The 57671-nt window shown below is 34.4% G+C and carries 60 protein-coding genes (2 of these 60 only partly in view); 29 read left to right on the top strand and 31 right to left on the bottom strand.

The genetic code is table 11. The features are described 5' to 3' along the window. From V5J73_RS11310 to V5J73_RS11280, 7 genes are all read right to left on the bottom strand, one after another. Nucleotides 1-190 carry the 5' end (the start) of a M61 family metallopeptidase gene (locus V5J73_RS11310; RefSeq protein ID WP_338645962.1) on the bottom strand. It extends 1679 nt beyond the left edge of the window, so the window shows 190 of its 1869 coding nt (coding positions 1-190); the start codon lies at nt 188-190; the stop codon falls past the left edge of the window. A gap of 111 nt (nt 191-301) precedes the next feature. Continuing rightward, nucleotides 302-646, bottom strand: a complete 345-nt coding sequence (locus V5J73_RS11305; protein WP_338645960.1) for a hypothetical protein — start codon at nt 644-646, stop codon at nt 302-304. Nucleotides 647-712: 66 nt separating this feature from the next. Continuing rightward, entirely contained in the window at nt 713-991 is a 279-nt protein-coding gene (locus V5J73_RS11300; protein WP_035670363.1) for a DUF2805 domain-containing protein, read from the bottom strand. A gap of 118 nt (nt 992-1109) precedes the next feature. Next, nucleotides 1110-1937 (bottom strand): sterol desaturase family protein, encoded by an 828-nt coding sequence (locus V5J73_RS11295; RefSeq protein WP_338645958.1) that lies wholly within the window; start codon nt 1935-1937, stop codon nt 1110-1112. Nucleotides 1938-1982: 45 nt separating this feature from the next. Further along, a complete protein-coding gene (locus tag V5J73_RS11290) occupies nt 1983-2591 on the bottom strand; it encodes an alpha-ketoglutarate-dependent dioxygenase AlkB family protein (protein WP_338645956.1) in 609 nt (202 codons plus the stop codon). Nucleotides 2592-2595: 4 nt separating this feature from the next. Next, nucleotides 2596-2949: a DoxX family protein gene (locus V5J73_RS11285; protein ID WP_338645954.1), complete on the bottom strand. Its 354-nt coding sequence runs from the start codon at nt 2947-2949 to the stop codon at nt 2596-2598. A gap of 67 nt (nt 2950-3016) precedes the next feature. Further along, nucleotides 3017-3970 carry a DMT family transporter gene (locus V5J73_RS11280; RefSeq protein WP_338645952.1) on the bottom strand — a complete coding sequence of 318 codons (954 nt, stop codon included), beginning with the start codon at nt 3968-3970 and terminating at the stop codon, nt 3017-3019. A 137-nt stretch (nt 3971-4107) separates the two neighbouring features. Between V5J73_RS11280 and V5J73_RS11275 the strand changes: the two genes are divergently transcribed. Continuing rightward, nucleotides 4108-6225 carry an outer membrane beta-barrel family protein gene (locus V5J73_RS11275; protein ID WP_338645950.1) on the top strand — a complete coding sequence of 706 codons (2118 nt, stop codon included), beginning with the start codon at nt 4108-4110 and terminating at the stop codon, nt 6223-6225. Between the two features lie 71 nt (nt 6226-6296). Here the strand turns inward: V5J73_RS11275 and V5J73_RS11270 are convergent, their stop codons facing one another. The 3 genes from V5J73_RS11270 to V5J73_RS11260 form a co-directional block, all read right to left on the bottom strand. Further along, nucleotides 6297-6689, bottom strand: coding sequence for a DUF2721 domain-containing protein (locus tag V5J73_RS11270; protein WP_338645948.1), 393 nt, complete (start codon nt 6687-6689; stop codon nt 6297-6299). A gap of 530 nt (nt 6690-7219) precedes the next feature. Next, nucleotides 7220-8080 carry an NAD(P)-dependent oxidoreductase gene (locus V5J73_RS11265; RefSeq protein ID WP_338645946.1) on the bottom strand — a complete coding sequence of 287 codons (861 nt, stop codon included), beginning with the start codon at nt 8078-8080 and terminating at the stop codon, nt 7220-7222. Between the two features lie 280 nt (nt 8081-8360). Next, the gene (locus tag V5J73_RS11260) at nt 8361-9383 is read right to left on the bottom strand and encodes a hypothetical protein (RefSeq protein ID WP_338645944.1); all 1023 of its coding nucleotides are present in this window, start codon (nt 9381-9383) and stop codon (nt 8361-8363) included. Nucleotides 9384-9764: 381 nt separating this feature from the next. On the opposite strand from V5J73_RS11260, the gene V5J73_RS11255 reads away from it, so the two are divergent. After that, nucleotides 9765-11171 carry an APC family permease gene (locus V5J73_RS11255; RefSeq protein ID WP_338645943.1) on the top strand — a complete coding sequence of 469 codons (1407 nt, stop codon included), beginning with the start codon at nt 9765-9767 and terminating at the stop codon, nt 11169-11171. Between the two features lie 275 nt (nt 11172-11446). On the opposite strand, the gene V5J73_RS11250 is transcribed toward V5J73_RS11255, so the two are convergent. Together V5J73_RS11250 and V5J73_RS11245 are read right to left on the bottom strand one after the other, a co-directional pair. Then, the gene (locus tag V5J73_RS11250; RefSeq protein WP_338645941.1) at nt 11447-12895 is read right to left on the bottom strand and encodes a glyceraldehyde-3-phosphate dehydrogenase; all 1449 of its coding nucleotides are present in this window, start codon (nt 12893-12895) and stop codon (nt 11447-11449) included. Nucleotides 12896-13052: 157 nt separating this feature from the next. Further along, entirely contained in the window at nt 13053-14453 is a 1401-nt protein-coding gene (locus V5J73_RS11245; RefSeq protein WP_338645939.1) for a trypsin-like peptidase domain-containing protein, read from the bottom strand. A gap of 138 nt (nt 14454-14591) precedes the next feature. Here V5J73_RS11245 and dapF point away from each other — a divergent pair, with 138 nt between their 5' ends. The 5 genes from dapF (at nt 14592) to V5J73_RS11220 (ending at nt 18724) form a co-directional block, all read left to right on the top strand. Beyond that, complete coding sequence (gene dapF / locus V5J73_RS11240; protein ID WP_338645937.1) at nt 14592-15374, top strand: diaminopimelate epimerase; 783 nt, start codon at nt 14592-14594, stop codon at nt 15372-15374. A gap of 18 nt (nt 15375-15392) precedes the next feature. Further along, the gene (locus tag V5J73_RS11235; protein ID WP_338645935.1) at nt 15393-15926 is read left to right on the top strand and encodes a GNAT family N-acetyltransferase; all 534 of its coding nucleotides are present in this window, start codon (nt 15393-15395) and stop codon (nt 15924-15926) included. Between the two features lie 89 nt (nt 15927-16015). Beyond that, nucleotides 16016-17056 (top strand): endolytic transglycosylase MltG, encoded by a 1041-nt coding sequence (gene mltG, locus V5J73_RS11230; protein WP_338645933.1) that lies wholly within the window; start codon nt 16016-16018, stop codon nt 17054-17056. A 44-nt stretch (nt 17057-17100) separates the two neighbouring features. Continuing rightward, entirely contained in the window at nt 17101-17979 is an 879-nt protein-coding gene (locus V5J73_RS11225) for a DUF2279 domain-containing protein (protein WP_338648621.1), read from the top strand. Between the two features lie 97 nt (nt 17980-18076). Further along, a complete protein-coding gene (locus tag V5J73_RS11220; protein ID WP_338645931.1) occupies nt 18077-18724 on the top strand; it encodes a peptidoglycan-binding protein LysM in 648 nt (215 codons plus the stop codon). A gap of 73 nt (nt 18725-18797) precedes the next feature. Here the strand turns inward: V5J73_RS11220 and V5J73_RS11215 are convergent, their stop codons facing one another. From V5J73_RS11215 to udk, 5 genes are all read right to left on the bottom strand, one after another. Further along, complete coding sequence (locus tag V5J73_RS11215; protein ID WP_338645929.1) at nt 18798-19316, bottom strand: hypothetical protein; 519 nt, start codon at nt 19314-19316, stop codon at nt 18798-18800. 340 nt (nt 19317-19656) lie between these two features. Further along, nucleotides 19657-21795 carry a methylmalonyl-CoA mutase gene (gene scpA, locus V5J73_RS11210; protein ID WP_338645927.1) on the bottom strand — a complete coding sequence of 713 codons (2139 nt, stop codon included), beginning with the start codon at nt 21793-21795 and terminating at the stop codon, nt 19657-19659. Nucleotides 21796-21863: 68 nt separating this feature from the next. Continuing rightward, entirely contained in the window at nt 21864-23228 is a 1365-nt protein-coding gene (locus V5J73_RS11205) for a methylmalonyl-CoA mutase subunit beta (RefSeq protein ID WP_338648620.1), read from the bottom strand. A 138-nt stretch (nt 23229-23366) separates the two neighbouring features. Beyond that, entirely contained in the window at nt 23367-23687 is a 321-nt protein-coding gene (locus tag V5J73_RS11200) for an FtsB family cell division protein (RefSeq protein WP_338645925.1), read from the bottom strand. Between the two features lie 186 nt (nt 23688-23873). Then, on the bottom strand, nt 23874-24482 hold the full coding sequence (gene udk / locus V5J73_RS11195; RefSeq protein WP_338645923.1) for a uridine kinase: 609 nt from the start codon (nt 24480-24482) through the stop codon (nt 23874-23876). 151 nt (nt 24483-24633) lie between these two features. Between udk and V5J73_RS11190 the strand changes: the two genes are divergently transcribed. The 4 genes from V5J73_RS11190 to V5J73_RS11175 all read left to right on the top strand — a co-directional run bounded on the left by V5J73_RS11190 (nt 24634) and on the right by V5J73_RS11175 (nt 27016). Next, a complete protein-coding gene (locus V5J73_RS11190; protein ID WP_338645921.1) occupies nt 24634-25215 on the top strand; it encodes a Crp/Fnr family transcriptional regulator in 582 nt (193 codons plus the stop codon). Nucleotides 25216-25305: 90 nt separating this feature from the next. After that, the gene (locus tag V5J73_RS11185; protein ID WP_338645919.1) at nt 25306-26058 is read left to right on the top strand and encodes a pirin family protein; all 753 of its coding nucleotides are present in this window, start codon (nt 25306-25308) and stop codon (nt 26056-26058) included. Nucleotides 26059-26094: 36 nt separating this feature from the next. After that, nucleotides 26095-26625 carry a YceI family protein gene (locus V5J73_RS11180; RefSeq protein ID WP_338645917.1) on the top strand — a complete coding sequence of 177 codons (531 nt, stop codon included), beginning with the start codon at nt 26095-26097 and terminating at the stop codon, nt 26623-26625. 70 nt (nt 26626-26695) lie between these two features. Further along, complete coding sequence (locus tag V5J73_RS11175; RefSeq protein ID WP_338645915.1) at nt 26696-27016, top strand: hypothetical protein; 321 nt, start codon at nt 26696-26698, stop codon at nt 27014-27016. A 47-nt stretch (nt 27017-27063) separates the two neighbouring features. On the opposite strand, the gene V5J73_RS11170 is transcribed toward V5J73_RS11175, so the two are convergent. The 6 genes from V5J73_RS11170 to dnaA all read right to left on the bottom strand — a co-directional run bounded on the left by V5J73_RS11170 (nt 27064) and on the right by dnaA (nt 33034). After that, nucleotides 27064-27945 (bottom strand): SDR family oxidoreductase, encoded by an 882-nt coding sequence (locus V5J73_RS11170; protein WP_338645914.1) that lies wholly within the window; start codon nt 27943-27945, stop codon nt 27064-27066. Nucleotides 27946-28021: 76 nt separating this feature from the next. Further along, nucleotides 28022-29149: a methionine aminotransferase gene (locus tag V5J73_RS11165; RefSeq protein WP_338645912.1), complete on the bottom strand. Its 1128-nt coding sequence runs from the start codon at nt 29147-29149 to the stop codon at nt 28022-28024. A 164-nt stretch (nt 29150-29313) separates the two neighbouring features. After that, nucleotides 29314-29847 carry a hypothetical protein gene (locus V5J73_RS11160; protein WP_338645911.1) on the bottom strand — a complete coding sequence of 178 codons (534 nt, stop codon included), beginning with the start codon at nt 29845-29847 and terminating at the stop codon, nt 29314-29316. A gap of 494 nt (nt 29848-30341) precedes the next feature. Beyond that, nucleotides 30342-31064: an SAM-dependent methyltransferase gene (locus tag V5J73_RS11155; RefSeq protein WP_338645909.1), complete on the bottom strand. Its 723-nt coding sequence runs from the start codon at nt 31062-31064 to the stop codon at nt 30342-30344. Between the two features lie 67 nt (nt 31065-31131). Then, nucleotides 31132-31599 carry a low molecular weight protein-tyrosine-phosphatase gene (locus V5J73_RS11150; protein WP_338645907.1) on the bottom strand — a complete coding sequence of 156 codons (468 nt, stop codon included), beginning with the start codon at nt 31597-31599 and terminating at the stop codon, nt 31132-31134. Between the two features lie 7 nt (nt 31600-31606). Then, the gene (gene dnaA / locus V5J73_RS11145) at nt 31607-33034 is read right to left on the bottom strand and encodes a chromosomal replication initiator protein DnaA (protein WP_035674283.1); all 1428 of its coding nucleotides are present in this window, start codon (nt 33032-33034) and stop codon (nt 31607-31609) included. 184 nt (nt 33035-33218) lie between these two features. Between dnaA and V5J73_RS11140 the strand changes: the two genes are divergently transcribed. Next, the gene (locus V5J73_RS11140) at nt 33219-33623 is read left to right on the top strand and encodes an acyl-CoA thioesterase (RefSeq protein ID WP_338645906.1); all 405 of its coding nucleotides are present in this window, start codon (nt 33219-33221) and stop codon (nt 33621-33623) included. Nucleotides 33624-33652: 29 nt separating this feature from the next. Here the strand turns inward: V5J73_RS11140 and V5J73_RS11135 are convergent, their stop codons facing one another. The 3 genes from V5J73_RS11135 to ribD are packed head-to-tail and all read right to left on the bottom strand — an operon-like array spanning nt 33653 to nt 35932. Next, nucleotides 33653-34282: an IMPACT family protein gene (locus V5J73_RS11135; RefSeq protein ID WP_338645904.1), complete on the bottom strand. Its 630-nt coding sequence runs from the start codon at nt 34280-34282 to the stop codon at nt 33653-33655. A gap of 11 nt (nt 34283-34293) precedes the next feature. After that, complete coding sequence (locus tag V5J73_RS11130; protein WP_338645902.1) at nt 34294-34896, bottom strand: HAD family hydrolase; 603 nt, start codon at nt 34894-34896, stop codon at nt 34294-34296. Continuing rightward, nucleotides 34889-35932 carry a bifunctional diaminohydroxyphosphoribosylaminopyrimidine deaminase/5-amino-6-(5-phosphoribosylamino)uracil reductase RibD gene (gene ribD, locus V5J73_RS11125; protein WP_338645901.1) on the bottom strand — a complete coding sequence of 348 codons (1044 nt, stop codon included), beginning with the start codon at nt 35930-35932 and terminating at the stop codon, nt 34889-34891. The genes V5J73_RS11130 and ribD overlap by 8 nt, the downstream gene beginning before the upstream one ends. A 116-nt stretch (nt 35933-36048) precedes the next feature. Here ribD and V5J73_RS11120 point away from each other — a divergent pair, with 116 nt between their 5' ends. Both V5J73_RS11120 and prmC read left to right on the top strand, forming a co-directional pair. Next, nucleotides 36049-36540 carry a GNAT family N-acetyltransferase gene (locus V5J73_RS11120; protein ID WP_338645899.1) on the top strand — a complete coding sequence of 164 codons (492 nt, stop codon included), beginning with the start codon at nt 36049-36051 and terminating at the stop codon, nt 36538-36540. A gap of 53 nt (nt 36541-36593) precedes the next feature. Continuing rightward, on the top strand, nt 36594-37451 hold the full coding sequence (gene prmC / locus V5J73_RS11115; protein WP_338645898.1) for a peptide chain release factor N(5)-glutamine methyltransferase: 858 nt from the start codon (nt 36594-36596) through the stop codon (nt 37449-37451). 80 nt (nt 37452-37531) lie between these two features. Here the strand turns inward: prmC and V5J73_RS11110 are convergent, their stop codons facing one another. Further along, on the bottom strand, nt 37532-38776 hold the full coding sequence (locus V5J73_RS11110) for an ABC transporter permease (RefSeq protein WP_338645896.1): 1245 nt from the start codon (nt 38774-38776) through the stop codon (nt 37532-37534). Between the two features lie 372 nt (nt 38777-39148). On the opposite strand from V5J73_RS11110, the gene hisS reads away from it, so the two are divergent. From hisS to mtaB, 10 genes are all read left to right on the top strand, one after another. Further along, entirely contained in the window at nt 39149-40519 is a 1371-nt protein-coding gene (gene hisS / locus V5J73_RS11105) for a histidine--tRNA ligase (protein WP_338645894.1), read from the top strand. A gap of 286 nt (nt 40520-40805) precedes the next feature. Next, complete coding sequence (locus V5J73_RS11100) at nt 40806-41384, top strand: nucleotide exchange factor GrpE (protein ID WP_338645892.1); 579 nt, start codon at nt 40806-40808, stop codon at nt 41382-41384. A gap of 78 nt (nt 41385-41462) precedes the next feature. Then, nucleotides 41463-42578 carry a molecular chaperone DnaJ gene (gene dnaJ / locus V5J73_RS11095; protein WP_338645890.1) on the top strand — a complete coding sequence of 372 codons (1116 nt, stop codon included), beginning with the start codon at nt 41463-41465 and terminating at the stop codon, nt 42576-42578. A gap of 238 nt (nt 42579-42816) precedes the next feature. Then, on the top strand, nt 42817-43737 hold the full coding sequence (locus V5J73_RS11090) for an ABC transporter ATP-binding protein (RefSeq protein WP_338645888.1): 921 nt from the start codon (nt 42817-42819) through the stop codon (nt 43735-43737). Nucleotides 43738-43821: 84 nt separating this feature from the next. Then, entirely contained in the window at nt 43822-45138 is a 1317-nt protein-coding gene (locus V5J73_RS11085) for an ABC transporter permease (RefSeq protein WP_338645886.1), read from the top strand. A gap of 201 nt (nt 45139-45339) precedes the next feature. Further along, nucleotides 45340-46503, top strand: coding sequence for a sigma-54-dependent transcriptional regulator (locus V5J73_RS11080; protein ID WP_338645884.1), 1164 nt, complete (start codon nt 45340-45342; stop codon nt 46501-46503). Nucleotides 46504-46588: 85 nt separating this feature from the next. After that, the gene (locus tag V5J73_RS11075) at nt 46589-47257 is read left to right on the top strand and encodes a DEAD/DEAH box helicase (RefSeq protein WP_338645882.1); all 669 of its coding nucleotides are present in this window, start codon (nt 46589-46591) and stop codon (nt 47255-47257) included. A 58-nt stretch (nt 47258-47315) separates the two neighbouring features. Further along, on the top strand, nt 47316-47534 hold the full coding sequence (locus tag V5J73_RS11070; RefSeq protein ID WP_338645880.1) for a DUF2007 domain-containing protein: 219 nt from the start codon (nt 47316-47318) through the stop codon (nt 47532-47534). Between the two features lie 23 nt (nt 47535-47557). Continuing rightward, nucleotides 47558-48355, top strand: a complete 798-nt coding sequence (locus V5J73_RS11065; RefSeq protein WP_338645878.1) for a Cof-type HAD-IIB family hydrolase — start codon at nt 47558-47560, stop codon at nt 48353-48355. 171 nt (nt 48356-48526) lie between these two features. Further along, a complete protein-coding gene (gene mtaB / locus V5J73_RS11060) occupies nt 48527-49855 on the top strand; it encodes a tRNA (N(6)-L-threonylcarbamoyladenosine(37)-C(2))-methylthiotransferase MtaB (protein WP_338645876.1) in 1329 nt (442 codons plus the stop codon). Nucleotides 49856-49989: 134 nt separating this feature from the next. Here the strand turns inward: mtaB and V5J73_RS11055 are convergent, their stop codons facing one another. Next, entirely contained in the window at nt 49990-50706 is a 717-nt protein-coding gene (locus V5J73_RS11055) for a 3-ketoacyl-ACP reductase (protein ID WP_338645874.1), read from the bottom strand. A gap of 144 nt (nt 50707-50850) precedes the next feature. Continuing rightward, the gene (locus tag V5J73_RS11050; protein WP_338645872.1) at nt 50851-51687 is read right to left on the bottom strand and encodes a DUF6929 family protein; all 837 of its coding nucleotides are present in this window, start codon (nt 51685-51687) and stop codon (nt 50851-50853) included. 161 nt (nt 51688-51848) lie between these two features. Between V5J73_RS11050 and V5J73_RS11045 the strand changes: the two genes are divergently transcribed. Continuing rightward, the gene (locus V5J73_RS11045) at nt 51849-52724 is read left to right on the top strand and encodes a PPK2 family polyphosphate kinase (RefSeq protein WP_338645870.1); all 876 of its coding nucleotides are present in this window, start codon (nt 51849-51851) and stop codon (nt 52722-52724) included. 58 nt (nt 52725-52782) lie between these two features. Here V5J73_RS11045 and V5J73_RS11040 read toward each other — a convergent pair whose 3' ends face one another. Further along, entirely contained in the window at nt 52783-53364 is a 582-nt protein-coding gene (locus V5J73_RS11040) for a hypothetical protein (protein ID WP_338645868.1), read from the bottom strand. Between the two features lie 229 nt (nt 53365-53593). Here V5J73_RS11040 and V5J73_RS11035 point away from each other — a divergent pair, with 229 nt between their 5' ends. Together V5J73_RS11035 and V5J73_RS11030 are read left to right on the top strand one after the other, a co-directional pair. After that, the gene (locus V5J73_RS11035) at nt 53594-54976 is read left to right on the top strand and encodes an MATE family efflux transporter (RefSeq protein WP_338648619.1); all 1383 of its coding nucleotides are present in this window, start codon (nt 53594-53596) and stop codon (nt 54974-54976) included. Between the two features lie 28 nt (nt 54977-55004). Next, nucleotides 55005-55235 (top strand): hypothetical protein, encoded by a 231-nt coding sequence (locus V5J73_RS11030; protein WP_086453598.1) that lies wholly within the window; start codon nt 55005-55007, stop codon nt 55233-55235. 2 nt (nt 55236-55237) lie between these two features. Here the strand turns inward: V5J73_RS11030 and meaB are convergent, their stop codons facing one another. After that, nucleotides 55238-56326, bottom strand: a complete 1089-nt coding sequence (meaB, locus tag V5J73_RS11025; protein ID WP_338645866.1) for a methylmalonyl Co-A mutase-associated GTPase MeaB — start codon at nt 56324-56326, stop codon at nt 55238-55240. A 166-nt stretch (nt 56327-56492) separates the two neighbouring features. On the opposite strand from meaB, the gene V5J73_RS11020 reads away from it, so the two are divergent. After that, nucleotides 56493-57404 (top strand): AEC family transporter, encoded by a 912-nt coding sequence (locus V5J73_RS11020; protein WP_338645865.1) that lies wholly within the window; start codon nt 56493-56495, stop codon nt 57402-57404. Nucleotides 57405-57457: 53 nt separating this feature from the next. Then, nucleotides 57458-57671: the beginning of an MFS transporter gene (locus V5J73_RS11015; RefSeq protein ID WP_338645863.1), read on the top strand. The gene runs 998 nt beyond the window's last position; only the first 214 of its 1212 coding nucleotides appear in the window; its start codon is at nt 57458-57460; the stop codon falls past the right edge of the window.

Genomic DNA, 57671 nt, shown 5'->3' with positions numbered 1-57671 from the left:
AGGTTACTTCATCTGTACTGATTTTTGGGGAAGTAATCGTGACCAATACTTTGTCCTCTTTTACATCATTCAAATTAATAGCAACTTTTACTATGTCAGTAACAGATTTTGAGTCATTAGTTGTAGTACTGGCAGTTTTACAGCTCAAAAGAACCGATGCAAATGCTAGTGTAAAAAATATTCTTTTCATTTTGTGTGATTTTATTTTATATTAGTCTTTCAAATTGTAAAATTGTTACAGTTAATAAGGACTAGAAAGTTTTTTAGTTCTTTAAAATAGATTTGGAAATAAAAATAAATTTTATTGATTGTTCAGTTGATTCATCACGAGGTCTGGATTTTCAACTTCGATAATTAGTTTATGGTAATACGAATCTTTGAGTTCTACAATAATGGCGTTTTTTTTATTGCAAACGTCCCAAAAATTGCGTTTTCCCTTCTTTATAAACGTTCCGGCTGTAATTACCCAAGGTACTTGGGTTCCGGGCATCTTCCAACCAATCCAAAAGGTAAATTCATCGTTGCTTTGATACGCTCGGATTATTTTATCTTTCGGTACTTTAATTTTATTTTCAAAAGCCCAAAATTTATGACTTCCTAGGATATCAAAAACAAATTCGTTTTCGTTTGATGTTACTGAAACCATTAGTGTTTTGTAAGAAGTGAGTGGTCATAAAAACAAAAACTCCCGAATATATCAGGAGTTTTATTTCTAATCTAGTTTGTTTTTTATATAATATTTACCATCCAAATCTTCATCAAAATCATCAATCTTAACTGGTTTTGGTTTTGGTTTATTTGCAGTTGCTTTCTTTTTCCACATTTCAAATTTTTCTGCGGGCATTTTCTTTTTCATGATTTCAAGAACTTCTTTTTCGGCTAAACCAAATTCTTTTTTTATGATTTCAAAAGGATTTTTTTCTTCTAAAGCCAATGTAACAAGTTTTTCTGTTTGCTCCCAGTTCAATTCTTTACGGTTACTCTTTTTCATCACGTGAAAATTAATTCAAATAAGTTGTTAATGATTAATAAATTGCATTTTTAATTACATCCAATATTAAGAAAAATAATAATTACTTTTTCTCAAAAAGTAAATTTTTTTATACTTTTTAACTATTTTCCTTTAAAGGTTGTTTTTGAAAGGGTATTTTTAATAAATTTTTTAATTCATTGTGTTCTTCGGGCTTCAAATGTGTGTCGATTCCATAAATGATTTCTTCTTTTGGAAGCATCATAAAAGTTCCAAAAAGTCTATCCCAAATAGAGAATATATTGCCATAATTACTATCCGTATATGGTAAAACATAATGATGGTGTACTTTGTGCATGTCTGGTGACACGATGAAATAACTCAAAATTGTATCTACTTTTTTCGGAAGTGAAATGTTAGCATGATTGAATTGTGTGGCAACAACAGATAATGTTTGGTACAGAAAAACCATCCACATCGGGCTTCCAACAATTAAAACACCAAGGGCCGTAAATGTAAACCGAATTACACTTTCACCTGGGTGATGTCTATTCGCTGTAGTGGTATCAATCCAAGTATCGGTATGATGAATCAAGTGAAAACGCCATAAAAATTTGGTTTTATGCTCTACTAAATGCACCAGATAAGCACCAATTAAATCCAATAATAGTAATCCAATAAGGGCATAGAGCCATAACGGCATTTCAGGTAGCCATTGTAAAATTCCAAAATTGTTGGCAATACTCCAATCAGCTGATTTCAATAATATAAACGCCAAACAAAAGTTGATTACAATAGTGGTTAAGGTCATAAAGATGTTGATGCCTGCATGATGCCATTTCTTGTACGTGAAATTAAATAATGGAAAAGCATTTTCGATTAGCCAAAAAAAAGTAATTCCACCCACAAGAATTAAGCTTCTATGAGATGAAGGAATGGTAGAAAAATAAGCAATAATATCATTCATAATTGGATTGTTTATTTCAAATTTAATACTTTTTATTGAAAATAATTATTTGATTATTCGGAAGGTACCATTTATTCTGGGTCCAATGGGTTTGGCAGTTTTCGGAATTTGGTGCTTCCAGTAATGCTGTGTGGTGCCTTTCATTAGTAATAAACTTCCGTGTTGCAGTACGATGCTTTTTTTTAGGTCTTTATTGGAATTGTGTTTCAGCTGAAACGTGCGTTCTGCGCCAAAACTCACTGAAGCAATTACAGGATTTACTCCTAATTCTTTTTCATTATCGGCGTGCCAGCCGTTGCTGTCTTTTCCGTCGCGGTACTGATTGAGTAAAACGGTTGTAAAATTGACTTCAGCTACCTTTTCGATTTGTGATTTTAGCTTTTGCAAAAGCAAATTCCAAGGATGGGGCTGCATGGTTATGTTTGAATAGGAATATGGTTTTCCTTCGTTTCCAAACAAAGCAGTCAAGCGAGGTTGCTGATGAATTTTTCCAAAGACTCTGATATCATCTTGCTGCCACGGAATTTCGTGTGTTAATTCGGCAAAAATAATATCGGCTTGCTTTTTGTCAAAAAACTGCGGATAATAGATAATTTCAGCGTCTGGCAATTGAAGAAATAGGGGTTCCGATGTGGATTCAAATAGCTGTTTCACAATTTTATGTATATTGGTAAGCCCAGAAAATAAGGACTAACTGTAAAGGCATTCGCAAAAGCAAAACCCATTTTGGTAAACCCATTCTTGCTTTTTCATCAAAATACATGTAAAGATGTGTTGGGAAAATAGCAACTAGCAAAGCAATTATTCCCCAAGCACCATAATGGGATAGCGTAGGAATGCACAGGGCAATGCCTAGAATTATTTCAGCTAAACCGCTGATGTAATTCAGTGCCTTTGGATTCGGGAAATAAGGCGGAATGATTTTTAGGTACAGTCTCGGGTTTCTGAAATGGTTTAATCCTGCAATAAAGTAAACAAAAGCCATCACATATAAATGCCAAGGTAAATTCATAATAAAGTTATTTATCACGAATTTATAAAAATTTAAATGAAATTAGCACAAATGTTTTAAATAGAAATTAAGCCTTTTTCTTAAAATTCACATTCATAATCACAATTGCCAAGATGATTAAAATAATTCCAACCCATTGAAGCAGAATTACTTTTTCACTCAAAATAAAATACGCCATTAGTACAGAAACAGGTAGTTCCAGTGCCGAAACAATACTTCCTAGCCCAATTCCTGTTAAAGGAAATCCTGCGTTTAAAAGCATTGGCGGAATAATAGTTCCAAATAGAGAAAGTATAATTCCCCATTTGAGGAAAATACTAAAATTAAAATCTTTTGCAGTAGAAAAAACTCCTAATGCATCAGCCATTGTTGGAAATTGATTTGGAATTATTTGTGTAAGTAGTGCGAAAATTAAAACTATTATTCCGCCACCAAAAAGCATGTAAAGACTTCTTTGCGCCGATGAAATTTCGGTTGCAATTCTATTTGCAGTAAACATTGTTGTGGTAAATGAAGTTGCAGCTAATAATCCAAAAAAGATTCCTAATGGATTTAATTTCACATCAGAATATAGTAAGTTAGTTGCTAAAACAGTACCAATTAACACAATTATTACAGATATAGTTTTAACTTTAGAAGGTGCTTTTTTCTCTAAAAACCATTCCAATAGAACGCCAATCCAAACTGTTTGCATTAAAAGAACAATAGCAATTGAAACAGGAATGTCGAATTTTACCGCTAAATAATAAAAAACGCTCGTTAGTCCAGTGGAAGTTCCAGCAAGCATTAATTGTGATTTGTTTTTTTTAGACGCTTTAACCGCTGTATTGTTGTTACGGTTTCTTTGAAAGGCATTAATTAATAAAATTCCAATAATTCCAAAAACAAATTGTGAAACAGTTACTTCTGCAGTTGTATAATTTTCATCATAAGCCATTCTTACAAATGTTGCCAGCATTCCATAACTTGTTGCACCAAGACCTACTAAGAAAACTCCTTTTAATACACTATTCTTTATCATTTTTTCAATTTTAAAAAGCGGGCAAAGATAGTTGAATTTATTTACTAGCGCATTGGTTTTTTTGTAATAAAATTATTGTAAAATCTGTAACAAATAATATCTTACAAAGTCTTATAACAAAATCAATTAAAATAGCTATGAAAAAATTAGGTCTAATCGCCTGTATTACTTTTGCTGGTGTTTTTGCAGTTTCTGCCCAAACTACTCCTGAAAAAGCTGCCGAAAAAACGACAGAGTTGAATGAGGTTACCATTGTAAAAACAAAAAAAGCGATAGAGCAAAAAGCAGATCGTACCATTTTTAATTTTGCGGACCAACCTAGTTTAAATACAGGTTCTGTTTTAGAAGGTATAAAAAAACTACCCGGCTTAATCGCTTCTGATATTGCTGGAATGATGTATCAGGGAAAACAACTGGATGTTTTTATGGATGGTAGACCACTGAATATTTCTACTACTGAACTCAACGCTTTCTTAGAAGGAATGCCTGCCAATGCAATTGAAAAAATCGAAATTATTACGCAACCTGGAGCTGAATTTCCTGCAACTTCTGGTGGAGCGATTTTGAATATTATTACCAATAAAAATGCGAAGAATTACCTAAGTGCTACCTATACTAACAGCACGAGTTTTACAAGTTACGATGCGGTGCGATGGAGGATGAATAATAGTATTTTATTGAGTGCCAAAAACAAGTATTTTGGATGGCAATTAAATTTGGGACAGAATTATAGAGAAAGTGCGGTTTGGACATCTTTAGAGAAACAGGAAAATGGCATGAATTCGTTACTTTCCAAAACCGATGCCGATCGTACGGGAAGAAATAATTTTGTAAAATCCGCTTTGACATTTGATATTGGGAAAGACCGTTTGTTGTTGAATTATGATATCACTCACAATAATAATGATAGTAAAACTTTAGGAACTGGACCTGGTTTTAGCACGAATGATGCCTCAATGAGTACCGGCTTGCGTCAAGATGCGGTGGTAACCTATCAGAAAAAATTTAAAGATGCTGCCAAAAAGCTTGAATTTAAATTCAATTATAATAACAATACCAATGATTTTGAATTAAGTCCGATAGCTAATTCGGCATTAACTTTGGCCAATTCTTCCAATCAAAATTTGTATAATGCTAAATTTGATTACTCGCAACCGATCAAATTTTCTGATGAGGGAAAAGTAAGCTTTGGTAGTTTGTATGAAGAATTACTTTTCGACGCAGCAAGTAAAGGAGTCACAAATTTAGAATATAAACGAAGAACTGCCGCCTCTTATATTGAACTTCAAACTAAATTTGATAAAGTCAATTTTATTCTTGGTGGTCGTGCCGAAGATTATAATATTACGGGTAAAACAGAAGAGACTGCATTAACGGCTTTCAAGCAATTCCGATTTTTTCCAAATGCAAGCGCACAGTACAATGTTAATAAAATGGTCTTTTTTAATGTAAATTACAATAAAAAAATTACGTTGCCGAGTACATCAGCATTGAACCCAAACAACACCAATTACCAAAATCCAAATGTAGATTATTCTGGTAATCCCAATTTACAACCTACTATTTTTGATAATTATGAGGTAAAATTAAGCGCTTTTGATTATGCTTTTATTAGTTACAATATCAGTTCAGCAAAGAACCAAGTAATCAACAGGGTGACGCTTGATAATGATTTAGTTATCAATACAAATGAGAATATTCCGGCAGTAAAGATTCATAATTTTAGCGTTGGAATGCCAATTCCGTATATGCTGTTTACCAAAGGGCTAGCTGAAACCATGAAAATGAATGTGAATCCTGATACGATGAACTTTTTGTATGTGTATACGGGCTACCAATACCACCAAATTCCAAATGTAGATACCAATGGATTCTGGATGTTTAACTTGATGTCGCAGTTAGTATTGCCTCAAAAGATAAAATTTGTGGCCAATTACAACTACGTTATTCCAAAAGGGAATTATTTTTATTTCATAGCCGTAGAGCCTATTAGAAATGCCCTAGATCTTACTTTTTCTAAAAAGTTTCTAAAAGACCAATTGACACTTTCTATTTATGCGGATGATGTTTTGAATACCAACAGGAATGCTTTCAATTCATTTGAAACGCCTTTATTGATTAGTAGTAAGCAAGATACGAGAAAATTTGGTTTTAGCCTGAATTATAAGATTCCAACAAAAAATAAGTTGGCTAAAGAAAACCCCAATTTATTGAACAAAGAGAAGAAGGAAGAAGACGGAATTTTAAATCAATAGCGTTTTCTGTAACTATAAAAAGAGCTGTAAAATCGATTTTACAGCTCTTTTTTTATGTCTTTTTTGAAACATTATTTCTGAATCAAATCGCTCAAATGCAATCGCAAAGCATTTACAGAAATACTGATTTCCCAAAATGATAATCCCAACGAAATCAATAGTCCCAATAAACTCAGCCCAAAAAGATAAATTCCAGCGGTTTGTTGTTCTAAGAACAATAGTAGCATTGCAAAAACAGATAGAAATAGACTCAAAACGCCTGCCATTTGCATATTTCGAATTAATGTTAAGCGCAAGTTCAGATTTTTGATTTCTAATAAAATCATGTTATTCTCTTTTTCCTTGTACGTTTTTTTAAGTCCTCTTACAATTGTGGCAATAGTCAAAAACCGATTGGTGTAGGCCAGAAGAATTAAGGAAGTAGCACCAAAAAGTAAGGCAGGAGTTTCTATTTGTAAAATCATAAATTTAAGATTGAATTGAGTTTCAAAGGTCGTTATCTTTTTTTATAACTTTGATTAGTAGCGGCAAAAAAACGGCAAACTTTTGTCTTTGGGTTTTAATACCAATCTGACTCGTTTAAGTGAGTACTTAGGGATTTTTTATTTATTCCAATGCTCGATTCTGTAATTTAATATAGTCGAGTCTTTTGTTAATTCTATTTTCAAAGTTTGCAATTGAACTGGATCTATATCTCATCCGATTACTATTAGTAACTGTATCCATTGTAATTAAGCATCAAAAACAAACCCAATAAAATCAATTCTAGCTCATTTTATAATGAGGCATAATTTCTAGCGAAACTAAAATAGTGATCTTCGGTTGTCTTGACTTTATACCTTGTAGACATTTTTATGTTACTTGTATTTTTTGCTCACTATTGTGGGCGCAGTTTGCAAAACTACGCTAACAACAGTGGAATATTGGCGCGGTCGGGACGATTTAAATTATTGTTTGTGAAAAGGTTTTAAAAAATAAGACTTAATATCAAATACTATTTATCCTTCAAACTGCTGATAATTGCCATCACATCTTGATCGCCCAATCCTTTTTGTTCTGCTGCGGCGTAACTATCATACAAAGGGTGAATGAGTGGCGAATCGAGTCCGGCTTCTTTGGCCAGTCTTAAATCTTTGACTAAATGTTTCAACGCAAATGCTGCCGGATAAGAATCGTTCAGAATGGAAGGCGTTTTGATATTCGTAATTCCGTTGCCACAAGCACCTTGGTTGATAATGTTGAGCATGTCTTCTTTGCTTACGCCGTTTTTCTCGGCAAATAGAACCGTTTCGGCTATGCCTTGAAGATTCAATCCCAATAAGTAATTGATGGCTAACTTAGCCGAACTTGCCACGCCAGGTTCGCCTACGTGAATCGCAATTTTACCCAAAACGTCAAATATGGGTTTCGCTACTTCGTAGTCTTCATTTGATGCACCTACAAGAATGACCAATGTTCCGTCTTGTGCCGGTTTTACACTTCCAGAAACGGGAGCATCTATAAAATGTATTTGATTTTGGTTGCAAATGGTGTTTAAATAACGCGAGGTTTCTGGAGCAACCGTACTCATATTGATGATGGTTTTGCCCGAATTGGATTTAGACAATAGACCTGTTGGTCCCTCAAAAACTTCTTTGACAGCTGCGTCATTGGATAACATCGTCAAAACGACGTCGCAAGTTTTCATTATTTCTTGCAAACTGCTTGCTGATTTTGCTCCTGCAGCCAGTAATGGCGCTTCTTTCTCTTTGGTACGATTGAAGACAGTTACTTCAAAACCCGCTTTGAGCAGGTTCATCACCATTGGATTTCCCATGTTGCCAAGACCTGTCCATCCTAATTTTAATTTACTCATAATTAGTGTATTATTTGTTCATTGTGGGCACAGTTTGCCAAACTGAACTAACTATTGTGGCATATTCGCGCGGTGGTACTGCAGTCATTGCGAGGAACGAAGCAATCGCATTTAGTTTATTAGTTATTTATTTACTCCTATTTGTGGGGAATGAATGCATAAAGATATAGTAATCGCGTTGCAAACGCTACGATTGTGCTCTAAATTAAAAAAGGCACTCGTTGCAAACGAGCGCCAGTGGGAGCTCCAGCTAGCTCAAAATGGCTGTTGGCAGATGTATTTATTTTTTCGTCCAATTTATAAACTCATTCATAACTTCTTTCCAATGTTCTTTTTCGTAATTTGCTCTTCCATTATCATTAACTTCAAAAAAGTTATGTTCTAAGTTTAAGTATCTTTTATATGTTAAATTATCTTTTGCGTTTTGGATATAAAATAAAGGAACTAAATCACATAAATCAGAAGCAATATCATTTGTTCCATAAGCTAAATAAGTAGGTATTTTGATTTGTAACCAATCATTTAATAATGGTCTTGAGAAAGATTTCCAAGCTAATAAATTTGGATTTTCTTTTAAAGTTTCTTTATTATAAGCTTCTCTATACATTTGATATGTGTTTTCGATATATTCATTAGCTTTTTCCCAAGTGATTTCTTTTCTTTCGGCTTCCTTTCTATAGTTTCTAATGTTTTGGTCAATTCTTCCAAATGGGTTTGCACCAAATAATCCCAAATGTGTAACTTTCTTGTTGTTTAAAGCAATAAGTGTTGCAACTTTAGAACCTTGAGAATGTCCAGCAACTACTAATTTTGAATTATCTACCCATTTCTGTCTTCGCAAAAAATTTAAAACTTTTTCTGCTCTATATTCATAATTCTCTAAAAAATCTGCTTTTACATATTCCTTATCAAATTCATCGGGTTCTTCTACATTTGGAATATAGCAATAAGATTTATTTAAGTTTTTTTCATTAACAATTACAGGAGTTTTCGGCATTGAAATGACAATTAAATGATAGTTCTTTTTTATTTCATTTATGTCGAAATTTGTTATTCCACCGCCAATCATCCATATATTTTCTTTTGCTGGTTTTACGAATAATGGCATTGGCAAAGAACCTTGACAAAATAAAAAAATAGGTTTTATTTCGTCTAAATTAGTATCGATTAATACAAAATTGATAGTATCCTTTTCTTTTTTGATACTGAATTGAATAGCTTGATTATTTATTATATTTAGTTTCTGTCCAAAACTTATTTGGATTAAAAGCAATAAAAATAATGTCGTTTGTAGTTTTTTCATAATATATCTAACTTATATATTGCCAAAGCAAACCTTCGTGTATGCACCCAAATATGGGTAGATTGTCGCTATTGAATTGTGCTTTATATTTTCTCAAATATATTAAGTTTTTCTTACAATTTTTATTGAAAAGAATAAACGTTATAATTATTTCGGTTTGCGTGAGGGAGGGAAGCGGCATCCTTTATTTTCTTTCTTTAAGAAAATAAAGATACAGCGTACCGCCCGACCCAAAGTGGCGAGGAGGAACGACAAAGCTGCTGCAGGGTCACGCCCAAAGGAACAATCTCACTTTTTCCATCCTTTTTATGAAATTTCTAAAAAAAGTATATCTTTAGCCAACTAAAACCAAAACCCCAAAACCTTAAACCAAAAAAAAATATGGAAGACCAAAAACCAGACGATTTTAAAAGAGAATTAGGATTACTCGACGGAACCATGCTTGTGGTGGGTTCTATGATAGGTTCCGGGATATTTATTGTAAGTTCGGATATGGTTCGCCAGTTGGGATCTGCCGGTTGGTTGATTGCTATGTGGGTGCTTACGGGCGCTATTACGGTGATTGCCGCCGTGAGTTATGGCGAGTTGAGCGCGATGTTTCCTAAAGCGGGTGGTCAATATGTGTACATCAAGGAAGCGTACGGGAAACTGGTGGGTTTCTTGTACGGTTGGAGCTTTTTTGCCGTGATTCAAACCGGTACCATTGCTGCCGTGGGTGTCGCTTTTGCTAAGTTTGCCGCCTATTTATACGCACCTTTAAGTGATAAAAATATTTTATATGAAATAGGGGATTTCAAACTCAATGCGGCTCAGCTTGTTTCTATTTTTACGATTATTTTGTTGAGTTATGTGAACAGTCGCGGGGTGAAAAACTCTAAGATTTTACAAACGGTGCTTACGGTGGTCAAAGTGCTCTCGCTAGCGGGTTTGATTGTTTTTGGTTTTATTGCTGCGGATGGAGCAGTTTGGGATGCGAATTGGGCCAACGCTTGGTCAGCTCAAAGCCTGAATGTAGATACTGGCGAGTGGTTGCCTATTGGTGGTTTGGCATTAATTAGTGGTATTTCGGCGGCCTTTGTGGGTTCGCAATTTTCGAGCGTGGCTTGGGAAGGAGTAACTTTTATTGCGGGTGAAATTAAAAACCCAAAACGGAATGTGGGCTTGAGTTTGTTTTTGGGAACCTTGATTGTAAGTGTAATTTATATTTTAGCCAATGTGATGTACTTGGCAGTAGTGCCTTTGTTTGATATTGCTACTGCTGAATCGGATCGTGTGGCGGTGGTTGCTTCGCAAACTATTTTTGGATCGGTGGGAACTTTGATTATTGCTGTGATGATTATGATTTCGACTTTTGCGTGTAACAATGGTTTGATTATGGCTGGTGCTAGGGTTTATTATACGATGGCTCAGGATGGTTTGTTTTTTAAGAAAGCGGCCCAACTGAATAAAGCAAGTGTTCCTGCATGGTCTATTTGGGCGCAGTGTATCTGGGCTTCGGCTTTGTGTCTGACAGGGAAATACGGAGATTTGTTGGATTTTGTGGTAATTATTGTTTTGATATTTTACATCTTAACCATTTATGGGATTTTTATTTTACGTAAAAAAATGCCAAATGCAGAGCGTCCGTATAAGGCCTTTGGTTATCCGTTACTGCCAGCACTGTATATTTTAATTACGGTGGCAATTTGCATGGCGTTATTGTATACAAAACCATCTACATGTGGCTGGGGCGTTTTGATCATGCTAATAGGTATTCCAGTGTATTATTTGACGAAAGCTAAGGAATAGTTTTTTTAAAAATTATGAGTTATGAATTATTAATTTGTGGATGTTAAATCGAATTTTTAAATATAACTTTTTGGAAAGCAGTTAAAATCCGTTTAATCCGCGTCATCTGTGGCTAAATTCGGTAGAATAACAAAAAAGCTTAAATAAAAAAAATCCGTCTCGTTGTGATAACGCGACGGATTTTCTATTGAATTCAGGTTGGGTTGTTGTAAAACTAATGGCTAAAACTAAAACTAAAAAAATACTACCACAATCCACAACCTGTAAACGGTAGGCTAGTAGTACGTAAAACGTCTTACTTTAGCAATGTATTTTGCCAATCGGATTACTTGGTGGCTGTATCCGTATTCGTTATCATACCAAATGTATAACACGATATTTTTTCCATCTTTTGAAACGATTGTGGCATTACTGTCATAAATAGCAGGTTGCGATGTACCAACGATATCCGACGAAACCAACTCGTTATTCATCGAGTATTTTATTTGCTCAACCAATTCGCCTTCCAATGCGTATTTTTTCATGATGGCATTGATTTCTTGAATTGAAGTTGTTCTTGAAACTTCCAGATTCAAAACCACTAAGGAACCGTTAGGAACCGGCACGCGAATCGCATTTGAAGTTAATTTTCCTTCTAATGACGGTAATGCTTTTGCAACAGCGCTTCCAGCACCTGTTTCGGTAATCACCATATTCAAAGCTGCAGCTCTTCCACGACGGTATTTCTTGTGCATGTTATCTACAAGATTTTGGTCGTTAGTGTAGGCGTGAATGGTTTCTAAATGCCCTTTTACAACTCCCAGAGTATCTTCGACAGCTTTTAAGATTGGCGTGATGGCATTTGTGGTGCACGACGCCGCAGAAAAAATGTTGATTTCATCCGGATTGTATTCGTTGTGGTTTACGCCATGAACAATATTTGGAACTCCTTTTCCGGGAGCGGTAAGTAATACTTTGTCGGCACCTTTGGAAACTAAATGGCGGCTCAATGCTTCGTGTGTCGTAAAAGCGCCTGTGTTGTCAATTACCAATGCATTATCAATTCCGTAGTGTGTATAATCAATTTCTTCTGGACCATTTGCCGTTATCACGTGAACGGTTGTTCCGTTAATAATCAAAGCATTGTTTTCAGGATCAGCAGTTACTGAACCTTGAAAATCACCGTGAATTGAATCATAGCGCAATAAGGATGCTCTTTTTTCAAGCGAAGTTGCGTCATTTTTATCGCGGGTAACTATTGCACGCAAACGCAATTGACTTCCTTTTCCAGTTTTAGACATGAGTTCTCTGGCTAATAATCGACCAATACGACCAAAACCATACAGCACCACATCTTTAGGCTGTACTTCCTCAGAATCTTTTGCATTTTTAAGTTTGTCAATAACAAAATATTTAGCATCTGGATATTTATCCTCTTCTAAACCAAATTCATAGGTAAGTTTACCAATGTCTAATTTAGCTGGAAGTAAATTCAATTCTAAAATCGCTTTTGCAATTTTAACCGAATCAAATACTGAAATGGGTTTGCCCACAAATTCAGCTGCATATTCATGTAGGTTGATAATATCACTGACATTTCTATCAATTAATTGGTTGCGGAATAAAACCATCTCAATGGATTTATCATACCATAAATCGCTGATGATTTTAATCAATTTTACTCCTGCACGTCGCCTGTCGGCTTGAAAAGAAACTTCTTTTTCGTATAAAGTTGTGGTTGCCATGTTGAAAATTTAATGAAAATAAGTGATTGTATTTTTTAAAATTTGCGCAAAAGTACCCATTTCAATCGATTTCGTAACGTATTTTAAGAATTATTTGTAAAATAAAAAGCCACCTTGGTTTACAAGATGGCTTTGGTTTCAAAAAAAAAGAGATGCGTCAGAGAATCACGCGCATTACTTCTCCATTTTTATTAATCATTTCAATGCGTACCGTTTGGTTTTCTTCTTTTTTACTTAAAAGTTTAGAAACGGTTTCTACATCGGTAGCTTTTACATTGTCAATACTCAAGATGATATTGCCTAGCAACTCGTCTTCATATTGCTTTAAGTTTTGGCTGTTTATAGACTTAATTCGTACGCCATAATCAATTTTGAATTTCTTTTTGTCAGCAGCTTCAATGTTTTCTAACTCGATACCTTTAAACTCCGCATTAAAAAATTCATTTTTACTCAGTACAACAGGTACAATTTTGGTTTTGCCATCTCTCATAAACGTCACTTGTACTTTGTCATTTGGCCTTTTGGTATTGATGTAACCAGAAAGATCAGCAAATGTTGCTATATTTTGCTCGTCTAATTTAATGATAACATCGCCTTTTGTAAGTCCAGATTTTTCGGCACCAGAATTTTTAGTTACCTTATTAATGTAGAATCCCTGTGTTTGCGTAATTCCTAATTCTTTGGACGTAATGCTGTTCAGTTCGCCTCCTTCAACGCCAAGAATTCCGCGTTGCACATTCCCAAATTCCATAAGATCCTCGATAATTTTTCGGGCAATATTCGAAGGAACTGCAAACGAATAGCCTACATAAGAACCAGTCATAGAGGAAATCATCGTGTTGATTCCTATCAGTTCACCACGCGTGTTGACTAAGGCGCCACCACTGTTTCCTGGATTCACCGCAGCATCTGTTTGTATGAAAGACTGGATTCCGCTGGTGTCTAAATCTCTGGCTTTCGCTGAAACAATACCAGCGGTTACCGTGGAGGTTAGATTATATGGATTTCCGACAGCCAAAACCCATTCGCCCACTTTAACCGAATCAGAATTGGCAAAAACAGTATACGGTAATTTCTCATTCGCATCAATTTTTAATAAAGCAATATCCATTTTAGAATCGGTTCCAATGAGCTTTGCTTGATATGATTTTTTGTTATTCAGGGTAATTTCAATTTCTGATGCGCCTTTAATCACGTGATTGTTGGTCACAATATAACCGTCCTCAGAGATGATTACGCCAGAACCTGTTCCTACTTGTTCTTGGGATTGTCCGCCTTTATACCCATAAAAATATTCTAAAATGGGGTTTGTAATTGTTCTTCGAGAAACGTTTTTTACATGGACGACTGTATGAATGGTTTTTTCTGCAGCTTCAGTAAAATCAAGTACATCCGATGACAATCCTACTTTTTTTCCGTAAGAGTTGGATGCTGTTGTTACCAAAGAGTCTTTATCATTAGAAAAATAACCATTAGTGTCAAATAATAACTTGTATGAACCTAGTGTTACTACTCCGCTCAACAGGGAAACTAAAAATAGTGTTGAAAAATTTTTCATAATTAAATTCGTTTATTAAGATATTTACTCGTAAAAATAAAAATAAAATAGCTTCGTAAAATACAGTTTAACGCTCTTTAACAATGATTAACATTTCATTAATAGTTCGTACTTTTGTAACACTCAATAGAAATTAAAATGCAACTAGAATTTTATAAATACCAAGGAACAGGAAATGATTTTGTGATGATTGATAATCGTTCGGAGTTTTTTCCAAAGGAGAATACACAACTCATTGCGCATTTGTGCGACAGGCGTTTTGGGATAGGAGGTGATGGTCTTATTTTATTGGAAAATGACCCTGAAACTGATTTCAAAATGGTTTATTACAATTCTGATGGAAACCAAAGTTCTATGTGCGGTAATGGTGGACGTTGTTTAGTGGCTTTCGCCAAAAAGCTGAACGTAATCGAGAATAAAACTACTTTCATAGCTACAGATGGTTTGCACCATGCCACGGTGGAACCAGACGGATTAGTTTCACTCCAAATGATTGATGTGGCTGAGGTAAAAGTCAGTCCAGATCATGTGTTTCTAAATACGGGCTCGCCACACCATGTACAATTGGTTGATGATTTAGAAAATTACAATATAAAAGAAAACGGAGCTGCTATTCGATACGGTGATTTGTATGGTAAAGCAGGAAGTAACATCAACTTTGTCAAACAAATTAATGAAACCACTTTTTCGCTACGAACGTACGAAAGAGGCGTAGAGGATGAAACACTTTCTTGTGGAACAGGAGCGACTGCAGTTGCAATTGCGATGAATGTTTTGGGAAAAACGGACGCTTCGGAAATTGATTTGAATGTTGAAGGCGGAAAATTAGTCGTTTCTTTCGATAAAAAAGAAGGACAGTTTACCCATGTTTTCTTGAAAGGACCAGCGGAATTTGTATTCAAAGGGAGTATTGAGATTTAAACAAATTCTAAATCAAAAATGAAAACATTAAAAGGTGACAATATCTATATTCGAGCATTAGAACCCAATGATTTGGAGTTTGTGTATGCCATAGAAAACGACCAGAGCATTTGGGAAGTCAGTAATACGCATACACCTTACAGCCGATTTTTAGTCAAACAATATTTAGAAAATGCCCATCAGGATATTTATGAAGCCAAGCAATTGCGATTAGCTATTTGTCAGGATCAGGATTTTCCGGCCTTAGGTTTAATCGATTTATTTGATTTTGATCCAAAGAACAACAGGGCAGGAGTGGGTATAGTAATCCAAAATAACGAAAATCGAAAACAGAATATTGGCTCCGAAGCTTTGGGGTTATTAATCGAATATGCATTTTATAATCTTAATTTACACCAATTATATGCAAATATTGGCACCGAAAATGTAGCAAGTACGGCACTTTTTACTAAATTTGGTTTCGAAAGAATAGGCGTAAAGAAAGATTGGACGCTGGTAAATGGTGTCTACAAGGACGAAGCTATTTTTCAATTAATCAATACTAAATTTTAAATTTTTTAGTTTTGACTCGCTACCGTTTCAAAATCAAAGTAATAGGAATCATGTCCATGTTATGGCTCCACGTAAAAAAAATACCACTTATGAATATTAAGAAGATAATTAGCATTGCCTCAGTTGTTGTAATAGCAGTATTAATGATTTATGGATTGATACTCTTGAAACAAATTTTTTCTGCCAACACAAAATTTTCGGATAAAGAGGTTTATGTCTATGTTCCCACTGATTCAAAATATGAAGATGTAAAGAAGATAATTGCGCCTTATGTCGAGAATATGGATCGTTTTGAAATGGTAGCCAGCAAAAGAGGGTATACTGATAATGTGATCCCGGGTCGTTTTTTATTAACAAAAGGAATGAACAGTTATGAATTAGTGAAAAGTTTGAGACTTAACTCACCCGTAAAACTGTCTTTCAATAATCAAGAACGTTTAGAAAATTTAGCTGGACGTGTAGGTTCTCAAATAGAAGCCGACAGTGTATCATTATTGAATTCGTTCAAAGATTCTATTTTCTTGAAAGAAAACGGGTTTAATGAAGAGAACGTTTTAGTGCTGTTTATTCCTAATACCTATGAGATTTATTGGAATACTACGGCTGAAAAGTTCCGCGATAAAATGATAAAAGAATACCGTAATTTTTGGAATAAAGAAAGAGTTGCCAAAGCGCAAAAACAAGGATTAACCCCAATTGAAGCAACGATTCTGGCTTCTATCGTTCATAAAGAATCAGTAAAAAAAGACGAGCGACCTAGAATTGCAGGTGTTTATTTGAATCGGTTAAGAGCTGGAATGCCCTTACAAGCAGATCCTACCGTTATTTTTGCGATGAAAAAGAAATCGAATGATTTTGACCAAGTCATCAAAAGAGTTTTTTACAACGATTTGACAATGGTGCATCCTTATAACACCTATATGAATTTGGGACTTCCTCCGGGACCTATAGCGATGCCGGATATTACAGCTTTAGAAGCAGTATTAGATCCTGAAAAAAATAATTTCATTTACTTCTGCGCCAGTGTAGAGCGCTTTGGGTACCACGAGTTTGCGGCTACTTTGGAGGAACATAATAAAAATGCCAAAAAATATTCAGATTGGATTAACAGTCAAGGGGTAAAAAGATAGTTTTGGGATGGGATAAAAAGTTTGTTTTTTTGCTGTTGTTTTGGATGGTTGCGCCAATTGGTTTTTCACAAAACACTGCAGCTAGTTTCTTTAAACCAGCAGATTCTTTACAGCTAAAAAGACAAAACGCAGTTGTCATTTCCGAAGCAGTTTTGGCCACGGGAACTTTAATAGGTTTAAACCAAGTTTGGTATGCAGATTATCCCAAATCCAATTTTCATTTTATAAATGACAATGAGGAGTGGCTTCAAATGGATAAAGCAGGTCATGTGTTTTCATCGTATCATTTGGGACGATTAGGTTCCGAAATGCTACAGTGGAGTGGCGCTACTAAAAAAAATCAATTACTTTACGGAGCAGGTTTAGGATTTGCTTTTTTAACTGCCGTTGAGGTTTTAGATGGTTATTCCTCTGAGTGGGGCGCTTCATTAGGAGATATTGTTGCTAATGCTTCTGGAACTGCTTTATATGTTTCACAAGGATTAATGTGGAAGGAACAACGTATTACACCCAAATTTTCTTTTCATACCACTAAATATGCTAGTTACAGACCAGAGGTATTAGGTAGTTCTTTCTCGGAGCAAATTTTAAAAGATTATAACGGACAAACGTATTGGCTTTCAGTCAATTTACATTCTTTTGCTAAAGATTCTAAAATACCAAAATGGCTTAATGTGGCATTGGGTTATGGAGCTGATGGAATGATAACTGGAAATATTGAAAATGTAACCCCAATTTCAATTTCTAATCCAAAAAGGTTTAGGCAGTTTTATCTGAGTTTAGATGTCGATTTGACAAGAATTAAGACTAAATCTCATTTTTTGAAGACCGTTTTCTCCGTTCTTAATACGGTTAAGATTCCTGCTCCAACTATCGAATTTGTGCACTTAAACGATATAAAATACCACTTCATCTATTTTTAGAAAAGTTTAACTACTTGATTATCAGTATAATTATTTTTGTTGTACCTTTGCGCATAGAAATTTCTTAACGGGACAGCGTTTTGAAGAAAAACAATTTATGATAAAGAAGTGGTATTTTTACACTAGTTTGACTGTGATTACAGTTTTTTTAAGCTCCGGTTTTAAACCGTTTAACTTAGAAACCAGCCCTTGGTTTCTCATCAATGAAGAAGAAGGAACACACTACTTATTTCCTTCTGAACAACAAGAAGATTACATCAATTCGAACATCCCTTTTACTGGAAATTTTTTCGTAGGATTTAGAGAAGCAATTGGTTATAGAGAATCTGAAAGCAAATACAGAAAAATTAATTCTTTAGGATATTTAGGCAAATACCAATTTGGTATTGAAACATTAAAGTCAGTTGGAGTTCGTAATAGTACTACTTTTTTGAATAGTCCAGAATTACAAGAAAGAGCATTTATAGCACTATTGGCTAAAAATAAATGGGAGTTAAAAAAAGAAATTGAAAAATACGAAGGAACAATACTCAACGGAATACAAGTCACTGAATCTGGAATTTTAGCTGCGGCTCATCTTGGTGGTGCTGGATCAGTAAAAAAGTACTTCAAAAATAAGGGTAAGCGTTATTTTAGAGATGCTTATGGAACTTCCATAAGAACATATATGAAACTATTTGGGGGTTACGATACTTCGTTTATTGTAGCTGATGGTAATGCTAGCGTAAAAAACATACAAATCTAAATAGTAGTTTAAGCAATATAAAAAAGGCTGTCTAATTAATTTTGGCAGCCTTTTTAGTATTCTAAATCGAATTTTATTTCGCTTTAAGGATTTCTCCATTTGGACGTACCACTAATTTCATGGTTTCCTTATCCTTTTTGATTTTAATGTTATATTGTTTTTTGATAACATCTCCATCTGCTTGTGAATAGAGAAAACTATCATTTACAATAGACCAACCAGGATAGGTTCGATAAATTGAATAAATAACTTCACCTGGAAGTTTTACGTTTTTGAATTCTTCCACAACGCGTATTAATTTTCCATTTTCATTATAAGTAGCGGTCAAAGAACCGTTTTTTACTTCCATTACTACGAGGTATTCTTCAAATCCTTCAGCATCTTTACCTAGATCGAAGGCAATAAATTTTTCTTCTACAGTTCTTACTCTTTGATCAGGATTATTGTCAGGAATATAAACAGAAAAATCGGTTCCAACTCTTTTAATAACCACACCAGGTAATTCTTCGATTTTAATTTTCCCTTTCGAAGTCTCTTGTGAATATGACGCCATAGTAACGCTTAAAAAAAGTATTATAATAAGTGCTTTCATAATATTTAAGTTTTAAATTAATTAATGATTTTTGCAATTGCAATAGACTAATAAATTCTAAGGCTTATCTTTTTACTTCCCCTTCTTTTATTTATATAATTATCTATATATCAGTATTTTAAAATTTTAATTTTTTAACAAAAACAAATATTCTTATGTAAATTTAGCTTTTTAATTCAGGTTTTAGCGTTAACTTATACCATAAATTATGTTAATAAAATCAGTTAAATCATTTCTTTTTTAATAGGAATTATTAGTGCTTATTTTTTGATTAAAAACAAAAAAGCACCAATCTTTTGATTAGTGCTTTTTTATAGATTAGAGAATTATAGTCTTTTTTTTATTCGAAACTGCCCATTAAAATTTCTAATATTTTAATAGCAGCTTCGCTAATTTTTGTTCCTGGTCCAAACACGGCAACAGCACCAGAATCAAATAAAAACTGGTAATCTTGCGCAGGAATTACTCCGCCTACAACCACCATAATATCTTCTCTTCCGTACTTTTTAAGTTCTTCAATTACTTGCGGAACAAGAGTTTTGTGTCCCGCAGCTAGAGAAGAAACTCCTAAAATATGCACGTCGTTTTCTACGGCTTGTTTAGCAGCTTCGGCTGGTGTTTGAAAAAGTGGACCAATGTCAACATCAAAACCAACATCAGCGTAGCCTGTAGCCACTACTTTTGCCCCACGATCGTGCCCGTCTTGTCCCATTTTTGCAATCATAATTCGCGGACGGCGTCCTTCTTTTTCAGCAAATTCATCTGCTAATTGCTTTGCTTTTTCAAAGCTTTTGTCGTCTTTTATTTCTTTACTATACACACCGCTAAATGATTTAATTTGTGCTTTGTATCTTCCAAAAACCGTTTCCAATGCCTCACTAATTTCTCCTAAAGTGGTTCGGTTTCTAGCAGCTTCAACGGCAATTTCCAGTAAATTACCTTCTCCTGTCTGCGCACAAAGGGTTAATTTTTTTAGTGAATTTTGTACTTTTTCTGTATCTCGGGTCGCTTTGATTCGGTCTAATTGTTCCAATTGTTGCTTGCGAACCATTTGGTTATCCACATCCAAAATTTGTAACGGATCTTCCTTTTCTAATCGATATTGGTTTACCCCTACAATGATATCCTGACCACTGTCTATTCGTGCTTGTTTTCTGGCTGCCGCTTCCTCGATTCTAAGTTTCGGAATTCCAGATTCAATGGCTTTAGTCATTCCGCCGAGTTCTTCTACTTCTTCGATAAGTTTCCAAGCGTTCTCAGCAATTTCATTGGTCAAACTTTCTACATAATAACTACCAGCCCAAGGATCAACCGTTTTTGTGATTTTAGTTTCTTCTTGTAAATAAAGCTGAGTGTTTCTAGCGATTCTTGCAGAGAAGTCCGTTGGTAATGCGATAGCTTCATCCAAAGCATTGGTGTGCAAAGATTGTGTACCTCCAAAAGCGGCAGCTGCAGCCTCGATACACGTTCGTGCCACATTGTTAAAAGGATCTTGCTCCGTTAAACTCCAACCCGAAGTTTGACAATGGGTTCGTAACGCTAATGATTTATCGTCTTTGGGTTCAAATTGTTTTACTAGTTTTGCCCATATCATTCTCCCAGCACGCATTTTGGCAATTTCCATAAAATGGTTCATTCCAATCGCCCAGAAAAAAGAAAGGCGCGGAGCAAATTCATCAATTTTCATTCCGGTTGCTAATCCCGTTCGAATGTATTCTAGCCCATCAGCCAGAGTGTAGGCTAATTCAATGTCAGCTGTGGCTCCCGCTTCTTGCATGTGGTATCCAGATATAGAAATCGAGTTGAATTTGGGCATTTTTTTGCTGGTGAATTCAAAAATATCAGCAATGATTTTCATCGAAGGAGTTGGCGGATAAATATACGTGTTACGCACCATGAATTCTTTCAGAATGTCATTTTGTATTGTTCCGGAAAGTAACTCGGGTTTTACGCCTTGTTCTTCGGCGGCGACAATATAGAAAGCCATAATAGGTAAAACAGCGCCATTCATCGTCATAGAAACTGACATTTCATCTAGTGGAATTTGGTCGAATAATACTTTCATATCTTCCACGGAATCAATCGCAACTCCCGCTTTTCCCACATCGCCTACGACACGTTCATGATCGGAATCATAGCCGCGATGAGTAGGTAAATCAAAAGCGATGGAAAGTCCTTTTTGACCCGCAGCCAAGTTTCTTCTGTAAAAAGCATTGCTTTCTTCGGCAGTAGAAAATCCGGCATATTGGCGTACGGTCCATGGTCGGCGAACGTACATTGTTGCGTACGGTCCACGTAAATTAGGTGCAAAACCAGCCCCAAAATCAAGATGCGTAAGCTTTTCAATATCTTGTTTTGAATAAGTTGGTTTTAGTTCGATTCCTTCTGAGGTTAGAAATACATCGTCCAAAGAATTTTCATTCTCAGTTTTAAACGGAGCACTTTCTAATTTTATATTTTGTAAATCTTTTCTTTTCATTTGTTTAGTACCAAATTACGTGAATGCTGATGCGTTTTTAATTTTGATTGGGTTGACATTTCTGAATGTTATTCAAGATTCAATCGCTCTTGTTCTATTTTTTCGGCCAGACGTTTTTCGATTATTGGTGTAATCAAAGTTTTTCTTGGTTTGACTTTTACAAAAGGAAATAGTTCTAAATCATGTTTCATTTTATCCTGTTTATTAGGGTGCTTGTTGGTGCCCAATAAAATTTCTTTCCCAGAATCAAATAATTCTTGAGCTGTGTCAGCACTTTCCTGAATTTTCCTTTTGATGATTCCATCATTAAGTTGTTTCAAGAAACCGCCATTTACTTCCATATCTTTGAACAAAGCCAACGATTTTTCAGCTAATTGATTGGTAAGATTTTCGATATAGTAACTTCCGTCAGCCGGATTATTTACTTTGTCAAAGTAACTTTCGTTTTTAAGAATCAATAATTGATTTCTGGCAATGCGGTCACCAAATTCATTGTCTTTGTGGTACAGTGCATCGTATGGCAAATTAGCAATAGCATCAGCTCCGCCAATAATTGCGCTCATACATTCGGTTGTGGTACGCAACATATTTACATTATAATCATACAATGTTTTGTTTCGTTTTGTAGGTGAGACAACGATGTGGCAATCTAAGTTGTGATTGTATTCTTTGGCAATTAGATTAAAAAGTAGTCGCAATGCTCTTAGTTTGGCAATTTCAAAAAAGTAATTTGTCCCCACGGCAACTTCAAAAACGATAGGTTTATTTATTGCTTCAATTCTATTGAAATATTCATTGGCGTGTCCTAAACTATAGGCAATTTGCTGCACCATGTTAGCGCCAGCATTTTGATACAAAGCTGCATTGATACTTATTAACGATACTGATGTTATTGCCGTTGAAAGTAAGTTTAATGTTTCAAAATTATTTTTTTCTTTAGTTGCAAACCAGTTCCCGTCTTTGGCTAATTGCCCAATTGGGTCCAGATTACAGAAAATGACAGTGTTATTTTTCTTTGCAAACGCATCTATTTTTTTAACGAAATCGATTGAAATAAAACCCAGATTAAAATAAATTGTAACTTTTTCTAAAGGTAATTTCTCCAATAGATTGGTAACATCAATTGATTCGTTTTCTATTGTAAATCTTAGGCTATCCGCACCACGACTCAAGGAATCTAATGCTCTTTCGATAGATTTTTCAATATCATAAACAAATATATTTTGGCAAATTCTGAATTTTGTTGCCTTTGTAGGTATTGAAAAAGCTTTAGAGAATTCATCTTTGTGGTAAAAAGGTTTCACTTGAATGTCCTCGGGAGAATTCCAAACTACCGTTTCATTGTAATCAGCTCCATTGAGTTCAAATTGGATTTTTTGTTTCCATTGTTTGGAGGAAATAGGATTGAAATCATCGAAAAGATTTGTTGTCATTTTGTTTATGGTTTTCATAATCTCAACTTTATCTCTCCCGAATTTTGGGGAGAGAGTGAGCTGAAAATAGGTGTTTTATTTTCAATAATTACTATTATTTTACGTTCCCCTGCCTTTGAGAAGGTTAGAGATGGAAAATTATTTTTTAATTGTATCGCCTTCGAATTCAATGATGTAGATGTCCTCGCTGTCTTTTTTCATGTAGTATTTCTCTCGGGCGTATTTTTCTATTTGTTCAGAATTTTTTAATTGCTTGATGTTTTCTTGGTCTTTTTTTATTTCCTCCTTATAATAGTTAGCGTTATCTTCTAATTCATTGATTTGTTTGTCTAATACGCGATGGCCGAAATAGGAATAGTTATCTAGAAAAATCATCCAAGTAGCAAAAAATAACAAAACCCAGACATATTTGTTACTTAATATTTTAAACCAAGGTTTGTCTTTATATGGATTTTTCATTTTTTATTTTTTTAGCCCCGATTACCTCACTTGATTTCTATTTTCATCGGAGTTCAGTGAACTTCGTTTAAAATGGAAATTTTTTTTAGTAAGTGATGATGATTTAAAAATATACACTTACTAAAAGATTGCAATGGAAAGCGGGAAATAGCTTCTAATAATTTTCACACTAAAATTACAAATAATTTACAGAATTTTTTGATTTATTACGGCGCGAACCACATCAATGGCAACAGTATTGTATTTGTCGTTTGGAATGATGATATCTGCAAAAGCTTTCGTTGGCTCTATGAATTGCTCGTGCATAGGCTTTAGCGTGTTTTGATAACGGTTGATTACTTCATTCATATCGCGACCACGTTCAGCTATATCGCGTTTCATACGGCGTATTAATCGTTCATCAGAATCAGCATGAACATATATTTTTACATCAAATAATTCTCTTAATTCTGGATTTGCCAAAATTAAAATTCCTTCCACAATCATTACTTTTCTAGGATGTGTGAAAACGGTATCGTCCGTTCTATTGTGCGTTACAAACGAATAAACGGGTTGATGGATGTTGTTTCCTTCTTTTAATTCTTTAAGGTGCGTTACCAATAATTCAAAATCAATGGCGCGGGGATGATCAAAATTAATTAATGCTCTTTCATCAAATGATAGTCCGCGATTTTCTTTGTAATACGAGTCTTGCGAAATAATTCCTACTTCGGTTTCTGGTAATTCATTCATGATTTGATGTACAACGGTTGTTTTTCCGCTTCCTGTACCACCTGCGATTCCTATAATGAGCATAATTTTTTTGTTATGTATTTTATCTGGACAAAAATAGGAATTTAATTGGGAGTGGATTTTATTTTTTGAGGAAATCTTGCTAATTTAATATATTTAATGGTTGTTAGTATTTTACTTTTTTTGCTACCTTTAGTTTCTAAAACAGACTATTTTGTATTCACAAATCAATAATAATATAAGTCGCTATGTTACTTTTGAACCCAATGAATTAAAGATTTTCAATTCTTTATTGGAATATAAAACAGTTCCTAAGAAAACGATTTTACTTCATGAAGGCGAAATGTGTAATTTTGAAGCCTTTGTCATCAAGGGCTGTGTTCGAAAATATTATATTGATGCTAATGGATTTGAAGTGATTTTGCAATTTGCCATCGAAAATGCTTGGGTTAGTGATATTTCGTTTAGTATTTATGAGGAAAAACCGAGTAGGGTGTATATCGAAACATTAGAAGATTGTGAATTTTTTATGTTTAGTCCTGAAACAAAAGAAACATTATTTATCCAAGCCCCAAAGTTTGAACGTGCTTTTCGCATCCTAATGCAACGCAGTCTTGCGGTTACTCAAGAGCGCTTATTTAATACTATTTCTAAAACGGCTACGGAGAAATATTTAGAGTTTCTCGACCATTATCCCACACTTTCGCAGCGGGTCGCCCAGCATTATATTGCTTCATACTTGGGTATCTCTGCCGAGTTTCTAAGTAAAGTAAGGACTAAAATCGCGAAACACTAAATTTTCTTCTTTTTTCATTTCTTGTCCTAGTTCAATGCATGCGGTTTTTTTTTGAAGCAACTTTGTACCACAATATTAAAGAACAAGACAATGGAAAATACAGATAAATTAATAGACAATGTAATTAATCATGCCGTTTTGCATAAAGCAGATACACGTGGTCATGCTAATCACGGTTGGTTAGAATCGTACCACACTTTTAGCTTTGCTAATTATCACAATCCAGAGCGTATGAATTTTGGAGTGCTGCGCGTTCTGAATGATGATAGAGTCAATCAAGGAATGGGTTTTGGAAAACATCCGCATGATAATATGGAAATTATTTCCATTCCGCTCGAAGGTGATTTAGAACACCAAGACAGTATGGGAAATACTACCGTAATCAAAGAAGGAGATATTCAAGCCATGAGCGCCGGTACGGGTATTTTTCACAGCGAATACAATAAAAACAAAGATCAGTTGGTTAAGTTTTTGCAGATTTGGATTTATCCAAATCAGAAAAATGTAACGCCTCGTTATGACCAAATTACTTTAAATTTAAACGATCGTCACAACAAACTACAACAAATTTTATCACCAAATCCAGAAGATGACGGCGTTTGGATTCATCAAGATGCTTGGTTTCATATTGGGAAGTTTGACAAGGATTTTTCTACTTCGTATGAATTGAAAAAACCAGGAAACGGAATTTATGCTTTTGTTTTGAAAGGTGATTTTACGATAGGAAACATCGAGTTAAATGAACGTGACGGATTAGGAATTTGGGATACCAATGCGATTCAAATTACTGCTAATTCAGCTGATGCCGAAATCTTATTGATGGAAGTACCAATGCAATTCTAAATAAATAATTAATAATCATTTAAATAAAATAATATTATGTCAACAACAAAATGGGTAATTGACCCAACACACTCAGAAATTGGTTTTAAAGTGAAACACATGATGTTCACTAATGTTTCAGGTAAATTTTCAAAGTTTGATGCTACCATTGAATCAGAAGATACTAATTTAGAAAACGCGAAAATTGAATTTACAGGAGCAATTGATTCTGTAACAACAGGAAACGCAGATCGAGATACGCATTTATTGAGTGCTGACTTTTTTGATGCTGCTCAGTTTCCAGAAATTAAATTTAGCGCAACTTCTTTTACCAAAATTAATGAAGGCGAATATGAATTGGTTGGTGATTTAACATTACACGGCGTTACCAAATCAGTGAAATTAGCTGCTGATTATGGAGGATTAATGAAAGATCCATGGGGAAATACCAAAATGGCACTTGCATTAGAAGGAAAAATCAACAGAAAAGATTGGGGATTAAACTGGAATTCGGCTCTTGAAACTGGTGGCGTTTTAGTAAGTGAAGAAGTTCGTTTGAACATCGAATTACAATTTGTGCAACAATAATTTTAAAGTACATAAACACAAATCTCAAAGGATTATTTTCTTTGAGGTTTGTATTTCTTAAATAGGAATGATGGAAACCATACATATTTTATACATAGGAAGACATCTAGAAATTTTGGCGACTGTGATCCGATTAATAAATGCAAACGACAATTGGAATGGAGTAGGCGTTATGAATGATGAGGAAGCAAAGGAAATTTTTCTAAGAAAAGATTTTTCACTTGTATTGTTGGGTTCAGGAATTCAGGAAGAAAGCGAAACTGATTTATGCGCTTTTTTCAAAAATAAAAATCCAAATATTAACATTGTTCAGCATTACGGTGGAGGAAGTGGTTTGCTGAAAAGTGAAATTGTACTTGCTTTGGATAACAATAAAAATCAGCCGAAATAAAAAGAGAGTCATGTGAATGACTCTCTTTTGTATTTTATATAAAACTATTATTTATTCTTCTTTGCTTTGATCATCATTTCTAATTGATCCCAAAGTTCCTCTGGAATTGCTTCAAGTAAATTGAACTGTCCGGCGCCTTTCAGCCATTCACCACCATCAATTGTAATAACATCTCCGTTGATGTATGCTGAAAAATCAGAAACTAAATAAGCCGCTAAGTTGGCTAATTCTTGGTGATCACCCACACGTTTTAATGGTACTTTTTTAGCCATATCAAACTTTTCAGCTAGATCTCCAGGTAACAATCTATCCCAAGCTCCTTTGGTAGGGAACGGTCCTGGAGCAATTGCATTCGAACGAATTCCGTATTTTGCCCATTCGACAGCAAGACTTCGTGTCATAGCCAAAACTCCCGCTTTTGCAGTAGCACTTGGCACCACATAAGCGGATCCTGTCCAAGCGTAAGTCGTAACAATATTCAAAATGGTCGATGATTTTTGTTTGGTGTCAATCCAATGTTTTCCAAAAGCAAGTGTACAGTTTTTGGTTCCTTTTAAAACGATATCAATTACAGTGTCAAAAGCATTGGCAGATAATCTTTCAGTTGGAGAAATGAAATTTCCGGCAGCATTATTTAGTAAAACATCTACTTTTCCAAAAGTTTTCAAAACTTCTTGTAGCATGTTTTCTACTTCTTCATAATGACGCACATCACATTGAATCGGTAGGCAAGTTCCTCCCGTTTCCGTTTCCAGTTCTGCAGCGGTATTTTTTAGTTTTTCTAAATCTCTTGAAGTAATGGCAACTTGAGCACCCAATTCCAAGAAATATTTAGTCATCGCTTTTCCTAAACCGCTTCCGCCTCCGGTTACAACAATCACTTTGCCTTTCAGGGCATCGTCGCGTAACATTTTATCTGTATAACTCATATTTTGATATTTTTTATTGTAAATATAATAAATTAAATAGTATGCGTGCATAATAAAAAAAACAAAATCGTTTCTTTTAAATGGCGCACAATCTTTTAGCGGCTTCTTCCAGCGTAGCATTGTCTTTGGCAAAGCAAAACCGAATTAATTTTAGGTCTTTTCCATCGGCATAAAAAGTAGAAATAGGAATTGCAGCCACGCCATGTTCCATGATGAGGCGTTTGCAAAAATCAACATCGCTCTCCTTTGATATAGTTGCATACGAAGCCACTTGAAAATAAGTTCCTTCGCACGGCATGAGTTCAAAGCGGCTGTTTTTCAATAATTGTCTAAAATAATCCCGTTTTTCCTGATATAACTTCCCTATTTCAGAAACGGAAACAATATCTAAATACTCACTTATGGCAATTTGACAAATGCTGTTTACACTAAAAACTAAAAACTGATGTACTTTTTTGATTTCCGTCATTAAATATTCGGGTGCTACCAAATAGCCAATTTTCCATCCCGTAACATGGAACGATTTTCCAAAAGAGGAAACCATCACACAACGATTTAATAGTTTCTCCCGGATATGAGCCGAAATATGTTTCTCCTCGAAAGTAATGTATTCATAGACTTCGTCAGAAAGGAGTATAATATCAGGGTGTTTTTCGAGCAGCATTTCCAAGGCTTCAAAATCGGATTCCGTCAAGATTTTCCCCGTTGGATTATGCGGATTATTGATAATTATCATTTTAGTTTTGGATGTACAAGCCTTTTCGATAATTTCCCAATTTGGAGTATAATCATCATTCAATGCTACTCGAACTGGATTTGCGTTACTCAATAATACAGGTGCTTCATAGCAATCATAACTTGGATCTAAAATAATCACTTCGTCATTATTTTTTACCAAAGCCGTTATGATGGTAAAAATAGCTTGAGTGGCTCCAGCAGTGACAAGTAATTCCGTTTCAGGCTGAACAGTTCTTCCGTAGGAGTTTTTGACTAATGTTGCTATTTTTGATAATAATGGGGCGTAGCCAGACATTGGTGTGTATTGATGTACATTTTCTTTTGCCAATTTGGCAACAATATCAGTTAATCTTTCGTCAACAGGAAAGTTTGGAAAGCCTTGAGAAAGATTGATTGCATTATGTTCAGCTGCCATTTTTGACATTACTGTAAAAATACTCGTGCTGATATTTGGTAGTTTACTCATAAAAAAACATTGATTACTGTATAAAAGTAGTAGTTTAATTCTAAGTTTTATTTTTTACCGACTTAAAATTATCAAAAAATATAGTTGTAAGTTACTAATTGGATAAATTGTATTTAAGAAAAAAGCCACCAATTTGGTAGCTTTTCATCAGGGTTAGTGGTAGTCTAATTTTCCTTAATAATTTCACCATCTGGTTTGACAATTAATTTACGAACGGTATTGCCTTTTTTTATTTTAATGTTATACTCTTTTTTAATTATATCACCTTCTTCTTGTGAATATAAATATTTGTCATTTATAATTTGCCAACCTGGATAAGTTTTGTAAATGGAATAAATTATACTATTGGGAAGTTTTATATTTTTATAGTTCTCAATGACACTAGTCAATTTTCCATTTTCATTGTATGTGGCAGTCAATGTCCCTTTACTAGTTTCCATAATCACTAAATAATTTTCGAATCCCTCATAGTCTCTTCCTAAATCATAGGCTATGAATTTTTCTTCAAGTGCTCTTACACTTTTATCAGGGTTTCTGTCAGGTAAATAAATCGAAAAGTCTTTACCGGCACTTTTTATTACAACTCCCGGTAAATTTTCCATTTTGATATTTCCTTGCCCTAAATTAACTTCTTTATCTTGGGAATAAGATAATGTAGTTATGCTTAAAAAAAATAAAACAATTATATATGATTTCATGATATTCTGTTTTTAAATTATTAGTTCAATACACAATACACTAATGATAAAAATAATTAGTAAGGCTTACTTTATTTCTTCCCCTTTTTGTTGATTTTTTTATTTAAATCATTAAAATTCATAGCATTAGTTGCTTATTTTTTTTGAATTTTGAGTCCAAAAATGATTGTGGGCAGTAGTAAAATTAGCTTTTTTTTATAGGTATGCAGGTTAATTTTTTTGTAAATAATGTTAATATAAATAAACATTTTTTTAGCAGGAAATTCCATTTGTAATAAGAAGGAAATAAGAAGTATTTGCTATCTCAAATTTAAAAAGAAGTTTTTTAGGAGGCATTTTTCAGTGAATTTTATAGACTATAGGAAAGTTCTCTAAAGTTTATTTTTGAAATAAAAATGTAGCACAAAAAAGTGTTTGAGGTACAATTAAAAAAAAGGGAATAGATCTAAATGAGGTTTAAAATGAATTTTTTTTAAAATCTAAAATAGATAATATTACATCTTATGAATAATAAAAATGGTAGGACGTTTATGTAAATCGATTGTCTCTTTTTTCCAAGCTGCAATTTTCTTGGTTTTGATGTATTCTGTTGGTAAGGTAATATCTGTAGCGATGCATAAATGCGTTTCGGGATGTAGTGTTTGAACTAAATCTTCTAGTAATTTGTTATTGCGATAGGGAGTTTCTATGAAAATTTGAGATTGATTTTTTTCAAAAGATACTCTTTCCAGAGTTTTAAAGCTTGCTTTCTTTTCCTCTTTTTCGATAGGCAAGTAACCATGAAATGTAAAACTTTGTCCGTTCATTCCAGATGCCATCATAGCCAAAAGGATAGAAGAAGGTCCAACTAAAGGGATAACTTGTATGCCTTTTTCGTGTGCCAATTTTACAATAACCGCACCAGGATCAGCAACACCAGGACAACCTGCTTCACTCATTAAGCCCATGTTTTGCCCTTCTAGTAAAGGTTTAATGAAGTCTAAATGCTCTTTTGTTTCGGTGTGTTTGTTTAACACAAATAGTTTCAACTCGGATTGTTTCTTTTCAGGACTTACACCTTTTATAGATTTACGGGCTGTTTTGTCATTTTCAACAATGTAATAATCAATAAGATCAATACTTCTTTTTATGGTTTGTGGTAAAACATCCATTGGATCACTTTCTCCCATAGTAGTTGGGATTAAATACAGTTTTCCTGATAAAGTACTTGTTTTCATTGTTGTAGTTTTAGGTTTTTAGAGTAAATTTTCTGTTGATTTATTGGGAAAATTTAACCTCAAAGGACTATTGATGTTTTTCAATTAATTTTTTTGCAATTATATCGCAAACTTCATCAAGCATAGTATACACTATTTCAAATCCATTGGATAAACCAAAATAAGGATCTGGAACATCTACTTTTTCATTTGGAAATAATTCATCTAAAATTAATTTGACTTTTTGTTTTTGTTCTTGATTTTCGGCAAGTTCTATAACATCATTGTAATTAGAATTATCCATTACATAGATATAATCAAAAGCATTGAAATCAGATTTACTGAATTGTCTTCCTTTTTGATCTGCAATATTAATTTTATTTTTTTTTGCTACAGCAATGGAACGATCATCTGGTTTATGGCCAACATGCCAAGAACCTGTTCCTGCTGAATCAACTTTGAATTTGTTTTTTGGGAGCTTTGATGCTAAAATACCTTCGGCTAAGGGTGATCGACAAATATTGCCTAAACAGACCATTAAAATTTTTACAGACATGATGCGTTTACAGCGTTAATTTTTTATTAATGTCTTCCACAAATTTTTTAAATTGTTTGTCGGTTGCCACTAAATTGTCAACGGTTTTGCAGGCATGTAATACGGTGGCGTGATCACGGTCTCCAATTTGGGAGCCAATATTTGCCAAAGATGCTTTGGTGAATTTTTTAGCAAAAAACATGGCCAATTGTCTTGCTTGAACAACGTGCCTTTTTCTGGTTTTTGATTGTAATGTTTCTAAATCCAATTGGAAATAATCCGAAACAATTTTTTGAATATAATCGATAGAAATTTCTCGTTTTACATTTTTTACAAATTTTTCAACTACACTTTTGGCAAGCTCAAGTGTAACTTCTTTTTTGTTAAAGGAAGATTGTGCAATCAGTGAAATTATTGCTCCTTCAAGTTCTCTTACATTCGATTTGATGTTTCTAGCAACATATTCTATTATTTCTTCTGGGATTTCAACACCATCTCTGTACAATATGTTTTTTAGGATAGAAATCCTAGTTTCATAATCGGGTTGGTGCAATTCAGCAGACAATCCCCATTTGAAACGCGATAATAAGCGTTGTTCAATATCTTGCATGTCAACTGGTGCCTTGTCTGATGTCAAGATTACCTGTTTTCCATTTTGATGCAAATAATTGAATATATGGAAAAAAACATCCTGTGTTCCTGACTTTCCTGAAAGGAATTGTACATCATCAATAATTAAAACATCAATTAATTGATAGAAGTGAATGAAATCATTTCGGTTGTTTTTCTTAACCGAGTCAATATATTGTTGTGTGAAAATCTCTGCTGAAATGTATAAAACAGTTTTTTCAGGGTATTTGTCTTTTATCTCCACACCAATAGCATGTGCTAAGTGTGTTTTCCCGAGTCCAACTCCACCAAATATCAATAAAGGATTAAACGAAGTTCCTCCAGGTTTATTGGCAACAGCCATACCTGCTGAACGCGCTAATCTGTTGGAATCTCCTTCCAGAAAATTATCAAAACTATAATTTGCATTTAGTTGAGATTCAATTTTTAAATTTCGAATCCCTGGGATTACAAAAGGATTTTTTAATTCAGGGTTTAAGTTTTTGAATGGCGCATCTACTTCTTGAGGCTTCATAGGAACTCTATTGGCACTTGGCAATTGCTCCGTAAACGGTTGTTTGTTGCCATAAGTGTTTTCCATTCTAATTTTATAGAGTAACTTTGCATTTTTCCCCAGTTCTTTGGTAAGGGCAACTTTTAATAATTTCACATAGTGTTCTTCTAGCCATTCGTAGAAAAATTTACTTGGAACTTGAATATATAATGCGTTATCGGTAAGTTCAACTGATTTGATTGGTTCGAACCAAGTTTTGTAAGCTTGATCCTGAATGTTGTCTTTTATGAAAGACAAACAGTTTTCCCATACTGATTGAGCAGTTTTGTTCATATATTCTATTAAATTATTTTTAATTGGTAATTTTTATCTTACTAAAAAAAGTGTGAAATTCTATTATTTATCGGGGTAACAAATATGTGAACAAATTTCTGTAAAAAAAAATATATTGGACAATAATTTTCCAAATTATTGTTGTAAGGAGCTTTTTAAATTTAAAAATTTTAATACATAATTAATGAAAGATCATCAAATACAAGTTAGGGTTCGTTACTCTGAAACGGACCAAATGGGCGTTGTATATCATGGAAATTACATTCCTTATTTTGAGATAGGAAGAGTGGAATGGCTTAGAAACAAAGGGATTTCATATAAAAACATGGAAGAAAGTGGTATTGCACTTCCAATAGTTTCTATGAATATAAATTATAAAAAATCAGCACGCTATGATGAGTTGCTAACCGTTCATACGGTTTTCAAAAGTCAGAGTTCTGTGAAGATAGAATTTGATTGCGCTATTTATAATGAGTCTGATGAGTTATTAACAACAGCCCAATTTATCCTTGTTTTTGTGGCCTTAAAAACAGGTCGCCCAACGGCTCCGCCAGATTATATTTTAGAACTCTTAAAAACAATAGAATAAATTATAAAAACAGCAATTTTGAGTAGAAATTAGAGTCGTTTTATATCGATTTCAAACATTGATTTAAAAATGTCGAATACCATTTCGGCATTTTTTTTTCGAGTTTTTATTTCAATTTTGCCTATCGGAAGTCCTGAATCTTCATTTATTTCCATTTCTTGATTTACAATTTCAAGTTTTTTTTCCTTAATTACCCGCATTACTTTATTCATGTTTTTGTAATCAAATGTGATTGTAAAATGAATATCTATCGTTTTTTCGACAATTTCACAGGCTTCAAGGGCCATTTGTGCGGTCGTTTTGTAAGCGGAGATTAATCCTCCAACGCCTAATTTTACGCCACCAAATATTCGAACGACAACAATAAGTACATTGGTTACTGAAAAAGACTGGATTTGTCCATAAATAGGCATTCCTGCACTATTACTAGGTTCGCCATCATCATTTGCTCTATACGTTATAACATCAGCGCCTATTTGATAGGCATAACAAAAATGTCCAGCATTAGGGTGTTGTTTTCGTAACGTTTCGATAAGTGGTTTTACTTCTTCTTCTGATTGAATTGGAAAAGCATAACCAAAAAACTTGCTATTTTTCTCTTTGAATACTACTTCTTCACAAGCGAAATCAATGGTGTTGTACGTGTCTTTAAATTCCAAAAGGTACTTTTCTAAATTATTTTTTTGTCAAATAGATGAACAACATCTTCTTGTCCCACTTGTAAATTCCAAACTTGAAATCCTAATGCAAGGGCTGCGTCAGTATTTTCTTTTTTGTCATCAATGAATAAAGTGCGTTTTGGTGTTAAATCATGTTTTTTTATCAAGTAGTTAAAAATTTCGGCGTCGGGTTTTCGCATGCCTAATTCAAAAGAAAAATATACCCTTTCAAAACATTGGTAAAATTCTCTGTAAAAAGTGACTCCGGCTTTGTGCTGAAAGCTATCAATGTGTATAGCGTCGGTATTGCTTAGTAAGAACAAGCGGTATTTTTGCGAAAGCATTTGTAAAAATTCAAGTCTGTACAATGGAAAATCCAATAAAATGGTATTCCAAGCACTTCTTATCTCATCTATAGAAGCATTAGGCATGTGTTTCTGAAAGCCTTCAATAAATTCAAGTTCAGAAATTTTTCCTTTTTCAAATGATAGATTGAGTTTATCTAAATCCTCAGACCATTCTTTTAAGCCTAATTTAGTAAACTCCACAATCGGAGCTTGTTTGTCTAAGTTGATAAAAATATCTCCAAAATCAAATAGTATAGTGTTAATCATAGTTTCTTATTAATAGTAGTTGATCAGTATCAATAGATTGTTTTTTGAACTGGTTCTTAACAAAATCTGGAGCTTTAGTTCCTTCGTTAAATTCAACATTTCCAACAAATATTCTTGCTTCATCCCAAAGATTGGCATCAATAAATGTTTGTAAAGTTTGCCGTCCGCCTTCGATGATGATGGATTGAATTTGATGCTTATATAGCGATTCTATTACTTGTGTTGCTATGTTTTGTTCAAAATCAATATACTCAAAGATACAGTTTTCTTTCTCAATAGATTGTTTCGATTTAGAAAATAGGATTGTTTTAACTTGATTGTCAAATACATGGCTGTCTTTTGGGATGCGGTTGTTTTGGTCTAAAACTACTCTGATTGGATTGTTTCCAGACCAATCGCGTGCATTTAATTTTGGATTGTCATCAATCACTGTTTGAGTTCCTACTAGAATCGCTTGTTCCTCGGTACGCCATTTATGGACTAATTGTCTTGAATACTGATTTGTAATCCAGACTGGTTTCTTTTCTGATTTTTCTTTTGGTCCGATAAAACCATCTTTACTTTCGGCCCATTTCAAAATAATATAGGGTCTTTTCTTTTCGTGGAATGTAAAAAACCTTTTATTGAGTTCATTGCATTCTTCTTCAAGAATTCTAACAGTGACATGTATCCCGGCTTCCATTAGTTTTTTTATTCCGTTTCCAGCTACTTTTATATTGGGGTCAACAGTTCCGATAACTACATTTGGAATTTTATTTTTGATAATCAAATCACAACAAGGTGGCGTTTTGCCAAAATGACTACACGGTTCTAAACTCACATAAATAGTCGCTTTTTTCAACAACGATTTATCTTTCACTGAGTTCACTGCGTTTACCTCGGCGTGCGGTTCTCCAGCTTTTTTGTGCCAGCCTTCGCCAATGATTTTGTTGTCATAAACAATAACACTGCCTACCAAAGGATTTGGATACGTTGTTCCCAAACCATTTCTGGCTAATTCGATGCAGCGTTGCATGTATTTTTCATGTATTTTCACAGTACAAAAGTAGTTATTTTGGGTTTAGCCTCGAAACTTCGGGATTAGTTTTGAAACTTTCTAAAATAACAATAAACAATTTCTACTTTTGCATATAAAATTAGTTAGCAATAGAAATGGAAAAGTATAGGATTAGAGAAATAAAGAAAGAAGATAATAAGGCAGTAGCAGCTTTAATTAGAGCTGTTTTTGACGAATTGAACATCCCAAAGGTAGGAACCGCTTATGAGGATCCGTATTTGGATTTAATGTTTGAGGAATATAGTAAGCCAAAATCGGTTTATTTTGTTCTAGAAAAAGAAGGTAAAATTCTTGGCTGTGCTGGCATAGCGCCACTTGAAAATGAAGCTGAAACTATCTGTGAGCTTCAAAAAATGTATTTTTTACCAGAAACCAGAGGTCTTGGATTAGGAAGTCAAATGATGGCAACTTGCTTGCAAAGTGCCAAAGATTTTGGTTTCGAAAAATGCTATTTAGAAACCATGCCTTTTATGCTTGATGCTCAAAAATTATACAAGAAAGTAGGGTTCGAATATATTTGTTCTCCCATGGGAAGTACGGGTCATACGAGCTGTCCTATTTGGATGCTGAAGGATTTAACAGCGTAGATTTTTGGTAAACGATTTAAGATTGCAGATTTGATTCAGCATAAAATAAAACAATGAAAATAAAAGAATATAGAAACCAATTTATTCAAGAACTGACACCAATTTATGATGCGGGAGAATCAGAAAGTTTCTTTTATTTGATTTTGGAAGAAAAACAAAAACTCAAACGTATAGATTTGGCGTTGCAACCAGATTTACTTTTTTCGGAAGAAGAAATTGTAGTTTGGAATTCAATTCTGGAAGAACTTAAAAAAGAAATTCCAATTCAATATTTATTGGGGAAAACAAGTTTTTATGGATTGGATTTTGAAGTCAATGAGAACGTTTTGATTCCCAGACCTGAAACTCAAGAATTAGTCGAATGGATTTTAGAGAGCCAAAAGTCAAAAGTTGAAAGTCAAAATATCCGTATTTTGGATATTGGAACTGGAAGCGGTTGTATCGCGATTGCATTGGCAAAAAATATTCCGAATGCACAGGTTTTTGCCATAGATGTTTCGGAAAAAGCTTTGGCTATAGCCCAAAAAAATGCAGTTAGTAATAAAGTGAGTGTTACTTTTATATGCCAAAACATTCTTGAAACAGAGGATTTATTGCAGCAATTTGACATTATAGTTTCAAATCCACCGTATGTTCGTAATTTAGAAAAAGAGGAAATCAAGAAAAATGTTTTAGACAATGAACCGCATTTGGCTCTTTTTGTAGCAGATAATGATGCGTTGATTTTTTATAAAAAAATAGCCGAATTAGCTCAAAAAAACCTAACTGCAAATGGATTGTTGTTTTTTGAAATCAATCAGTATTTAGGTTCTGAAATGGTTGATTTACTCGAAAAAATGAATTTTAAAAATGTTGAATTGCGAAAAGATATTTACGGGAATGATAGGATGACTAAGGGAAGTGTTCAGTAATCAATCGCAGTATTCTGTTTCAAATCCTGCTGACTAAATACAAATCACTTCTTTTATTCCGCCTTTGGTGGTTAAGGGGATTACTCGTATCGCAATGCTTCAATTGGGTCTAGCATAGCCGCTTTAATTGCAGGATATAAGCCAGAAGCAATAGCTACCATAAAACTGGTGATAAATGCCGCCATAATTGCGCTCCACGGAATTACAAAAGCAAAACTCATAGCGGTTGCAATACCAAAACCAATTAATATTCCAAAAATTATACCTACCAATCCGCCTAATTGACCAATAAGTAAGGTTTCAATAAAAAACTGAAAGGCAATAGTTGTTTTTTTGGCTCCTAATGCTTTTCGGACGCCTATTTCGCGGGTACGTTCCGTAACTGAAACAATCATAATGTTCATTAAAGCAATCGAAGATCCAAGAACGGTAATAATACCAATTAGCCATGAGGCAAGTCCAAGATATTTTGTGATTCCAAGGATTCTATTAATAAGATCATCACTGCGTACGACACCAAAATTATTGTCTTTTACAGGACTTAGTTTACGCACCCTACGCATCGTACTTGTTGCATTGTCTAAGGCTTGGTCTAATAATTCTTTTTTGCCAACCATAACGCTGACGGTATAATTAATGTTAGGTGCTGTGAATAAGGATCTCGCTAATTGAATCGGAATTAAAACACGCAAGTCTTGACTGTTGCCAAACGTGGATCCTTTTTCTTTCAAAACACCAATAACCTTAAATTTTGCCCCACGGATGGAGATGGTTTTATCAATAGGATTCACATCTTTCAGTAATCCTTTCTCAAAATCAGAACCTACAACGCACACATAAGCATTATTCTCTATGTCAAATCCTGTAAAATTTCGTCCAGAACTCGTTTCTAATCCGGAGTTAGTCATAAAAAATTCATCAACACCCACAATAGCATTTTCTGGATCCGTTTTAGTGGATTCATATTTTATTTCGGCAGCTGATGTTGCTGTAAAAGATAAAGATGTTTGGGTAAATGGGTAACTGTATTTATTCTTAAAAGCCACTGCTTCAGGATAAGAAATAATTGGATTGATTATTTCTCGCTCGTTACCGCCACGATTTCTTGTCGTGTTCTCATACTGTTTTATGTTGAAGGTATTGGCTCCCATCGATGCAAAATCAGAGGAGATCGTGTTTTCTAAAGCAGAAACAACAGTAAGGATACTAACTAAAGCTGTGATTCCAATAGCGATAATCAACACAGTAAGAACGGTTCTCAACAATTGTGTTCTGATGGAACCGAAAGCAATTCGAATATTTTCTTTAAATAATTTTAACATCATAGCAGTTTGACACGAAAATACAATTTTTGTTACAAATTTTCTTCAGCTAAGGACTAATTTATTGTAATCGCTCCTATTTGAAGCTTTTTCCCGCTTTTCGTTACAATCCTAAAGCAAAAATAATTTGTTTTTAATTCCCAGAAAGGAGCTTCCTGCGGTCGCTCTTTCCGGCAATAAAACACTATTATTTTTCGCTTTTGTATTTTCACTTCACTCGGGGCTAACCGTTCTGCAATAAAATGATGAAATTTCTAAAGAGAATAATTTTAAAAATAAGATATTTGCACCGTATTTAGAGTTTTGGTCAAAGGTATCTCGACATCGAATATCTTATGTCATCTCTCTTTTATCGTAAAATCATATATCAAAATAATGGCATCAAAACCGAGTATTCCAAAAGGGACAAGAGATTTTTCACCAACGGAGGTGGCAAAACGACACTATATCATTCAGATTATAAAAAGTAATTTCGAGAAATTTGGTTTTCAACCCATAGAAACGCCTTCTTTCGAAAACTCCGAAACCTTAATGGGGAAATACGGAGAAGAAGGTGACCGATTGATTTTTAAAATATTGAATTCTGGAGACTATTTGGCGAAAGCCAATGCGACGCACCTAGAAAATAAAGACAGTACTAAATTAACAGCAAGTATTTCTGAGAAAGCATTGCGTTATGATTTGACTGTTCCCTTTGCTCGTTACGTAGTGCAGCATCAAAACGACATTGAATTTCCATTCAAACGATACCAAATCCAACCTGTTTGGAGAGCTGATCGCCCACAAAAAGGACGTTTTAGAGAGTTTTTTCAATGTGATGCAGATGTGGTGGGGTCTAAATCCTTGTGGCAAGAAGTAGAATTGGTACAATTATATGATACTGTTTTTACCGCTTTAGGTTTAGAAGGCGTCACTGTCAAAATCAATAATAGGAAAATATTATCTGGAATTGCTGAAGTGATTGGCGCATCAGATAAATTAATAGACTTCACAGTTGCGCTAGACAAACTCGATAAAATAGGTGAGGATGGTGTGAAAAAAGAAATGATGGAAAAAGGAATTTCAGAGGAAGCAATTCTGAAAGTACAGCCGTTATTTAATTTCACAGGATCCATCTCGGAGAAAATAAACCAACTTTCTGTTTTGTTAGCGGAGTCTAATGAAGGAATAAAAGGGGTTGAAGAGCTTCGTTTTATTTGTGATAATGTTACTGAATTGGGATTATCAACAGCAATTTTAGACTTGGATGTAACCTTGGCTAGAGGACTGAATTATTATACAGGTGCTATTTTCGAAGTGGCTCCGCCAAAATCAGTTTCTATGGGATCCATTGGTGGTGGTGGTAGATATGATGATTTGACTGGTATTTTTGGATTGAAAAATATGAGTGGCGTAGGCATTTCTTTTGGATTGGATAGGATCTATTTGGTTGTTGAAGAATTGAATTTATTTCCTGAAACCGTAACAGCAACTTCTAAAGCGTTGTTTATTAATTATGGCGAAAAAGAAGCTTTTTATGCGATGAAAGCCATCAAAGAATTAAGGAATTCAGGTGTAAAAGTAGAACTGTATCCGGATGCTGCAAAAGTAGCAAAGCAGTTTCAACATGCAGATAAAAGAGCAATTCCTTTTGCCGTTATTGTAGGGGAGCAAGAAATGGCTTCTAACTCTTTTTCTCTTAAAAATTTAGTGAGCGGGGAACAAATAGCAGTTGATTTTGAAGGTTTAAAAACCGCATTGTTATAGATTTGTTTTAAAAACATAAAAAAAGCTTCGTTTACTAAACGGAGCTTTTTTTAATATAAAATAATGGTGAATTAATAATTTGTAGGCAATCTCTAATTGTTATTTACAGAAATAAATGTAATTGATAAACACAAATTTATATAAACTATATCGAGATAGTCTTAAAATTATATTAAAATTTTTGAGTGTTGCAATTTAAAACGAAAAGTAAACTCAATAAAAAGGTGACAATTTGACATTTTAAAAGAATTGGCAGTACTTTTGCAATCCATAGAAAAGAATAAAAATGAAGTTTAAGAATATTTTTAAAAATACAAGTAATATGACTACTGAAAATACAGAAATTGATCAAGAAATAGATGATGTGACATTAGAGAATAATGCCAATGGAGAGCAAATCATTATTGAGGAATTAAGTCTAGAAGAGCAATTGACTCAAGACTTAGCCAAAGAGAAAGACAAGTATTTACGATTATTTGCTGAATTTGAAAATTACAAGCGTAGAACTTCAAAAGAGCGTATCGAGTTGTTTAAAACGGCTAATCAAGAGGTTTTATTAGCAATGCTTCCTGTATTAGATGATTTCGACAGAGCTTTGGTTGAAATAAACAAATCAGACGACGAATTGTTGGCAAAAGGCGTGGAACTTATTTATGAGAAATTAAAAAATACTTTGGTTGCTAAAGGATTAGAGCAAGTTGAAGTTAAGGCTGGAGATGCATTTGATGCTGATTTTGCTGAAGCAATAACTCAAATTCCAGCACCATCAGATAAGTTGAAAGGTAAAATTGTTGATGTTCTTGAAAAAGGATATAAACTAGGAGACAAGATTATTCGTTTTCCAAAAGTGGTTATTGGGCAGTAATAGATTCGCGATTAATCGCGTATTTATATCACGCGTAGAGTATCACAATAGTGCGACTCAACAAAAGAAAAAATAAAAATGAAAAAAGATTTTTACGAAATATTAGGCATTTCAAAAAATGCTGACGCTGCTGAGATTAAAAAAGCATATAGAAAAAATGCTTTGCAATATCATCCTGACAAAAATCCTGGAGACAAATCGGCAGAAGATAAATTTAAATTAGCTGCTGAAGCATACGAAGTTTTAAGCGATCCTCAGAAAAAAGCAAAATACGATCAATACGGTCATCAAGCTTTTGATGGTTCTGGTGGTTTTGGCGGAGGTGGTCATGGCGGAATGAATATGGATGACATTTTCAGTCAGTTTGGTGATATTTTTGGTGGTGGTTTTGGTGGTTTCGGAGGCGGTGGAGGCGGCGGTGTTCGTCGTGCTAAAGGAAGCAACCTTCGTATCAAAGTAAAATTGACATTGGAAGAAATTGCTAATGGTGTTGAGAAAAAAGTAAAAGTAAAACGTAAAGTTCAAGCTCCTGGAGTGACCTATAAAACATGTTCAACCTGTAATGGTCAAGGACAAGTGATGCGTGTTACAAACACTATTTTAGGCCGAATGCAATCAGCTTCAACCTGTCCGACATGTAGTGGTTCTGGTCAAATTTTAGATAAAAAACCATCCGAAGCAGATTCTCAAGGAATGATTCTTGAAGACGAAACGGTTTCTATAAAAATACCTGCTGGCGTAGTTGACGGTATGCAATTGAAAGTTTCTAATAAAGGAAACGATGCGCCAGGAAACAGTATTCCGGGAGATTTAATTGTTGCAATTGAAGAATTGGAACATGACTTCTTGAAACGTGAAGGCGAAAATTTGCATTACGATTTATACATCAGTTTTGCTGAAGCGGTTCTTGGAATTTCCAAAGATATTGAAGCCATTAACGGAAAAGTGAGAATCAAACTAGAGGAAGGAATTCAGTCTGGTAAAATTCTGAGATTAAAAGGAAAAGGAATCCCTAGTATCAATGGATACGGAAACGGAGATTTATTAGTACATGTAAATGTTTGGACTCCAAAAACACTGAACAAAGAACAAAAGCAGTTTTTTGAAAAAAATCTTACGGACGAGAATTTTATTCCAAACCCGGAGAAATCAGACAAATCATTTTTTGAGAAAGTGAAAGACATGTTTTCATAATACAAAAATAAGACGTTATTTAATACGTCTAATTTTAAAGATACATTTACCCATCCTTGTTAAAATAAGGATGGGTTTTTTATGAAATAGCCGTTACCGATTTGTTTGTTGCAAATAAATACTAATAAATAGAGGGCGATAACATATATGACCGCTAAAAATTTAATACTACATATATGAAACTATTCTAAGTATTTTGGTACTAATTATTTACTTTTACACCAATTAAAAAATGAGCATGAGTACTATTCTAGAAGTGAATAAAGTTGTCAAGCAATACGGTGATTATGTAGCGCTTAATGAGGTTTCATTAATGGTTCCAAAAGGAAGTATCTACGGACTTTTAGGTCCAAATGGAGCTGGAAAAACATCACTAATCCGAATCATAAATCAAATTACATTGCCTGACAGCGGTGAAATTATTTTGGATGGTGAAAAATTGCAACCCAAACATGTTCAATATATAGGCTATTTGCCGGAAGAAAGAGGATTGTACAACACGATGAAAGTAGGTGAACAATGCTTGTATTTGGCTCAAATGAAAGGCCTTTCTAAGGCTGAAGCCAAAAAACAATTGGAGTATTGGTTCGAAAGATTAGAAATTCAAGGTTGGTGGAACAAGAAAATCCAAGAACTTTCTAAAGGAATGGCGCAGAAAATTCAGTTTGTAGTTTGCGTTTTGCACAAGCCTAAACTGTTAATTTTTGACGAACCTTTCTCTGGTTTTGATCCCGTAAATGCCAATATTATCAAAGATGAAATTCTGGCGTTGCGAGAAGAAGGAGCGACCATAATTTTCTCGACACACCGCATGGAAAGTGTTGAAGAATTATGTGATCACATCGCCTTGATTCACAAATCCAATAAACTGATTGAAGGAAAACTGGATGATGTCAAAAGACAATTTAAAACCAATAGTTTTGAAGTAGGTATTTTATCCGACAACGTTGAGGGTTTGATGTACACGCTCACGCAAAAATTTACAGTTGGTCCTGCTGCTTTTAAGTCCTTGAATAACGAATTAAAATTGGAAATTCAATTGGGGAATGCATCACCAAATGAGTTATTGAACATCTTAACACAATGCGGTCAAGTAACACATTTTGTAGAAAAAATTCCAAGTGTCAATGATATTTTCATTCGAACAGTAACACAATAGATGTTTAGATTTCTTAATTTTTTAGAAACTCTAAAGGTTTATAATTCTATCAGTCTAAAATGTCCAATAACCTAATAATCTAAAATGTCTATAACAACATTAATCATAAGAAGAGAGTTTATTGCCAAGGTACGCAACAAATCCTTTATAGTTATGACTTTCTTAAGTCCGTTACTATTTGTGGGAATCGCCGTTTTTGTAGCATATTTAAGCTCCATGAAAGCGGATACCAAACGAATAGCTATTCATGATGAATCGGGTATGTTTGTCAAAGAATTTACTTCGCAAAACAAAAAAAACAAAGACTATAAATACCTTGATTTGTCTATAATAGATTTAAAATTCCTCAAGGATAGCATCACAAATGAAAGTTATGAAGGATTGTTATTCATTCCAAAAGCGAGTAATGACAAGGATTTCGAAAGTAAAATTCAGTTTATTTCAAACAGTAGCCCCAGTATTTCATTCATTGAAAATGTTCAGGATGTTATATCCAATAAACTGACCAAAAATAATTTGGAAAAAGCACATTTAGATACACTGGCTATTAAAAATGCTCAGTCAAAAGTGAATATTAGCTTGACTAAAACATCTGGTGAAGAAAGTGTCAAAGGACTTAACGAAATAAAAATTGGGATTGGCGGTGCGTTTGGATATCTTATTATGATGTTTATCATCATTTACGGCAACATGGTAATGCGAAGTGTCATCGAAGAAAAAACCAGCCGAATAGTAGAAATCATCATTTCCTCGGTGAAACCATTTCAATTGATGATGGGAAAAATCATAGGAACTTCATTAGCAGGATTGTTGCAATTTCTTATTTGGGCCCTAATCGGATTGTCATTAATGTTTGCAGCTTCTGTATTTTTTGGAGTAAATGTAGGACCTACAGCCAGCGTTTCTCCAGAAATGATTCAGACAGCACAACAAGAAATGACAGGGACTGCGCAAATGTATATTAAAGAATTATGGAATTTACCTATTGCAAGTATCTTGATTGGATTTGTGATTTATTTCATTGGGGGCTACTTTCTGTACAGTTCGTTTTACGCTGCAATTGGCGCTGCAGTCGATAATCAAACGGATTCTCAGCAATTTTTACTGCCTATCATTATGCCGTTAATGTTGAGTGTTTATGTTGGTTTTTTTACAGTTATCAATGATCCACACGGGACAATTGCAGTCGTTTTTTCTATGATTCCGCTTACTTCGCCCATCGTAATGCTCATGCGAATTCCGTTTGGCGTACCTTTGTGGCAAATCGCCATATCAGTGACATTATTATTCGGAAGCTTTTTTGCTGTCGTTTGGTTTGCCGCAAAAATTTACCGAATTGGAATACTCATGTACGGCAAAAAACCAACGTGGAGCGAGATGTACCGTTGGTTGAAATATTAAAAAAAACTAGATTCATTATCCGTTAAAGTTTAATTAATTTACGGAGCTATTTCCCGCTTTTCGTTGCAAACTTTTTATTTTTAAAGAAAAAATAAAAAGGATTTTCACTATAATCGGGGCTAGGGCATCGGTTTTTAAAAGCATTATCAGTTTATTGGAAATAAAAATTTTGTGCCTTCGTGGCTAAACAAAAATAAAAATATGTCAAAAATACTAATCATAGAAGACGAAGCTGCGATCAGAAGGGTGCTTACAAAAATACTTTCCGAAGAAAACGACACCTATCAAGTTGAAGAAGCCGAAGATGGTGTTGCAGGTTTCGAAAAAATAAAAAACAACGACTACGATTTGGTTTTGTGCGATATCAAAATGCCAAAAATGGATGGTGTTGAGGTGTTGGAAGCAGTCAAAAAAATCAAACCCGAAATTCCTATGGTGATGATTTCTGGTCATGGCGATATGGAAACAGCCATTAATACAATGCGTTTGGGAGCGTTTGATTATATTTCAAAACCACCGGATTTAAACCGCTTGTTGAATACCGTTCGCAATGCTTTAGATAAAAAACAACTCGTAGTTGAGAATAAAATTCTGAAGAAAAAAGTCAGTAAAAACTACGAAATGATTGGCGAAAGCGAAGCTATCAATCACATCAAACTGATGATTGAAAAAGTCGCTCAAACCGAAGCCAGAGTCTTAATTACAGGGCCAAATGGAACTGGAAAAGAACTGGTTGCGCATCAATTACACGAGAAAAGCGAACGTGCTAATTTCCCTTTAATTGAAGTAAACTGTGCAGCGATTCCATCTGAATTAATAGAAAGTGAATTGTTTGGTCATGTAAAAGGAGCTTTTACATCGGCAGTAAAAGACCGTGCAGGAAAATTTGAGGCCGCTGATAAAGGAACAATTTTTTTAGATGAAATTGGAGATATGAGTCTTTCTGCGCAAGCCAAAGTATTGCGTGCTTTACAAGAAAGCATGATTACCAGAGTAGGAGCAGATAAAGACATTAAAGTCGATGTTCGTGTGGTTGCGGCTACGAATAAAGATTTGAAAGTGGAGATAGCTGAAGGGCGTTTTCGTGAGGATTTATACCACCGTTTGGCTGTAATTTTGATAAAAGTCCCTGCCTTGAATGACAGAAGAGAAGACATTCCGATGTTGATTTCTCATTTTGCGGATAAAATTGCCTCTGAGCAAGGAAATGCTGTAAAAAAATTCTCGGTTGCAGCAATTAATTTATTGAAGGAATACGATTGGACAGGAAATATCCGGGAATTGAGAAATGTAGTGGAACGCTTGATTATTCTTGGCGGAAGCGAAATTTCCGAAAATGATGTGAAGCTGTTTGCGTCAAAATAATTAAATAATTTAAAGATTGAATAATTTAAAAATTAGGAAACAATTTTTTAATTTTTGAATATTTAAATCTTTCAATCTAAAACGAATGAAACTAAAAAAAATAAACGAAGAGTTGCAACAAGCCTTGATTGAAAACGGTTTGACCGAAGCCAATGCTATGCAAAAAGAAACATTTTCAACACTGAAAAGTGGTTCGGATTGTATAATTATTGCACCAAAAGGAAGCGGAAAATCAACGACAATTGTGTTAAATGTAATTCAAAGATTGGCAGGCTCAAACGAAGAATCTCCAAGGGCTTTGATTATTGTTGAAGACAAAGCCAAGGTTTTAGAAATGGAATCACTTTTTGAAAAATATGGGAAGCATTCTAATTTAGAAGTCTATGGTGTTCATGATAAAGGCGATATGGAGTATGATAAAAATTATATTTCAAGTGGAATTGATGTGTTGATTGGGACTCCAAATAAGTTAAGCGAAATGTTTACTACTGCCGGTTATAATGTCAACCGATTGAAAATGTTTATTTTGGATGATGCAGACCCGATTTTGAAGTTGCGTCATGAAACTAAAATCATGCGTATTTCGAATAGTATTGTGAGGACCCAACGTATTATTTTTTCAGAACAATTCACAGAACGAATCGAAACCCTTGCTGAAAAAATGTTAGTGGAGCCTTTTGAATTTGATTTTGATGAAGAAGAGGACGAGGACGATGATTTCGAGGAGCAAGAAAAGGATGAAAATAAAAATTAATATTTATGCTCCGCAAAGTTGGAAACTTTGCGGAGCTAAAAACTAAATAAAAAACAAGATGGGATTAATGAAAGTGTTTTCAGGAAGTGAAATTCTAGCAATGGCATTGAAAGAAAAAATTGAAGCAATTGGTGTAGAAACGTTGCTAAAAAACAACATACAATCAGCTCGATTGGCAGGTTTTGGCACAACTGGACAAGCGGTTGAATTATTTGTTCAGGAAACGGAATTTGCAAAAGTGAATCCAGTTATTGAAGAATTTAGGATGAGTATTTAACTCATTCAGTAAAAAAAATAAAAATGAAATATAAAATGTTGGTTTTGGACATGGACGACACTTTGTTGGCTGATGATCATACCATTTCAAACGAGAATAAAGAGATGCTTGCTAAGGCACAGGAATTGGGTGTTTATGTTATTCTGGCTTCTGGGCGGCCAACTCCTGCAATGATTGCTTACGCCAAAGAATTGGAATTGGATAATTCCTATATGATTTCGTATAATGGCGCTGTGATTACGGATTTAAAGGAAGGTAAAATCATTTTTGAACAAACGTTAAGTCAAAAACAAATCCATGAGTTGTATGCGTATAGTTTAAAAAGCAAAACACATATTATTACTTATCTTGATGGGGAAATTGTCAGTGAGACAGATTCTGAATACATAGAAATCGAAAAAAATATCACTGGTTTAGTACACAATAAAGTTACTAGTTTTACAGATGAGGTGCAGTCTTCAGCCGTGAAATGTATTTTATTGGAAGAACCGACTTATTTAAAAGAAGTAGAAAAAGATTTGAAAGCAGTAATGCCACATCTTAGTGTGAGCATGTCAAAACCTTTCTTTCTTGAAGTAGCACAAAATGGAATTGATAAAGCCGCCAGCATTAAAATTTTAGCCGAAAAATTAGATATTCATCAAAATGAAATTATTGCTGTAGGAAATGCAGGAAACGATTTGACCATGATTGAATATGCAGGATTGGGAGTTTGGGTTGATAATGTAGATCCTGAATTGAGAGATAAAGGTGATGTTATTGTAGCTTCTAACAACAATCACGGCGTGGCAGAAGTGATACGACGCTTTATTTTGAATTAGAAAAGACGTCCAAAATAATAAATACTGTTCCGATACTTGGTCTTTTACAAAAGCCTAAGTATCGGATTTTGTTTTTAATAAAATGCAACTTCTCTCAAAATTAATAGATTTTAGTTCGTAAATTTGCACTCTCAATTTTTTGACAACGATTTCATTAATTGAGACTATCTTATGGAAAACAGAAAAAAAGTTGCCTTTTATACCTTGGGTTGTAAACTGAATTTTTCAGAAACGTCAACTATTGCGCGCAATCTTCAAGACGAAGGTTTTGATCGCGTAGATTTTGAAGAAGTCGCTGATATGTATGTGATTAATACCTGCTCCGTTACTGAAAATGCCGATAAGCAATTCAAACAAGTTGTGCGTAAAGCCATGAAATTGAATGACAAAGCATTTGTTGCTGCTGTTGGTTGTTATGCGCAATTGAAACCGGAAGAATTAGCAAACGTAGATGGAGTGGATTTAGTTCTTGGTGCCACCGAAAAATTTAAATTGGCAGATTATATTAATGATTTGTCTAAAAATGATATGGGCGAAGTGCACTCTTGTGAGATTGCCGAAGCAGATTTTTATGTAGGTAGTTATTCTATTGGAGATAGAACCCGCGCTTTCTTGAAAGTTCAGGATGGTTGCGATTATAAATGTACCTATTGTACCATTCCGCTTGCCAGAGGAATTTCTAGAAGTGATGAATTGGAAAATGTATTGAAAAATGCTGCTGAAATTTCGAAACAAAACATCAAAGAAATTGTTCTTACCGGCGTAAATATTGGCGATTACGGAAAAGGAGAATTCGGAAATAAAAAACACGAACATACCTTCTTAGAATTGGTTCAGGAATTAGATAAAGTAGAAGGAATCGAAAGATTGAGAATTTCGTCTATTGAGCCTAATTTATTAAAAAACGAAACGATAGAATTTGTATCGAAAAGTAGAATCTTTGTACCACATTTTCATATTCCGTTGCAATCTGGAAGCAATGACATTCTAAAGTTGATGAAACGTCGTTACCAGCGTGAAGTATATACGGAAAGAGTTAACAAAATTCGTGAAGTGATGCCACACGCGTGTATTGGAGTAGATGTGATTGTAGGTTTTCCCGGCGAAACCGACGAGCATTTCTTAGAAACCTACCATTTCTTGAATGATATGGATATTTCGTATTTACACGTATTCACGTATTCGGAACGCGATAATACGGAGGCTGCTGCTATGATTGGTGTTGTTCCTGCTAATGTTCGCGCCAAACGCAGCAAAATGTTACGCGGTTTATCGGTGAAAAAACGTCGTGCTTTTTACGAAAGTCAATTAGGAAGCAATAAAACCGTTTTGTTTGAAAGTGAAAATAAAGAAGGATACATTCATGGTTTTACCGAAAACTATGTCAAAGTAAAAACGCCTTGGAATCCAGAATTAGTGAATACATTACACCCAATTAATTTGACAAGAATTGATGAAGACGGAAGTGTTCGTATGGATTTTGTTACGAGTATGGTTTAGTTTTTAAACATATAAGTCAGATAAGCAAAAGATTAAAAAACTATTAAGGCATTAAGAAAATTAAGTGAAAAACTTAATGAATCTTAATGCCTTAATGGTTTAAAAAATTTACGTGATTTATATGTTAAAAAGGTTTACGGATTCGTAGACCAAATACTACTGTTTTTTATAAACACGCGTCGGTTTAATTTAAGTTGTGCAATGATTAATTCGGCCATATCTTCGGCTTGCATTACTTTTTCCGGATTTCCATCGGTTAGTTTTAATTCTTTGGCCATGTCAGTGGCAACGGTGCTTGGCGTAAGAGCGGTCACACGAATATTATGCTTGCGAACTTCTTGCATCAACGATTCTGTTAATCCTAAAACGGCGAATTTTGAAGCGCTATAAGCGCTCGTTAACGCATTTCCGCTTAATCCTGCTGTAGATGAAATGTTGATTATGTCACCCGATTGTCTTTCAATCATATTTGGTAATACGGCACGGGTTACATAATACGTTCCCATGAGGTTTACCTGAATGATGCGCTCCCAATCAGTCGGTTCTAGGTCTAAAAATTTTCCAAAAGTAGCTATTCCAGCATTGTTGATTAAAATATCAATGGTTCCAAATTCAGTTAATGCTTTGGCAACGGCAGCGTTTACGGAGTTGATATCAGCAACATCAGCAGTGATTGCTAGTGCTTTTACGCGTAAAGACCGCACTTTTGCAGCAACACTGTCTATTTCTTCCTGAGTTCGAGCGACTAAAATGATATTGACACCTTCTTTGGCTAATGCCAAAGCAATCGCTTTTCCTATTCCTTTTCCTGCTCCTGTAATCAGTGCATTTTTATTTTTTAAATCAGTCATTGTTTGTGTTATTTTGATGTCAGTTTTGACAAAGTTTCTTGTAAAATTAGTACGTTTTGTTGTGGTAATTTGATTTAAGTTTCATTTTAATCTTATTTTAACGTTGGTTCAAGAGGGTTAAAACGGTGTCAGACTAGATCGGATTTAATTTTTATTTAGGGTCAATTTGTAAATGTTGGTTTCAAGAACTTCGGTATCATTGTCTTCGCAAAGCAGGAATGTTATTTTTTCTGGTGATTCGGCATATAAAGTTAATCCTTCAAATTTATGGTTGCTACTTATTTTTTGGGTAAAATTAATTTTCATAGTTTTCAAATCGATACTTCCAATCAAGCTGCCTAACACTTCGCCATCATCATAGGTAGATTGGGTATCCTCGGCTGTGGCCAAAAAATAAATGGTATTGTCTACTAAAATCGCATCGGTAAAACTACTACGAACTCCTTTTATTTTGGGAAGTTTATAGGTGTTAGAAAGAATTTGAAAATTGTTTGTGAGGTTTTTGCCGGCAATAGTGAAAAGCACATTTTTATTTGATATTCCGTTGCCACGATTCAGAATGTACCAATTTTCACCATCGTAAATGGCACCTTCGATATTGAAATCTTCGGGATTGACACCCCCAAAGTTTTGCATGACAGTGTACAAATCAGTTAAATCGTTGGTAGCAACTACTTTCTTCGATTTAGCATTCACTTGAATCATTTTGTTTCTTTTATCAGTAGATCCGGAGCCAAAAACAAAGAGACTATCTTGAAATTGTGTGATGGCTTCAAAATCGGCTTTTTCCTTTTTTGGTGTGTTCTCTTTTGGATTTTCCAGTAAAGGATGGCGTTTTAAATCACGTAAATCTATTTGATATTCATAAAGAAATCCGCTGTTGTCTCCTATGATGTAGAGCGATTGGTCTTGATAAATGAGTCCGGATGCGGAACCTATACCGATGATTTGACATAGGATTTCGAGTGTGAATTTTTCCATAAGTAGTGTTTTGAAATCTAAATACTAGCCCTGATTGTTTAATTGCTTTCGCAATTACCTTTTTAGTCGACCTTTTTGGCCGATAAAAAGATACAAGCGTACAGCAGGAAATAGCTCCTAATAATTTGTTATATTTGAGAGGTAAAGATAAAATATTTAAGATGAAGTCTATAAATCCCGATGATTTTAAAGTGGTTGGTCCAATTAATTTGGCCAAAATCCCAACGAACTTGTTTAATGGTGCTAGTGACGATGATAAAGAAGAAAAACTGGATAAAGTGCAGGCTAAATTAAGTGCATTACAAGATGTGATGTATGCGCACAACCGTTATGGCGTTTTGATCTGTTTGCAAGGCATGGACACTTCAGGTAAGGACAGCTTGATTCGGGAAGTTTTTAAGGAGTTTAATCCGCGTGGAGTGGTAGTGCACAGTTTTAAGACACCCAATTCTACCGAGTTGGAACACGATTATTTGTGGAGACATTATTTGGCTTTACCAGAAAAAGGAAAGTTTGCCGTATTTAATAGAACACATTATGAAAATGTATTGGTTACGCGCGTACATCCTGAATATATTATGAACGAAAATTTGCCAGGAATTGAAAAGGTAGCGGATATCACGCCACAATTCTGGGAAAATAGGATGGAGCAAATTAATAATTTTGAAAAACACATCACGCAAAATGGGACTATCGTTTTGAAGTTTTACTTTCACATGAGTAAAGAGGAGCAACGCAAACGTTTACTGCGAAGGCTAGAAGAAGTGGAACACCATTGGAAATTTTCACCTGGAGATTTGAAAGAACGCGAACATTGGGAGGAGTACATGCACTATTATGAGGAGGCAATTACAAAAACTGCTACCGAAAATGCGCCTTGGTTTATTATCCCGGCAGATGATAAGGAAATGGCACGGTATATTGTAGCCAAAATTATCTGGGAAGAAATGCAAAAACATGTGGATATAAAGGAACCGAAATTAGATGAAAAAGTGAAAGCTAATTTTGAAGTGTATAAAGAGATGTTGAAAAAATAATAGTTATAAAAAATGCCCTGAATTTCAGGGCATTTTTTATAACTAACTCAAAGAAAGATTACAGTTTGAAACCGTATGCTAAACGAACACCTACTTGTCCAACTCCTTTACCTACAGAGCCATTGTTGTTTAGACGGTCAAAATGATTGTAATGCGTATAGTTCAAAGAAATATCTATGTATTTAGTAGCATAACCGATACTTGGGGATAACAATAAAGAAGTTTTTTCTCTAGTATTATCTATATTACTTACTGCAAATGCAGCACCAGCTTCTCCCATTAAGTAAAATTGATCATTCCATACAAAAGCTTTGAAACCTGCTTTAGCTGGGATAATCCCTAAATCTTTTCCTTCTGTTTGCCCAGGAAAAGTATCTGCTTTACTAACAAACAAGTTAGTATAACCTGTAGTCAAAGTCAAAGAGTATCTTTTTGATAAATCATATTGTCCTCTTACATCGGCTCCTAATGCTAATTTGTAAGGATCATTAGTTGAGTATCCTGCATTGGCTCCAAAACCTAAACGGAATCCTTGATCGTAATTAGTAGCTGTTTTTGTTTCTTGTGCTTGTACATTGCTAGCAAACATCATTGCTATTGCGAATACAAATAACGTTTTGATTTTTCCTGTCATTTTCATAATTGTAATATTTTTTATTAATAATTTTTAATGTTATTTTGATTTATCTGATTCAAAACAACGTTACAAATGTATAGCCCTCATAAGCCTGTTGTGTTATAGAATTGTTTGGTTTTGTTATAGAATTCCTTGTTATCCGAAATTAAGCAGTAAAAAAAAGGGGTTATATCAGCAATAGTATCGGTAGAATTGAATGCTTCTATTTATATTTGCCAAGAAAAAGGCAAAAGTGAATTTATCCAAGTATTTCAAAGAGTTTTCATATAATATTAAATTGGCGTATCCCGTAATCTTAGGAATGTTAGGACATACCTTAATAGGAATCGTCGATAATTTCATGGTTGGTAAACTAGGCTCTACGGAGTTGGCGGCAGTTTCATTAGGCAATAGCTTCATATTTATTGCTATGTCTTTAGGAATAGGATTTTCTACTGCAATTACACCATTAGTAGCTGAGGCTGATGCCGAAAAAAATGACCATAAAATCCGAACTACCTTTCACCACGGATTGCTTTTGTGTACGATTTTAGGAGTTACACTATTTATTTTGACAGTTTTGTCGAAACAAATTATGTACTTCATGCACCAACCGGCAGCTGTGGCCGAAATGGCAGCTCCATATATTGACTGGGTTGCTTTTTCTTTAATTCCTGTTATCATCTACCAAGGATACAAGCAGTTTGCCGATGGATTGTCTAAAACAAAATATTCCATGTATGCTATATTTATGGCTAACGTAGTACATGTTTTTTTTAATTATGTATTGATTTACGGAGTTTGGTTTTTTCCAAAATTAGGGATTTTGGGAGCTGCACTTGGAACCGTTTTGTCCAGGATAATGATGGTCGTTTTTATGCATTACTTGATGAAAAGAAACTCGGCACTGAAGAAGTATTTTAAGAATTTCAGTTTCAAAGAAATCCGCAAATCAATTTTGAAGAAAATTATCAATCTAGGAATGCCATCCGCAATGCAAATGTTATTTGAGGTGACTTTGTTTACGGCTGCAATTTGGCTTTCCGGTTCTTTAGGAAAAAACAGTCAGGCTGCCAATCAGATTGCGCTTATTCTGGCATCCTCAACTTTTATGGTTGCGATGGGTTTAAGTGTTACAGCAATGATCCGAGTGAGTCATACCAAAGGAATGAATGATTATAAAAAGTTAATTGTTGTTGCAAGATCTATTTTTCTATTGGCTATTATATTAGAGACTTTCTTTGCCATAGTTTTTGTGGTATTTCATAATTATTTGCCGCATTTATTTTTGAATATGACCGATTCAGCTCAAATGTTGGATAACGAAGAAATCATCCTAATCACTTCAAAATTGCTGTTGATTGCCGCTATTTTCCAAATCTCGGATGGAATTCAAGTTGTTGTTTTAGGAGCGTTACGTGGTTTGCAAGATGTAAAAATCCCAATGTACATTACCTTTGTGGCGTATTGGGTTATTGGGTTTCCTATTTCCTACTATTTAGGAAAATATACGGAGCTGAAAGCTGTTGGAATTTGGATCGGACTTTTAGCGGGATTAACAGCTGCCGCTTTATTTTTGTATATTCGCTTTGCGAGATTGACAAGAAAGTTGGTGATGCAAAACGAGAATAAATAAAATAATAAATTACTTAAATATTAAATTCATGGAATTACCAAAATTTTTACTAGGCGATAATACTGATTTTCCCGAAGATATTTTCATCATACACCTTGATTACCCAAGATTTATTATTAATCTTAAAGATGATGAGGTAGAGTTTATGGAAGAAGCTGAGGATCTTGACGAAGCCGAATTAAATACTGAAATGGAAGGATTAATCGTTCTTGCCAATGAGTTTTACGATAGAGAAATGGAACGCTACGAGAAAGAGTAGGTTTATTTTTTAAAATATTTTTCTAATAGCAATTGAGCGGCTGCAAAAGGTGAAATTTCATCATTCTGCACCGCTTTTTTAGTTGAATCCAATGATTTTTGAATTTCAGGATTGCTATAAAAATTGGTTTTCAATTGCTCATTGATGGTTTCTAACATCCAATATTGGTTTTGTTCTTTCCGTTTTTCAAAGAAATAATTATTGCCTTGTGTCAGTTCCAGAAATTTCTGAATGGTTTCCCAAACATCGGATATTCCTTCATGGGTTATGGCGCTGCAGGCTGCGGTTGTGGGTGTCCAACCTGATTTTTTGGCAGGGAAAAGATGTAACGCTCTATTGAATTCCAGTTTGGCAAGATTGGCTCTTTTGATATTATCACCATCGGCTTTGTTGATGACAATAGCGTCCGCCATTTCCATGATTCCACGTTTGATACCTTGTAATTCATCGCCGGCACCAGAAATTTTTAATAAAAGAAAAAAATCAACCATACTGTGAACGGCAGTTTCACTTTGACCTACGCCAACGGTTTCTATGATTATCGTATCAAAACCGGTAGCCTCACAAAGCGTAATAGTTTCACGGGTTTTTCGAGCCACACCGCCTAATGTTTCCCCAGAAGCGGATGGTCGTATAAAAGCATTTTTATCTTTTACCAATTCTTCCATTCGGGTTTTGTCACCCAAAATACTTCCGTGTGATATCGTGCTGCTGGGATCAACAGCAAGTACAGCAACTTTTTTCCCTAAACCAGTCAAGTATTTTCCAAAAGCTTCAATAAAAGTGCTTTTCCCAACGCCTGGAACACCTGTAATTCCTATTCGTACCGATTTATTGGCATGAGGCAAACAGGCATTTATCACTTCATTTGCTTTTGACAAATGGCTTGTATTCGTACTTTCCACTAAGGTAATGGCACGACTCAGCGCAGTAATATTTTCGTTTAAAATTCCTTCAACAAGTTCTTTTGCCGAAGGTTGTATTTTTCTAAAGTGCTGAATATTCTCCACCGAAACGGTACTGATAATTTCAGGAGCAGAAATTCCGGGTTTTTCGTGTAAGGCGCTTGGATGAGGTTTTTTATTTGGCAAAACTATTTTTTAGAAAAGTAAAAATACTAAAAATCTATCTTGTACAGTTTTTCATTTGCTTAAATATTCCTCTCATTTTTACAATTCTGTTTTGGAACTGATATTTCACAAATTTTATTTTTTTGAAACCATTTCTTAGTGTATTAGTCAATATCTTTGCAACATTATGACTAACTTTATTTTAATCTTTGTTTTTTTATTCTTAGGCATTGTATTCCAAAATATAAAAGGATTTCCTGTAAATGTATACAAGCTTTTAAACAAGATTGTTATTTATATCTGTCTTCCGGCTTTGGCTTTGTATTATATCCCAAAAATAAAATGGAGTAATGAATTGTTATTCCCAATTGGAGTTGCTTGGATTGGTTTTGTTGTTTCTTATTTATTTTTCAGTTTTTTAGGGAGTAGATTTGGATGGTCGAAAAAACTCATTGGTTGTTTGATAATAACCGCTGGCTTAGGAAATACTTCTTTTTTAGGTTTCCCAATAATTGAAGCATTGTACGGGGAAGAAGGCTTGAAAACCGCTATTTTAGTCGATCAACCTGGTTCTTTTGTGGTGCTATCTACATTGGGAATTCTTATAGCAACTTTATACTCTAGTGGTAACCCGAATGGTTTTCAAATCGCCAAAAAAATCCTTCTCTTTCCGCCATTTATAACTTTTTTAATTGCCTGCTTGATGAATGTTTTTCAGTTAGATTTTCAGCAATACTTTCAAATAGGATTAAAAACAATAGGTAGTGCAGTAACACCTTTGGCATTGCTTTCCGTAGGTTTGCAATTGCGTTTTGACAAAAAAAGTGAGCATTGGAGGTTTTTAGGACTTGGACTTTTGTACAAATTGATTTTAACTCCGGCTCTTATTTATGTTTTGTATGTCGTAATTTTGCAGCAGCATTCAAAAAACATTCAAGTTGCTATAATGGAGTCTGCAATGGCTCCTATGATTACAGCCTGTATATTAGCTTCTACTCACGGTTTGAAACCTCGTTTAAGTAGTATGATGATTGGTTTTGGAATTCCATTGTCATTTATCACGTTGTTATTTTGGTACTTTGTGGTTCAATACGTTTAAATTTTCAGAAACGATTTTGATCCAATAATTATTAATTATAGTTTTATTAAAATATGAATTCATCTCTTGATACTGTTTTCAAAACAGATACGACACCTATTGCGCAACAAACCGTTTATTCTATATTATTCTCGATTGCCTTTGCCCATTTATTGAATGATTTGTTACAGGCAGTTATTCCGGCGGCATATCCTATTTTAAAAGAGAATTTCAATTTAACGTTCACACAAATTGGTTTAATCACTTTGTCGTATCAGTTGGCAGCAT

The organism is Flavobacterium sp. KS-LB2 (genome assembly GCF_036895565.1).
GTDB lineage: Bacteria > Bacteroidota > Bacteroidia > Flavobacteriales > Flavobacteriaceae > Flavobacterium.
This window is presented reverse-complemented; position numbering and strand designations above follow the sequence as displayed.

Excerpts from the sequence above, each read along its gene's own strand:
- V5J73_RS11225 (WP_338648621.1), top strand. The coding sequence starts at position 17,101 with ATGGTTGCGCCAATTGGTTTTTCACAAAACACTGCAGCTAGTTTCTTT.
- V5J73_RS11085 (WP_338645886.1), top strand. The coding sequence starts at position 43,822 with ATGTCTATAACAACATTAATCATAAGAAGAGAGTTTATTGCCAAGGTA.
- V5J73_RS11090 (WP_338645888.1), top strand. The coding sequence starts at position 42,817 with ATGAGTACTATTCTAGAAGTGAATAAAGTTGTCAAGCAATACGGTGAT.
- V5J73_RS11130 (WP_338645902.1), bottom strand. The coding sequence starts at position 34,896 with ATGATTAACACTATACTATTTGATTTTGGAGATATTTTTATCAACTTA.
- V5J73_RS11100 (WP_338645892.1), top strand. The coding sequence starts at position 40,806 with ATGAAGTTTAAGAATATTTTTAAAAATACAAGTAATATGACTACTGAA.
- scpA (WP_338645927.1), bottom strand. The coding sequence starts at position 21,795 with ATGAAAAGAAAAGATTTACAAAATATAAAATTAGAAAGTGCTCCGTTT.
- dnaA (WP_035674283.1), bottom strand. The coding sequence starts at position 33,034 with ATGAACAAAACTGCTCAATCAGTATGGGAAAACTGTTTGTCTTTCATA.
- V5J73_RS11280 (WP_338645952.1), bottom strand. The coding sequence starts at position 3,970 with ATGATAAAGAATAGTGTATTAAAAGGAGTTTTCTTAGTAGGTCTTGGT.
- V5J73_RS11270 (WP_338645948.1), bottom strand. The coding sequence starts at position 6,689 with ATGATTTTACAAATAGAAACTCCTGCCTTACTTTTTGGTGCTACTTCC.
- mltG (WP_338645933.1), top strand. The coding sequence starts at position 16,016 with ATGAATATTAAGAAGATAATTAGCATTGCCTCAGTTGTTGTAATAGCA.
- V5J73_RS11265 (WP_338645946.1), bottom strand. The coding sequence starts at position 8,080 with ATGAGTAAATTAAAATTAGGATGGACAGGTCTTGGCAACATGGGAAAT.
- V5J73_RS11030 (WP_086453598.1), top strand. The coding sequence starts at position 55,005 with ATGGAATTACCAAAATTTTTACTAGGCGATAATACTGATTTTCCCGAA.
- V5J73_RS11045 (WP_338645870.1), top strand. The coding sequence starts at position 51,849 with ATGAAGTCTATAAATCCCGATGATTTTAAAGTGGTTGGTCCAATTAAT.
- V5J73_RS11170 (WP_338645914.1), bottom strand. The coding sequence starts at position 27,945 with ATGAGTTATACAGATAAAATGTTACGCGACGATGCCCTGAAAGGCAAA.
- V5J73_RS11205 (WP_338648620.1), bottom strand. The coding sequence starts at position 23,228 with ATGACAACAAATCTTTTCGATGATTTCAATCCTATTTCCTCCAAACAA.
- V5J73_RS11250 (WP_338645941.1), bottom strand. The coding sequence starts at position 12,895 with ATGGCAACCACAACTTTATACGAAAAAGAAGTTTCTTTTCAAGCCGAC.
- V5J73_RS11110 (WP_338645896.1), bottom strand. The coding sequence starts at position 38,776 with ATGATGTTAAAATTATTTAAAGAAAATATTCGAATTGCTTTCGGTTCC.
- V5J73_RS11260 (WP_338645944.1), bottom strand. The coding sequence starts at position 9,383 with ATGAAAAAACTACAAACGACATTATTTTTATTGCTTTTAATCCAAATA.
- V5J73_RS11235 (WP_338645935.1), top strand. The coding sequence starts at position 15,393 with ATGAAAACATTAAAAGGTGACAATATCTATATTCGAGCATTAGAACCC.
- V5J73_RS11185 (WP_338645919.1), top strand. The coding sequence starts at position 25,306 with ATGGAAAATACAGATAAATTAATAGACAATGTAATTAATCATGCCGTT.
- dnaJ (WP_338645890.1), top strand. The coding sequence starts at position 41,463 with ATGAAAAAAGATTTTTACGAAATATTAGGCATTTCAAAAAATGCTGAC.
- V5J73_RS11055 (WP_338645874.1), bottom strand. The coding sequence starts at position 50,706 with ATGACTGATTTAAAAAATAAAAATGCACTGATTACAGGAGCAGGAAAA.
- V5J73_RS11020 (WP_338645865.1), top strand. The coding sequence starts at position 56,493 with ATGACTAACTTTATTTTAATCTTTGTTTTTTTATTCTTAGGCATTGTA.
- V5J73_RS11040 (WP_338645868.1), bottom strand. The coding sequence starts at position 53,364 with ATGAAAATGACAGGAAAAATCAAAACGTTATTTGTATTCGCAATAGCA.
- V5J73_RS11180 (WP_338645917.1), top strand. The coding sequence starts at position 26,095 with ATGTCAACAACAAAATGGGTAATTGACCCAACACACTCAGAAATTGGT.
- udk (WP_338645923.1), bottom strand. The coding sequence starts at position 24,482 with ATGCTCATTATAGGAATCGCAGGTGGTACAGGAAGCGGAAAAACAACC.
- V5J73_RS11065 (WP_338645878.1), top strand. The coding sequence starts at position 47,558 with ATGAAATATAAAATGTTGGTTTTGGACATGGACGACACTTTGTTGGCT.
- V5J73_RS11175 (WP_338645915.1), top strand. The coding sequence starts at position 26,696 with ATGGAAACCATACATATTTTATACATAGGAAGACATCTAGAAATTTTG.
- hisS (WP_338645894.1), top strand. The coding sequence starts at position 39,149 with ATGGCATCAAAACCGAGTATTCCAAAAGGGACAAGAGATTTTTCACCA.
- V5J73_RS11155 (WP_338645909.1), bottom strand. The coding sequence starts at position 31,064 with ATGAAAACAAGTACTTTATCAGGAAAACTGTATTTAATCCCAACTACT.
- V5J73_RS11305 (WP_338645960.1), bottom strand. The coding sequence starts at position 646 with ATGGTTTCAGTAACATCAAACGAAAACGAATTTGTTTTTGATATCCTA.
- mtaB (WP_338645876.1), top strand. The coding sequence starts at position 48,527 with ATGGAAAACAGAAAAAAAGTTGCCTTTTATACCTTGGGTTGTAAACTG.
- V5J73_RS11245 (WP_338645939.1), bottom strand. The coding sequence starts at position 14,453 with ATGAAAAATTTTTCAACACTATTTTTAGTTTCCCTGTTGAGCGGAGTA.
- V5J73_RS11275 (WP_338645950.1), top strand. The coding sequence starts at position 4,108 with ATGAAAAAATTAGGTCTAATCGCCTGTATTACTTTTGCTGGTGTTTTT.
- V5J73_RS11220 (WP_338645931.1), top strand. The coding sequence starts at position 18,077 with ATGATAAAGAAGTGGTATTTTTACACTAGTTTGACTGTGATTACAGTT.
- V5J73_RS11255 (WP_338645943.1), top strand. The coding sequence starts at position 9,765 with ATGGAAGACCAAAAACCAGACGATTTTAAAAGAGAATTAGGATTACTC.
- V5J73_RS11285 (WP_338645954.1), bottom strand. The coding sequence starts at position 2,949 with ATGAATTTACCTTGGCATTTATATGTGATGGCTTTTGTTTACTTTATT.
- V5J73_RS11165 (WP_338645912.1), bottom strand. The coding sequence starts at position 29,149 with ATGAGTAAACTACCAAATATCAGCACGAGTATTTTTACAGTAATGTCA.
- V5J73_RS11075 (WP_338645882.1), top strand. The coding sequence starts at position 46,589 with ATGAAACTAAAAAAAATAAACGAAGAGTTGCAACAAGCCTTGATTGAA.
- V5J73_RS11050 (WP_338645872.1), bottom strand. The coding sequence starts at position 51,687 with ATGGAAAAATTCACACTCGAAATCCTATGTCAAATCATCGGTATAGGT.
- V5J73_RS11070 (WP_338645880.1), top strand. The coding sequence starts at position 47,316 with ATGGGATTAATGAAAGTGTTTTCAGGAAGTGAAATTCTAGCAATGGCA.
- V5J73_RS11215 (WP_338645929.1), bottom strand. The coding sequence starts at position 19,316 with ATGAAAGCACTTATTATAATACTTTTTTTAAGCGTTACTATGGCGTCA.
- dapF (WP_338645937.1), top strand. The coding sequence starts at position 14,592 with ATGCAACTAGAATTTTATAAATACCAAGGAACAGGAAATGATTTTGTG.
- prmC (WP_338645898.1), top strand. The coding sequence starts at position 36,594 with ATGAAAATAAAAGAATATAGAAACCAATTTATTCAAGAACTGACACCA.
- V5J73_RS11080 (WP_338645884.1), top strand. The coding sequence starts at position 45,340 with ATGTCAAAAATACTAATCATAGAAGACGAAGCTGCGATCAGAAGGGTG.
- V5J73_RS11140 (WP_338645906.1), top strand. The coding sequence starts at position 33,219 with ATGAAAGATCATCAAATACAAGTTAGGGTTCGTTACTCTGAAACGGAC.
- V5J73_RS11120 (WP_338645899.1), top strand. The coding sequence starts at position 36,049 with ATGGAAAAGTATAGGATTAGAGAAATAAAGAAAGAAGATAATAAGGCA.
- V5J73_RS11150 (WP_338645907.1), bottom strand. The coding sequence starts at position 31,599 with ATGTCTGTAAAAATTTTAATGGTCTGTTTAGGCAATATTTGTCGATCA.
- V5J73_RS11300 (WP_035670363.1), bottom strand. The coding sequence starts at position 991 with ATGAAAAAGAGTAACCGTAAAGAATTGAACTGGGAGCAAACAGAAAAA.
- V5J73_RS11200 (WP_338645925.1), bottom strand. The coding sequence starts at position 23,687 with ATGAAAAATCCATATAAAGACAAACCTTGGTTTAAAATATTAAGTAAC.
- V5J73_RS11295 (WP_338645958.1), bottom strand. The coding sequence starts at position 1,937 with ATGAATGATATTATTGCTTATTTTTCTACCATTCCTTCATCTCATAGA.
- V5J73_RS11160 (WP_338645911.1), bottom strand. The coding sequence starts at position 29,847 with ATGAAATCATATATAATTGTTTTATTTTTTTTAAGCATAACTACATTA.